Annotated in this window: 37 protein-coding genes, 2 tRNA genes and 1 pseudogene (1 of these 40 only partly in view); 16 read left to right on the top strand and 24 right to left on the bottom strand. The window is 68.2% G+C overall.

Annotation, left to right across the window (positions count from 1 at the left end; genetic code table 11):
* Positions 1-635, bottom strand: partial view of an ATP-binding protein gene (locus JQX13_RS38520; RefSeq protein WP_203404405.1) — the 5' portion only. Its footprint begins 451 nt before the window's first position; the window shows 635 of its 1,086 coding nt (coding positions 1-635); its start codon is at positions 633-635; its stop codon lies beyond the left edge, outside the window.
* Positions 632-2,140 carry a DUF5691 domain-containing protein gene (locus JQX13_RS38515; protein WP_203404404.1) on the bottom strand — a complete coding sequence of 503 codons (1,509 nt, stop codon included), beginning with the start codon at positions 2,138-2,140 and terminating at the stop codon, positions 632-634. Before JQX13_RS38515 ends, JQX13_RS38520 begins: the two co-directional genes overlap by 4 nt.
* 231 nt (positions 2,141-2,371) lie before the next feature.
* Between JQX13_RS38515 and JQX13_RS38510 the strand changes: the two genes are divergently transcribed.
* The gene (locus JQX13_RS38510) at positions 2,372-2,911 is read left to right on the top strand and encodes a MarR family winged helix-turn-helix transcriptional regulator (protein ID WP_203404403.1); all 540 of its coding nucleotides are present in this window, start codon (positions 2,372-2,374) and stop codon (positions 2,909-2,911) included.
* 21 nt (positions 2,912-2,932) lie between these two features.
* Here JQX13_RS38510 and JQX13_RS38505 read toward each other — a convergent pair whose 3' ends face one another.
* Together JQX13_RS38505 and JQX13_RS38500 are read right to left on the bottom strand one after the other, a co-directional pair.
* Positions 2,933-4,210, bottom strand: a complete 1,278-nt coding sequence (locus JQX13_RS38505; protein WP_239014107.1) for an SWIM zinc finger family protein — start codon at positions 4,208-4,210, stop codon at positions 2,933-2,935.
* 109 nt (positions 4,211-4,319) lie between these two features.
* Positions 4,320-5,600: a hypothetical protein gene (locus JQX13_RS38500; RefSeq protein WP_203404401.1), complete on the bottom strand. Its 1,281-nt coding sequence runs from the start codon at positions 5,598-5,600 to the stop codon at positions 4,320-4,322.
* A 70-nt stretch (positions 5,601-5,670) separates the two neighbouring features.
* Here JQX13_RS38500 and JQX13_RS38495 point away from each other — a divergent pair, with 70 nt between their 5' ends.
* On the top strand, positions 5,671-6,204 hold the full coding sequence (locus JQX13_RS38495) for a hypothetical protein (protein ID WP_203404400.1): 534 nt from the start codon (positions 5,671-5,673) through the stop codon (positions 6,202-6,204).
* Between the two features lie 81 nt (positions 6,205-6,285).
* The gene (locus tag JQX13_RS38490; protein ID WP_203404399.1) at positions 6,286-7,119 is read left to right on the top strand and encodes a type VI immunity family protein; all 834 of its coding nucleotides are present in this window, start codon (positions 6,286-6,288) and stop codon (positions 7,117-7,119) included.
* A gap of 42 nt (positions 7,120-7,161) precedes the next feature.
* On the opposite strand, the gene JQX13_RS38485 is transcribed toward JQX13_RS38490, so the two are convergent.
* Together JQX13_RS38485 and JQX13_RS38480 are read right to left on the bottom strand one after the other, a co-directional pair.
* Entirely contained in the window at positions 7,162-8,628 is a 1,467-nt protein-coding gene (locus tag JQX13_RS38485) for a glycoside hydrolase family 6 protein (RefSeq protein WP_203404398.1), read from the bottom strand.
* Between the two features lie 105 nt (positions 8,629-8,733).
* A complete protein-coding gene (locus tag JQX13_RS38480; protein ID WP_203404397.1) occupies positions 8,734-18,522 on the bottom strand; it encodes a non-ribosomal peptide synthetase/type I polyketide synthase in 9,789 nt (3,262 codons plus the stop codon).
* Positions 18,523-18,707: 185 nt separating this feature from the next.
* Here JQX13_RS38480 and JQX13_RS38475 point away from each other — a divergent pair, with 185 nt between their 5' ends.
* Entirely contained in the window at positions 18,708-19,472 is a 765-nt protein-coding gene (locus JQX13_RS38475) for a thioesterase II family protein (protein ID WP_203404396.1), read from the top strand.
* On the opposite strand, the gene JQX13_RS38470 is transcribed toward JQX13_RS38475, so the two are convergent.
* A complete protein-coding gene (locus JQX13_RS38470; RefSeq protein WP_343211037.1) occupies positions 19,473-20,261 on the bottom strand; it encodes a 4'-phosphopantetheinyl transferase family protein in 789 nt (262 codons plus the stop codon). It abuts the gene before it with no gap.
* Entirely contained in the window at positions 20,215-21,657 is a 1,443-nt protein-coding gene (locus JQX13_RS38465; RefSeq protein ID WP_203404395.1) for an MBL fold metallo-hydrolase, read from the bottom strand. The genes JQX13_RS38470 and JQX13_RS38465 overlap by 47 nt, the downstream gene beginning before the upstream one ends.
* 358 nt (positions 21,658-22,015) lie before the next feature.
* On the opposite strand from JQX13_RS38465, the gene JQX13_RS38460 reads away from it, so the two are divergent.
* Positions 22,016-22,912 carry a zinc metalloprotease HtpX gene (locus JQX13_RS38460; protein WP_203404394.1) on the top strand — a complete coding sequence of 299 codons (897 nt, stop codon included), beginning with the start codon at positions 22,016-22,018 and terminating at the stop codon, positions 22,910-22,912.
* Between the two features lie 36 nt (positions 22,913-22,948).
* The gene (locus JQX13_RS38455) at positions 22,949-23,932 is read left to right on the top strand and encodes a TerC family protein (protein WP_203404393.1); all 984 of its coding nucleotides are present in this window, start codon (positions 22,949-22,951) and stop codon (positions 23,930-23,932) included.
* A gap of 52 nt (positions 23,933-23,984) precedes the next feature.
* Here the strand turns inward: JQX13_RS38455 and JQX13_RS38450 are convergent.
* The 7 genes from JQX13_RS38450 to JQX13_RS38420 form a co-directional block, all read right to left on the bottom strand.
* Positions 23,985-24,056: transfer RNA gene (locus tag JQX13_RS38450), tRNA-Val, on the bottom strand.
* Positions 24,057-24,083: 27 nt separating this feature from the next.
* Positions 24,084-24,155, bottom strand: a tRNA-Val gene (locus JQX13_RS38445).
* 52 nt (positions 24,156-24,207) lie between these two features.
* Entirely contained in the window at positions 24,208-24,486 is a 279-nt protein-coding gene (locus tag JQX13_RS38440) for a hypothetical protein (RefSeq protein ID WP_203404392.1), read from the bottom strand.
* Positions 24,487-24,509: 23 nt separating this feature from the next.
* On the bottom strand, positions 24,510-24,935 hold the full coding sequence (locus JQX13_RS38435) for an SCP2 sterol-binding domain-containing protein (protein ID WP_203404391.1): 426 nt from the start codon (positions 24,933-24,935) through the stop codon (positions 24,510-24,512).
* Between the two features lie 8 nt (positions 24,936-24,943).
* Positions 24,944-26,575 carry an Hsp70 family protein gene (locus tag JQX13_RS38430; protein ID WP_203404390.1) on the bottom strand — a complete coding sequence of 544 codons (1,632 nt, stop codon included), beginning with the start codon at positions 26,573-26,575 and terminating at the stop codon, positions 24,944-24,946.
* 22 nt (positions 26,576-26,597) lie between these two features.
* Positions 26,598-28,625, bottom strand: coding sequence for an ATP-dependent helicase (locus JQX13_RS38425; protein WP_203404389.1), 2,028 nt, complete (start codon positions 28,623-28,625; stop codon positions 26,598-26,600).
* 63 nt (positions 28,626-28,688) lie between these two features.
* Positions 28,689-30,377: a HEAT repeat domain-containing protein gene (locus JQX13_RS38420; RefSeq protein WP_203404388.1), complete on the bottom strand. Its 1,689-nt coding sequence runs from the start codon at positions 30,375-30,377 to the stop codon at positions 28,689-28,691.
* A gap of 135 nt (positions 30,378-30,512) precedes the next feature.
* On the opposite strand from JQX13_RS38420, the gene JQX13_RS38415 reads away from it, so the two are divergent.
* Positions 30,513-31,262 (top strand): CHAP domain-containing protein, encoded by a 750-nt coding sequence (locus JQX13_RS38415; RefSeq protein ID WP_203404387.1) that lies wholly within the window; start codon positions 30,513-30,515, stop codon positions 31,260-31,262.
* Between the two features lie 4 nt (positions 31,263-31,266).
* Positions 31,267-32,085 carry a GNAT family N-acetyltransferase gene (locus JQX13_RS38410; protein WP_203404386.1) on the top strand — a complete coding sequence of 273 codons (819 nt, stop codon included), beginning with the start codon at positions 31,267-31,269 and terminating at the stop codon, positions 32,083-32,085.
* A gap of 177 nt (positions 32,086-32,262) precedes the next feature.
* Here the strand turns inward: JQX13_RS38410 and JQX13_RS38405 are convergent, their stop codons facing one another.
* Genes JQX13_RS38405 through JQX13_RS38395 form a run of 3 tightly spaced genes read right to left on the bottom strand, consistent with a single transcriptional unit; the run spans position 32,263 to position 36,159 of the window.
* Positions 32,263-33,603, bottom strand: a complete 1,341-nt coding sequence (locus JQX13_RS38405; RefSeq protein WP_203404385.1) for a hypothetical protein — start codon at positions 33,601-33,603, stop codon at positions 32,263-32,265.
* Entirely contained in the window at positions 33,600-35,921 is a 2,322-nt protein-coding gene (locus JQX13_RS38400; RefSeq protein ID WP_239014106.1) for a hypothetical protein, read from the bottom strand. The genes JQX13_RS38405 and JQX13_RS38400 overlap by 4 nt, the downstream gene beginning before the upstream one ends.
* Positions 35,911-36,159 (bottom strand): hypothetical protein, encoded by a 249-nt coding sequence (locus tag JQX13_RS38395; protein ID WP_203412636.1) that lies wholly within the window; start codon positions 36,157-36,159, stop codon positions 35,911-35,913. The genes JQX13_RS38400 and JQX13_RS38395 overlap by 11 nt, the downstream gene beginning before the upstream one ends.
* A gap of 421 nt (positions 36,160-36,580) precedes the next feature.
* On the opposite strand from JQX13_RS38395, the gene rpmG reads away from it, so the two are divergent.
* Positions 36,581-36,745 (top strand): 50S ribosomal protein L33, encoded by a 165-nt coding sequence (rpmG, locus tag JQX13_RS38390; RefSeq protein WP_203404384.1) that lies wholly within the window; start codon positions 36,581-36,583, stop codon positions 36,743-36,745.
* Positions 36,745-37,980 (top strand): zinc metallochaperone GTPase ZigA, encoded by a 1,236-nt coding sequence (gene zigA / locus JQX13_RS38385; RefSeq protein ID WP_203404383.1) that lies wholly within the window; start codon positions 36,745-36,747, stop codon positions 37,978-37,980. The genes rpmG and zigA overlap by 1 nt, the downstream gene beginning before the upstream one ends.
* 44 nt (positions 37,981-38,024) lie before the next feature.
* Here the strand turns inward: zigA and JQX13_RS38380 are convergent, their stop codons facing one another.
* The 6 genes from JQX13_RS38380 to JQX13_RS38355 all read right to left on the bottom strand — a co-directional run bounded on the left by JQX13_RS38380 (position 38,025) and on the right by JQX13_RS38355 (position 45,014).
* On the bottom strand, positions 38,025-38,987 hold the full coding sequence (locus tag JQX13_RS38380) for a hypothetical protein (RefSeq protein WP_203404382.1): 963 nt from the start codon (positions 38,985-38,987) through the stop codon (positions 38,025-38,027).
* Positions 38,951-39,649: a glycoside hydrolase family 55 protein gene (locus tag JQX13_RS38375; protein WP_203404381.1), complete on the bottom strand. Its 699-nt coding sequence runs from the start codon at positions 39,647-39,649 to the stop codon at positions 38,951-38,953. Before JQX13_RS38375 ends, JQX13_RS38380 begins: the two co-directional genes overlap by 37 nt.
* A gap of 304 nt (positions 39,650-39,953) precedes the next feature.
* The gene (locus tag JQX13_RS38370) at positions 39,954-41,135 is read right to left on the bottom strand and encodes a glycosyltransferase family 2 protein (protein WP_203404380.1); all 1,182 of its coding nucleotides are present in this window, start codon (positions 41,133-41,135) and stop codon (positions 39,954-39,956) included.
* Between the two features lie 174 nt (positions 41,136-41,309).
* Positions 41,310-43,361 carry a zinc-ribbon domain-containing protein gene (locus JQX13_RS38365; protein WP_203404379.1) on the bottom strand — a complete coding sequence of 684 codons (2,052 nt, stop codon included), beginning with the start codon at positions 43,359-43,361 and terminating at the stop codon, positions 41,310-41,312.
* Positions 43,362-43,397: 36 nt separating this feature from the next.
* Complete coding sequence (locus tag JQX13_RS38360) at positions 43,398-43,781, bottom strand: ComEA family DNA-binding protein (protein WP_203404378.1); 384 nt, start codon at positions 43,779-43,781, stop codon at positions 43,398-43,400.
* A gap of 3 nt (positions 43,782-43,784) precedes the next feature.
* Positions 43,785-45,014 (bottom strand): aspartate kinase, encoded by a 1,230-nt coding sequence (locus JQX13_RS38355; protein ID WP_203404377.1) that lies wholly within the window; start codon positions 45,012-45,014, stop codon positions 43,785-43,787.
* A 162-nt stretch (positions 45,015-45,176) separates the two neighbouring features.
* Here JQX13_RS38355 and hutH point away from each other — a divergent pair, with 162 nt between their 5' ends.
* The 6 genes and pseudogenes from hutH (at position 45,177) to JQX13_RS38320 (ending at position 57,468) form a co-directional block, all read left to right on the top strand.
* A complete protein-coding gene (hutH, locus tag JQX13_RS38350) occupies positions 45,177-46,703 on the top strand; it encodes a histidine ammonia-lyase (RefSeq protein ID WP_203404376.1) in 1,527 nt (508 codons plus the stop codon).
* Positions 46,704-47,021: 318 nt separating this feature from the next.
* A complete protein-coding gene (locus JQX13_RS38345) occupies positions 47,022-47,930 on the top strand; it encodes a hypothetical protein (RefSeq protein ID WP_239014105.1) in 909 nt (302 codons plus the stop codon).
* Positions 47,927-52,354 (top strand): M15 family metallopeptidase, encoded by a 4,428-nt coding sequence (locus JQX13_RS38340; RefSeq protein WP_203404375.1) that lies wholly within the window; start codon positions 47,927-47,929, stop codon positions 52,352-52,354. The genes JQX13_RS38345 and JQX13_RS38340 overlap by 4 nt, the downstream gene beginning before the upstream one ends.
* Before the next feature lie 26 nt (positions 52,355-52,380).
* Positions 52,381-54,348: a glycoside hydrolase family protein gene (locus tag JQX13_RS38335; RefSeq protein WP_203404374.1), complete on the top strand. Its 1,968-nt coding sequence runs from the start codon at positions 52,381-52,383 to the stop codon at positions 54,346-54,348.
* A gap of 226 nt (positions 54,349-54,574) precedes the next feature.
* Positions 54,575-55,733 (top strand): annotated as a pseudogene (locus JQX13_RS56590) (IS701 family transposase); the annotation flags it as partial.
* 304 nt (positions 55,734-56,037) lie between these two features.
* Positions 56,038-57,468, top strand: coding sequence for a hypothetical protein (locus tag JQX13_RS38320; protein WP_203404371.1), 1,431 nt, complete (start codon positions 56,038-56,040; stop codon positions 57,466-57,468).
* The last annotated feature ends 203 nt before the right edge of the window (positions 57,469-57,671 follow it).

The following is a 57,671-nucleotide window of genomic DNA, read 5'->3' as shown; positions in this document are numbered from 1 at the left end:
CTCGACAGCTCGTTCACGCCGCGGTCGCGGTTGTTCGCCGTGGCGATGACGTTGAAGCCGGCGCGGGCCTGCACTTCTGAGGACAGCTCCGAGATGGGCAGCGTCTTCTCGCTGAGCAGGGTGATGAGGGCGTCCTGCACCTCGCCCGGCATGCGCGTCAGCTCCTCGATGCGCGCCAGCTTTCCCTCGCGCATGGCCCGCATCACCGGACTCGGAACCAGCGCCCCCTCCGAGGGGCCTTCCGCCAGCAGCCGCGCGTAGTTCCAGCCGTACCGCAGGGCCGCCTCGTCCGTGCCGGCGGTGCCCTGCACCATCAACGTCGAGTCCCCGGAGATGGCCGCGGCGAGGTGCTCGCTCAGCCAGGACTTCGCGGTGCCCGGGACGCCGTAGAGCAACAGGGCCCGGTCGGTGGCCAGGGTCGCCACGGCGATCTCCACCAGCCTCGCGTTGCCGATGTACTTGGCGCTCACCTTGAAGCCATCCGGGAGCTGGCCTCCGAGCAGGTAGGTGCGCACGGCCCAGGGCGAGAGCTTCCATCCCTGGGGTTTCGGCCGATCATCGGCCCGGGCGAGCGCGGCCAGCTCCTCGGCGTACTGCTGCTCGGCGTGCTGGCGGAGAAGAGCGGTGGCGGTCACGGTTTCAACTCCTCGTGAAGGATGCGGCGCAGGGAAACGGTCTGCTGGAAGCGGTGGAGCTCCGGGTTCCAGCGGTGAAGCGGAGCGGGGAGCGCGAAGGGCTCGGCGGCGGTCGGGAGGCACTCCGGAGGCAGGGCGATGGCCGCCTGCCGGAAGGCACCGAGGAGCGCCACGGCCCGGGTGGTCGGGTCGTACAGCTCGCGCAACGCCTGGAGCCAGGTGTAGCCGAGCTTCGCCGGCCACGGCGCGGGCGTCAGCGCGAGGGCACGGTCGAGCGAAGGAAGGGTCTCGGCACGCTCGAGGACGCGCAGGGTCCGCGCGGCGCGCTCGTTGGGAGGGAGCTGTTCGAGCACGGAGACGGCCAGCGACTGGGCCCGCTCGGCGTCGAGCACCTTGGACTCACAGCGCGACCAGAAGCCGAGCAGGGTCATGGCCCAGGGCGAGGAGGCCCCCAGCCGGAGCGCCAGGGCCCAGCCCTCCGAGAGCGCGACGCCGTGGTCCGTCCGCGCGGCGGCGGTGACGATCTGCGTCGGGGTGGCCTCGAACCAGCTCTCCCAATTCCGAAGGGGAATGGCCTCCAGGAGCCGGATGAGCCAGTGCTCGCTCTGGCCGACACCGGGAGGGGGCTTGTCCAGACCATCACGCTCGGCCTCGGCGTCCCACCGGGCCGGGAACTGGACGCGGAGCGTGGCCGGCTTCTCCCAGACGAGCACGGTGCGCGCGCGCTCGGCCATGCGCTGCGCGAAGGCCGACCCGGGCAACCGGGCCAACAGGTAGCGCGCCACCTCGCGCACCGAGCCCGCGCGATCCTTCCGGCCTGGCTCCAGCAGGGCCTCGTCCTCCGGGGAGAGCCCCGCGTCGAGGCAGGCCAGGAACCGGGCGCGGTGCTCGGCCTTCTCCTGGGCCCAGGTGCCCTGCAACCAGGAGCGTGCACGCGCTGGATCGACGCTCCGCGCCTGGATGAGCGCCGCGCGCCGCTCGTCGGGATTTCCTTCCGTCCACACGCGCTCGGCTTCGGCCAGGTCGGAGGCCGGGGAGGCCGAGGCCGGGCGCCACTCGGGATTCAGACGGGAGAGCCACTGGCCCCGCTCGCCGAGCACCGGCTCCGCCGCCGCGCGCAACGCGCTGTCCTTCAGCCCGAGCACCCGGGGAAGCAGCTCCGGCGGGAGGCGGCGACGCGCGAGGGCCATCCGCGCGAAGGCCTCGCGCAGCACCTCGCCGTCGTTCGACACCAGGAGCTCCGTGAGGACGGAACGGACGCGCGGCGGGCAGACCTCGAGTGTGTCAGGAGGGGCCACGTTGTCCCGCGTCTCGAGCCGGGTGAGCTTGCGCCCCGCGACCCTCGCCACCGCACGCACCCCGGCCGCGAGCAGGAGGCGCTTCTCCAGGGGCAGGCCCTCCAGCGCACGCAGCGCCTGGGCCTCCACACCGGATGTGGGTCCGGGCTCGGGCGAGCGGGCGGTGCCGAGCGTGGCGAGGCGTGTCAGTGCATCGAGCTCGTTCACGGTGGGCTTCCTCTCCAGCCCGGGGCATCGGGGCGCGGCAGCATAGCGGTCCGAGTCCCATTCTGCCCCGCTACACCTGGAATGGGGCGAAATGCCTCGCCCCGTCCGTGGCATTTCGCAACAGGGGGACGCGCGCTTTGCCCGTCTGCCCTCGATCTGGCGTGCACACCTCCGAGAGACATTGCAGCGGCATAAGCATTGCTTGCATCTTCAAGCATGGAGACGGCAGCCATGCAGGTCATTGACGGAACCGGAGATCCCTCCCACGCGGACGAGACCCGGCCTCCCCCCCTGGGCGAGGTATTGGAGTTCATGCGCCTGCTCTGGGCCGTGGACCATCAACTGAGATCCACCTCGAAGCACATGGAGCTCACGCTGGGGCTGACAGGCCCGCAGCGGCTGGTGGTGCGGCTGGTGGGACGCTACCCCGGCATCACCTCGGGCCGGCTCGCGCAGATCCTCCATGTGCACCCGAGCACGCTCACCGGTGTCATGAAACGCCTGGAGAAGCGTGGCTACATGGAGCGCAGGTCGGATCCGCTCGACGCGCGCAAGGCGCTCTTCTTCCTCACCGACATGGGCCGTGGGTTGGACGTCTCCTCCACGGGGACGGTGGAGGCCGCCGTGCAACGGGCGATCTCCCGCATGACAGGAGCGCAGCTGGCGGGTGCCCAGGAGGTGCTCACAGCGATCGCCGAGGAGCTGGGCGTCGACGGTGAGAAGATGCACCCCGAAGCCGTCAGCCCCGCCCTCGAGCTCCAAGCCAGCTGAGCACGGGCCTCGTGGGGCCCTTCACTGGGGGCCCCCGGTCATCAGATGAAGGCGGCCCTCCACGCGGACGCTCAGGGGCCGGAATTCCTCTCCATCCCACTCGCCGAACACCTCGAGCGGGTGGCCTCCGGACAACGCGAGCAACCGCCACCGGTCACACGGGCCGATGCGGACCGCCGCGCCCGTGGCGTCCCGGAGCCACCAGCGCCGCCCACCGTCCACGACAGGCACCACCTGCCCGAGCATCGCCGCCATGCGCTCGCGGAAGGGTTGGCGGGACAGCTCCTCGGCGAAGCGTTGGCAGAGATCCTCGAGAGAAAGCGCGGGCACGGCCTGCGTCCAGGGGTGGACCTCGCCCTTGCGCTCGCGAATCATCGCCCGCTGGGGCGCCGCACTCGGCCAGAACGCCAGCTCGGCCGCGAAGGCCGTGCCGGGAAGGAAGCTCTCGGCGAAGCGAGCACCGGCGCCGGCCGCGAACTGGAGGACGAGCGCCGTGCGACCGGAAGTGGCGCCGAGCAGGTACGTCCGCTGCGCGCGGACGCGCTCCGTGTCCTCGAGCTCCTGGCCGATGACGACCCAGGTGTCCTCGAGGCGCTCGCCCTGGGCGATGACCTCCTCCTCACGCAGGGGGATGCCCACGAGGGAGCGGAGGTCCGCGGCGAGGGGCGGCGGGAGCTGCTCCAGCTTCCGCCAGGCCTCGGTGACGAGCGAGAGCCGTCCGAGCCGCTCGAGCAAACGCTTGGGCCAATCGGGGCCACTGCCGGGGAGCGCCGCGAGCTGCTGCACCTGGGCCGCGAGCCCCGGAGCCTGAGCATCCACCAACCGGGCCGCCTGGGTGTTCCACATGGCGGTCTCCGCCTCCAGCCCGGCGAAGCCGTTGCGCACGAGGTCCTCCATCCAGAGGGACAGCGCCTCGAGCCCCTTCTGGATGCGGCCGTGGCGCTCGGCGGAGCGCTTCGCCTTGGCCTCGGTGTCGACGGGAGCCGCGCCTTCCGCTCCGGCGGCCTCGCGCTTCGCCTTGCGCTCGGCGTTCGCGGAGCGCTTGGAGAGCCACTCCTCCACCCAGGAGGGAGGAGTCCCCGAGGGGAGGCGCTCGGACGCGGTGAGCAGCAGGAGCCCGACGGCGTGCTTGCAGGGGAACTTGCGGCTGGGACAGGTGCACTTCGTGGCGAGGTCGGAGAGGTCGATGCGCACCTGGTACAGGGCGCTGCCCTTGCACTCGCCCCAGGCCGCGTGCCCATCCCGGCCGAGCCCCTGCCAGGAGCGTTCCGTTGCCAGCTTCTGGCCGGCGGCCGCCACGGAGGAATCCGGTGCGAGGGCGAGGGCCTGCTCTGAGGTCAGGGGTGAGGCGGACATGGTGTCGAGGCGCGGAGCATAGCCGCTCGGGGCCGCTCGCGCCCCAGTGGATTCAGGGCAGCTCGCCCGTACCCGCGAAGGCCATCATCCATGCCCGCTCGTCCCGAGCCCTGGGCCCGCAGGACTCCTCCTGCAGCGAGAGCAGGGGCCAGCGATGAAAACCCGCCTGCTTCAAACCGTCCTCCCACCGCCCCAGCTCCACCCAGGCGGCGATACACCGCTCCCGGGTCGGGACGTGCTGCGTCAGCTCGGAGCCGAACACCTGGAGCCGGAGCCCCATGTCCATCTCCACGGCCGAGCGCTGCTCGAACAGGCGCGCGCCCACTTCCCACAGCAGCCGGCCCATCCACCGCTGCTCGTCCTCGGACAGGTGCGCCTTGCTGGCCCTGGCCCGCTGGATGAGCCATGAGCCCAGGGACGCAGCCTGGGCCGAGGAGGCCAGCAGAAAGGCATGATGGGCGGGCGTGCGCATCAGCCCATCGAAGAGCGCTCGCATCTCCAGGAAGAACGGCTCGCTCGCGGGCTGCTTCCAATCGGGGAGCGCGACGAGCGCCTCGAGCGCCTCCAGATCGCGGTGCTCGAAGGGGGCCGTGAGGGGCTTTCCAGCGAGAAAGGAAACCAGGGCGAGCTGGAGGGTTCGCGGGGAGGAACTCGCGAGCTGCCCGAGTCGTGCCTCCACCTCGGACAAGAGGAACTGGCGCACGGGTGATTGCTCTTCGAGTGCGATGAGTTGCTCGCGCAGCGCCATGAGGAGTGGGACGGATGAGCTGGCACGCACCTGCTCGAGCATCCACTCCTGGCGAGGCTCGGCCCATGCCAGATGCAACACCGCCAACGAGAAGCGACGTGTCTCGTCGACGGAGCCCCAGGCGGCTCCGATGTCGGCGAGCAGGTAGTTCAACGCCAGGGGCGCGGGAAGCAGGAGGCTCTTGCGGAAGTCGGGCCGTCCGAGCGCCTGCCAGGTCTCGAAGAAGGCATGCCGCCAATCGGGCACGCGAGGCCGGCGTTCGGTGAGTTCCAGCAGCAAACGTGCCTCAGGAGTGTTGCGCACCTCCGGGAACGCGAGAGCACGTCGTGCCGAGTCCCACCGGCCTTCCTGCATGGACAGACACGCGCGCAGCAACCGGGCCCGCGGGTTGGGCGTGGGAGAGCTGAACAGCACATCCACCTTGAAACTCGCGTCCGGGTGGCCTGCGAAACAGAACCAGGCCGCCTCCTGGTCTCGCTCATTCCAGGTGTCCCCGCCCGTTCCCACCACCTCGCGACCACCGAGCCACTCGGAAGCGGCCCACCCGCCACCCGCGACGCGGCCACTTCGAAGACCGCTCGCCACCCGTCCCCACCCTGCGCTCCTCTGTCGATGTGCTCATGGTGCCTCGACCACCCACGCTATCGTGAGTCCCATGCTTCATACCGTGAAGAGTGGGCCCATACGACTCCTGGTGCTCCTGGCCGCACTCCAAGCGGGGTGCCTGTTGGAGTCAGAGCCCCCCATCGAGACCGCGGGGAAGTGTGGCCCACGAGACCTGTCGCCCGAGTGCTGCCTCAAGGAGTTCCCCGGGCAATGGGAGCGCTGCACGGGCGCGTCGACCTACTCGACGGGCATCAAGGTGATTGCCGCCGGTGTGGCTGTAACCGTGGCGTTGAACCCCGTGATCGACGCAGCCGAGCGCCGGGGCGTGGAGCTGGCCGCGGACCTGCTCGCGAAGGTCGAGAAGGCCATCGTGCAGTGTGTCCGCAAGGCGGATCAGGAGGTCAACGACTACCACTTCAATGGCAGAAGCCCGTGCCCAGAGACCAACCCCGCCGTCTGGAGCAGGTATATGAAAGGGCCCTGGTTGGGCCGCACACAGGGCGATGTCTATAAACAAATCCTCCACACTGATCCCAACCTTGTTTCCCCAAGACACGGAGTAGAAAAGTGGAGCCCGGAGTAGAATGGAAATGCCCCCCTGAGATATCCGAGACTGAGATACCAGAACTGGCGCGGCGGGTTGGTCGCAAGCGATGCCTTGCTCATGTGCTTCTACATGCAGTACGCCAACAACCAGATTGCACCCGCCGTCATTCGTGCCCTGGAACTCTTCCGCGAGCGAATACGCCCCTACCAACTGGCCTGGTACGCAGGCGAAGGGCAAGCCGAACCGCTCGATGGCTCCGCATGGGATGAAATCCGCAAGAAGACATTGGAGCCGGAGCCCGAAGAGGGCGCATTCCAACAAATGTGGGATGACCCCATCCGGGTGGATGGACTGCACGTGGACTACAGGGGGCTACCCGTTGTCCCCCTCCCCTGGCCGGACCGGAAAGATGATGTGAGCGTACTGTACCTGCGCCTGCCTACGGAGTACCTGGAGGAGCAAGGCCCGGACCGGGTACGAGATCTGGCACTCGAGCTGGCGCAAGAACTCCCCTTCAGCTCAGGGTTCGTAGACTTCTCCCTCTGCTCGAACACCTGGGATTTTGACGAGGCTCTCAATCTCATCCGCCCGCGCTACCCGGGGGTACACCTCGCCCCGAGCAGCGCCAACCTACGCATGAACACCTGGGTGGACGGGGTGCACTGGATGAACTTCCTCGGGCAGCCGGTGCTCGGCCAACTCGGCGGTGTGGATGCCCTGCGCGAGCGTCTGGCGCTCCCGGGTATTTCCATCCGGGAGATGAGCGGAGAGCGGGTCCTCATCACGCTCGGCGAGCGGCCAGAGACAGGCGATGTGGAGGCGGGCCAGACGCTCCCCCTCCACCGCGCGCTCGCTCGGCTCCTCGAGCCCCACCTCCATCACCGGACGACCGAGCTCACCCGTCTGAGCCCCGAGGAGCTGCTCCGCTGGGAGCGCCGCTTCCTGGACTGAACGGAACCGTCCAGCCCCGGAAGCCTCACGGGTGCCCCGCGCTCACGTCCCGTCGATCAAACGGATCGCCAGATCGGGGCTGAACTGACCCGCGGGCACGCCCGGGGCGATACCGCACGAACCATCCGAGTCACCGGGAACCTTCACCCACAGCAGCAGCTCGGCCCCTCCGCCGATCTGCGACGGAGTACCGAGCTTGCGCCCGGCCGGATTGCACCACTCACCGTTGGAGCCGTTGCCATTGCGGCTGGTATCCACCACGAACGGCAGGGTGTACCCGTACCGGTTGGACAGGGCGGTGTTGACCGCCGCGGCGTACGAGCTCGACTGGGCCGTGGTGTAGAAGTTCGACACGTTGAGGACGAAGCCCCGGATGTTGCGTGCCCCGGCGGACTCCAGCCGCTGGGCCATCGTGTCGGCGGCGATCCATGAGGCGTTTCCGCCATCGAGATAGGCCCACGTGTTCGGCGCGCGATCGCGGAGCTGCTCGGTGGCATAGCGCAGCAGGCTCAGCCGGGTCTGGCGCTCGGTGTCATTCGACAGGCAGTCCAGCTGGGCCAGGGCGTCCGGCTCGATCAGGACGATGGCCGGGCGGTTGCCGATGCCCGCCGCGAACGCGGAGATCCAGGTCCGGTAGGCCTCGGGGCTGCCCGCGCCACCAGCGGAGTGGCTGCCGCAGTCGCGCCCGGGGATGTTGTAGGCCACGAGCACCGGCAGCTTGTCGGCGGCATCGGCGGCTCCGACGAAGCCAGACACCGCCGCGGCGATATCTCCACTCCAGTTGCCGAACCAGCGCGCGCCCGGCTTGCTCGCGATGGCCGACTGGATGCGCGACGCACGCGAGTCTCCCCCGTTGGCACGCACCCACGCCGCGGGGTTGGAGTTCGGATCGACATAGAAGCCGCTGGTCATCGCGAGCGGTCCGGAGCCGCTGCTGCCTCCACTCGTGGTGAGCGAGATGTCATCGAGCCGGGCCGTGAAGGCGCCTCGGCCGCCGAGCTGGAAGGTCACCTGCCCCTGGTTGGTGGACAGGGACGAGGTGAACGGGAACGAGAACCGCCGTGACGTGGCATCGAGCGAGATCTGCCGATCCAGCGTCACGGTGTACGGCGCGCTCTCCATCTGCACCGTCACGCGGACCGACACACTCGCCGTGGCCGTGGCGGTGAACGCCAGGGTGTACGCCTGACCACTCGTCAGCGAGACGGCGCTCTGCCCGACTATCGCGTCCCACGGGTTGGAGGTGCTCCCCGTGACATCCACACGCCACTGACCATTCTCGACGCGGGACGTGGTGTTGGCCCCGTTCCACCACGGTGTGGTCGTGCCCGAGCTGAAGTTTCCGTTGGAGAGCAGCTCGGTGGTCGCGGCCTGCGCGTCCACGGTGAGGGTCGTGGTCCCAGGAGCCGTTTCAGGCGCCGGGCCACAGGCGAAGGCCGACGCGAGCGTCAGCGAGCCCAGGACGAAGCGACGAAGAGACAGAGAGCGAGCGATCCCCTGCGTTTTCACGAAGCCATTCCTCCTGCATGCGGACGAACACCGGTGTTCGTCACTCGGTGTATGCACGAGGTTTGTCCTGATTTCACCGTATTTCTTGTTATTTACCGGAAAGTGTCATCCGCGCTTCTCGAGGATCGCCGCCACCTCGGCGTCGAGCAGGTCGGCCAGCTCGCCTTCGGAAAGTGCCTCGATCGACTCCGGCACCTCGCCAGGAGCCTGGTCCAGGATGGACTCGGGGGCGGACACGGCGGGAGGAAACTCCTGAAGCAGGTGCGTGGCCAGGGCGATGATGTTCGGGAAGCTGAAGGCCAACGTGCTCGGCAGCGTCCGTTCGAGCTCCGTCTGGAGACGGTTGCGCAGCTCCAGCGCCATCAGCGAATCCAACCCCAGTGCGAACAGCCCCTGCTCGGGCTCGGGCAGTTCCCCGCCATCGAGCTTGAGCAGCTCCGCCACCACGCGCTGGAGGGACGAGACCGCCACGTCCATGCGCTCCTTCACGGGTGCCGTCTCCAGCCGCTGCCGGAGGGTGAGGCGCGGCGCCTCGGCGGAACGAGTGGCCACCGGCCGCCGCATCAGCTCCGAGAGGAGCGGACCCGTCATCCCGAGCACTCCGGCGAAGCGCGCCCAGTCGATGGGCAGCACGCCGATCTCCGCGGGAGCACCGGCCAGCAGCTGGCCCAGCAGGGCCAGCGCCTCGGCGGGAGGAATGAGGCCAACGCCGAGCTCCTTCCACCGCTGCCTCGCGAGCGCGTCGAGGGTCGTCATCATCCCCACGTCGGCCCAGGGGCCCCAGTGGATGCTGAGCGCTGGCAGGCCCTCGGCGCGCCGCTGGTGCGCGAGCGCGTCCAGGAAGGCGTTGGCCGCGGCGTAGCTGCCCTGGGCGGGAGAGCCCACCAGCGAGGCCCCCGAGGAGAAGAGGACGAAGGCATCCAGCGGCAGCTCGCGGGTAGCGGTGTGCAGGTTCCACGCGCCCCGCGCCTTGGGCGCGAGCACCTTGTGGAACCGCGCCGGATCCTGTCCCTGCAACACGCCGTCGTCGAGCACGCCGGCCGCGTGGAACACGCCCCGAAGCGGCGGCCACTCCTGGCGCACGTGCTCCAGCATCCGGGAGACCTCGTCCGCGCGGGACACGTCGGCACGAACCACCTCCACCCGCGCACCCCGAGCCCGCAGTGACTCGAGGGCGCTGGAAGCGGCCTCACCAGCGCCACTGCGTCCCACCAGCACGAGGTTCCGCGCGCCGCGCTCCACCAGCCACCGGGCCACGCACGACCCGAGCGCACCGAGGCCACCGGTGACGAGGTACGTCGCATCCGCTCGAGGGCTCCACTGTGCCCCGGGGCGGGGGTCGCCGCGCACCACGCGAGGCACCCGGCGCTCGGCTCCACGCAGCGCCACCTGGTCCTCTCCGCCCGGGACGAGCACCACCCCCAGCAGGGACTCCGCCTCGCCCGGAGACGAGGACGCATCCAGGTCCACGAGGCCACCCCACAGCGAGGGCTGCTCCAGGGCGATGGTCCGGCCCAGGCCGATCAGCGGCGCCTGCCAGGCGGCGACCCGTGCGCCCTGCTCCACCGCGAAGGCTCCGCGCGTCACCAGCCACAGCCGCGCATCCACCCCGCTGCCCGCGAGCGCCTGCACGAGCCGCAGCGAGCCACCGCACGTGAGGGCCTCGGCCTGCTCTGGCTCGTGCGCATCCAGGCCCCACAGGTACACCACGCGACGAAGCCGCGGGCCTCCAGCCGGGAAGGCTCCGGCCACGACCCGCTGGAGATCCTCGGCCCGGAGCGGATCCGCGGTCCATGAGCCCGGGGCCACCTGCTCACAACGCGAGCCCCGGCGGACCCGTACCACGGCCTCGCCTCGCGCGGACAGCAGTGAAGCCAACCGTTCGGCGACACCGCCCTCGTCCGCCAGCAGCAGCCAGCCCCCTCCCCGCTCGGCGGCCGGCATGGACGGCACGAGTTCCTGTCGTCGCCACGCCACCTCGCACAGCCATTCGGTGCGAAGCGCTGGCGACTCCTCGCGGACCTCGGCCGCTCCGAGACGGCGCAAGCGCAGGCCGGACACCTCGGCCACGACCGTCTCCCGCTCGTCGAGGAACTGAAGATCCCCACAGGGACGCTCCTCGTCGTCGCGAGCCACGGCACGGACCCACCGCACGGCCGCGCTCCGCTCGAAGAGGGCGATGCGCTCGGCGCCAGCGAAGGAGAGTGCCCCATCCGCCATTCCCACATGCGCGGGCAACGCCGCCGCGAGCACCTGGAAGGAAGTCTCCAGCCAGGACGAGACATCCGCACCCGTCAGTGTTCCACCGGGCAGCTCGCCCAGGGCCTCACCCTCCCGAGACCAGACGGAGCCGTGCACCCGCGAACAACGTGCCCGAATCCCGGCGACGGACACCTGGGCCGCTCCGGCGCCCGCACGCCCGGCACGCACCCGGCCCGAGGCGTGCAACAACCACGGAGCCTCCGGTGACTCATCCCCACTGCTGGAGATGCGGAAGGACACCTGTCCCGTCCCCTCCTTCGTCAGCACGGACTGCACGGTGCGGGGCCCACGCTCCAGGACCAGTGGCTCGTGGATCTCCAGGTCCTCCACCACCGAGGCGGCACGTCCGAGCACGGACTCCGCGGCCTCCAAGGCCGCCACCGCGAAGGCCACCGGAGGCACCGGCTTCGAGCCCGCCTCCAGTCGCGCCTCGAAGAGGGGCACCGCGGAACGAAGCCGCTTGCCCGGAAGCACGGAGGGCACCGACGGCTCCACCCGAGCTCCTTCGATCCGAGCCTCCAGCTCGGCCGGCTCCACCCAGTAGCGGCGCCGCTGGAAGGCGTAGGTGGGCAGCTTCACGCGGCGGCGAGAGTAGCCCCGCTCGAACCCCGCCCAGTCCACCTCCACACCGCGCGTGTAGAGCGAGGCCAGCGTCTCGAGCATCGCCCGCCAGTCGTCCCGGCCCTTGCGCAGCGAGGGCAGCCACGCCGCCTGGAGCTCCGGAAGACCGCGCTGCCCCAACCCCGACAGCGTCGGCTGGGGGCCGATCTCCACGAACACCGTCACGCCGCTCTCGCGCAGGGCGCGCAGGCTGTCGAGGAAGCGCACCGGCTCGCGCGCGTGACGACGCAGGTACTCGGCGGACAGGCCCGTCACCGGACGGCCCGTGAGGTTGGAGATGAGCTCGATGCGCGGGGCGCGGAAGGACACACCCGAGGCCGCTCGCTCCAATCCGCCGAGCATCGGCTCCAGCAGCGGCGAGTGGAACGCGTGCGACACCTGCAGCGAGCGGCACTCGACACCCTCGTTCCTCAGCCGCTCCACCACGGCCCGCACCGCCGCGCGCGCGCCGGAGATGACCACCTCGGTGGGACCGTTGATGGCGGCGATGGACACCTGCCGCGAGTGGGGCCGTAGCGCCTCGGCCACCCTCGCCTCCTCGGCGAAGATGGCCGCCATCTCCCCGTCTCGAGGCAGCGACTGCATCAAACGCGCGCGCTCGGCGATCAGCTTCAGCCCCTCCTCCAGGCTGAACACTCCGGCCACGCACGCCGCCACGTACTCGCCCACGCTGTGACCCAGCACCGCGTGCGGCTCCACGCCCCACGAGCGCCACAGCTCCGCCAGCGCATACTCCAGCGAGAACAACGCCGGCTGCGTGTAACCCGTCTCGTCGAGCAACGAGCCCGGCTCCCCTTCGGGCGGGAAGAGCACCGACAGCAGCGGGCGCTCGAGGTGGGGGCGCAGCAACGCGTCGCACCTGTCCAGCGCCTGGCGGAACACCGGCTGAGACGCGTACAGCTCGCGCCCCATGCCCACGTACTGGCTGCCCTGGCCCGTGAAGAGGAAGGCCACCTTGGGCGGACCCTCCTCGCGAACCCGGCCCGAGTACACCCCCGCCCCGGTCCGCCCCGCGCGGAAGGCCTCGAGCCGCTCGCGGAGCTGTGCATGCGAGTCGGCCACGAGGGCCACGCGCTGACCGAGGTGCGTACGTCCGGCGCCCGCGGTGAAGCACACGTCCGGCAACGAAGCGGGCTCCTTCGCGAGGTACTCCGCGTATCGCTCCGCGAGCATCCCGAGCGCCTTCTCATCCCGGGCCGACAGGGGCAGCACATGCAGCGGGCGTTCTGGACCCTCGGAACGAACAGGCGGGGCGGCGGGAGCCTCCTCCAGCACCGCGTGCGCGTTGGTCCCGCCGAAGCCGAACGCACTCACCCCGGCGCGGCGAGGCCCGCCGTTCGAGGGCCACTCGGCCAGCGCGGTGTTGACGTAGAAGGGCCCGCGCTCGAAGTCGATCTCCGGGTTGGGCGTCTGGAAGTGGAGGCTCGGGGGAAGCTGCCGGTGCTCCAGCGCGAGCACGGCCTTGATGAGCGAGGCGATGCCCGCGGCGGCATCCAGGTGGCCGATGTTCGTCTTCACCGAGCCGAGCGCACAGGAGCGCTCGCGCACGTGAGGCCCGAAGGCCTGCCGGAGCGCGGCGACCTCGATGGGATCTCCCAGGGGCGTGGCGGTGCCATGGGCCTCGACGTAGCCGATGGTCTCCGGCCCCACCCCGGCGGCGGCGAGCGCGCGGGAGACGACCTCGGCCTGGCTGTCCACGCTGGGGGCGGTGAAGCCCACCTTGGCGGAGCCATCGTTGTTGATGGCGGTGCCGCGGATGACGGCGTGAATCCTGTCCCCATCGGCGAGCGCATCCGACAGTCGCTTGAGGACGACGAGGCCCATGCCGTTGCCGAAGAGGGTGCCCTGCCCCCGCGCATCGAAGGCGCGGCAGTGCCCGTCCGGCGAGGCGATGCCGCCCTCCTGGTGGAAGTAGCCCGGCACGCGAGCCACCTTCACCGAGACACCACCGGCCAGGGCCATGCCGCACTCCCCGGAGCGCAGCGACTGGCAGGCCAGGTGGACGGCCACGAGCGAGGTGGAGCAGGCCGTCTGCAGCGTGAGGCTGGGACCGCGGAGGTTCAGCTTGTAGGAGACACGCGTGGCGAGGAAGTCCGCCGAGCCGGCCACGAAGCGGGGCAGCACCTCGGAGCGGAGGTTGCCCAGCAGGTGGGCGAAGGGCAGATAGCCATTGGGCGCGAGGCCAGCGAACACTCCCACGGAAGCGCCCTGACGGGTCCTCGGGCTGTAACCCGCGACCTCCAGGGCCTCCCAGGCGCACTCCAGGAAGAGGCGGTGCTGCGGGTCCATCAGCTCCGCCTCGCGAGGCGAGTAGCCGAAGAGCCCGGCGTCGAACTGCTCCACGCCCTCCAGGGACGAGGCCGCGCGGATGAAGGACGGATCGCGCGCCAGCGCCGGATCCGCCCCGAGCGCCACCAGCTCCTCGGGCGAGTAGAAGCGGATGGACTCCACCCCCTCGCGGAGGTTGCGCCAGAACTCGTCCACGTCTCGAGCGCCAGGGAAGCGGCCCGCCATGCCGACGATGGCGATGGGCGCCAACTCCCCGTCCGAGCGCCGTGGCACGGGCGCGCTCACGGGCTGACGCGCCTCGGGACCCGCACCGGGGCCGGACAGGTGACGCGCGAGGGCGCTGATGGTGGGGTGCTGGAAGAGCTCGGTGACGGGAAGCTCCTTGCCGAGCACCTCGCGCAGCCGCACGCGCACCTGGGCGAGCAGCAGCGAGTGCCCCCCGAGCTCGAAGAAGTTGTCGTGCAGGCCCACCTGCTCCAGGTGGAGCACCTCGCGCCAGATGGCGCCAATGGCCTTCTCCACGTCCGAGCGGGGCGCGTCGACGATGGCCTGGCGGCCCGAACGAAGCCCTTCGGGCTCTGGCAGCGCCTTGCGATCCACCTTGCCGTTGGGCGTGAGTGGAAGCGCCTCGAGCACGGTGAGCGACGACGGCACCATGTACTCGGGGAGCCGCTCCTTGAGGAAGGCGCGGAGCTCGGGCCCGAGGAGACGGGTGCGCCGGGTCAGCAGCGGCTGATTGGCGAGCACCCCACCCTCGGGGTCCACTTCGACCCCGGGAGGCACGCGCTCCGGCTCGGCGGCACCGCGCCAGAAGACGACATCGTAGCGGCCGTCAGAGCCATGGCGGCTCCAGCCCGGCGCGACCGAGTAGCCCAGCGACTCACCGAGCCGCCACAGTGCCTCTGGATCCACGCCCACGGGCACGTGGGCCGCGAGCTCCGCCCGCCACTCGCCCACCGTGCCGGCACCACCGGCCTCCATCCACTGGAGCGTTCGCACCTCCTGCTCCAGCCGGCCGTTGCGCACGCCACGCAAACCCCATGCCTCCGGGGCCTCGCGCTCCAGGTGCTGACGGATGGCCTCCGGCGTCCACGCCTCCTCCCAATCCGTCCACGAGGCCCGCGCCGCCGGGGGCACCTCGCCCACGCGCAGGACGGCCTGGTAGCGGAAGCGGCTCATCTCGTTGAGGAGGCGCCCGCGCCGGGGGGTGATGTCCACGCGGCCGATGCGCGGCAACTCCCGTCGCAACGCCAGGAAGAACCCGGGCGCGAGGACCAGCTCCTCCTCTTGGGCCACCGCCTTGCGCACCTGCTGGAGCAACTCGGCCCGGGAGAGCGTGGGCGCGGACTGGTGGAGCTGCACCGAGGTGTGGAAGGCCTCCAGCAGCGGCAGGCTCCGCACGTCACCCACGAAGACGGCGCCGCCCGGACGCACCGCGACCACCGCGCCCGCGAGCACGGTGCGCAGGTACTCGGCGCTGGGGAAGTACTGGACGACCGAGTTGATGATGACGAGGTCGAACGAGCCCGGCTCGATGCCCGAGAAATCGTCGGCCGCCCGCTGCAGCAGCGTCACCTGGGACAGCCCGCGCGCCTCCACCCCCCGCCGTACGTTCTCCACCGCCGCCGCCGAGAAGTCCGCGGCCACGTACCGCTCGCACGAGGGCGCCACGCGGAAGAGCACCATGCCACTGCCGAAGCCGAGCTCCAGCACCCGCTTCGGCTTCAGCGCGAGGATGTCCGCGGCGGTGGTCTCCACCCACTCGCGCATCTCCTCGGCGGGGATGGGCTGGCCGGTGTAGCTGCTGCTCCACCCGGAGATGTCGAAGTCCGGATCCCGCGAGCCCTGCCCCGTCCCGGCACCCTCGCGGTAGATCTCGCTCCAGACGGTGCGCCACTGATCGACCTGCTCGGTGCGCAGCCGCTGCGACTCCTCGACGGCGGCATCCGGCTGCATGGCCACGTAGGCGAGCAGACGCTGATCGCCCGGGGAGAGCTCGCGCGCCACCGCCACGGCATCACGCACCGCCGGGTGCTGGCGCAACACGGACTCGATCTCCCCGAGCTCGATGCGGAAGCCGCGCACCTTCACCTGATGGTCGATCCGTCCGAGGAACTCCATCCGCCCATCCACGCGCCAGCGCACCCGGTCGCCCGTGCGGTACATGCGAGCGTGAGGCACCTCCTGGAAGGGGTCGGGCACGAAACGCTCGGCGGTCAGCTCGGGCCGGTGGAGGTAACCCAGGGCCACGCCTTCGCCGCCGATGTACAGCTCGCCGGGAACGCCCACGGGAACGGGCTGCTGATGACGATCCAGCACGTACACCCGGGTGTTTGCGATGGGCCGCCCGATGGAGACGGACCCCTGCCCCACATCCACCCGGTGCACCATGGACCAGATGGTGGTCTCGGTGGGCCCGTAGAGGTTCCACAGCCCGGCGCCACATGGGACCAGCGCGTTGGCCAGATCGCGCGGGAGCGCCTCACCGCCACAGAGCATCTTCAACTGCGGGTGGCCCTTCCAGCCGGCGTCCAGCAGCAGGCGCCAGGTGGTGGGCGTGGCCTGCATCACCGTGGCGCCGATGGAGGCCATGCGCGCGACCAGCCGGGCTCCATCCGTGGCCACCTCCCGGCGGGCGATGTCCACGCGCGCACCGACGGTGAGTGGCAGCAGCAGCTCCAGGCCCGCGATGTCGAAGGACAGCGTGGTGACGGCGAGCAGCACATCTCCGGGCTCCAGGCCCGGCTCCTGGCGCATGGCGTGGAGGAAGTGGGCCAGCGCGCGGTGCTGGATCTGAACGCCCTTGGGCCGTCCGGTGGAACCCGAGGTGAAGAGGACATACGCCACGTCGTCCGGCCCGGGGTTGCCCTCGGGAGCCGACTCCGGCAGTCGCCCCACGAGCTCGCGCTCCAAGTCGAGCCGCACCACCGTCATCCCCTCCACCGCGCCACCGAGCCGCTCCAACAGCGCGGGCCCGGAGAGGAGCACACGCAGCCGCGCATCCTCCACCATGAAGGCGAGCCGCTCCTCGGGGAAGGAGGGATCCAGGGGCACGTAGGAGCCCCCTGCCTTGAGGATGGCCAGCAAGCCCTGGAGCATCTGGAGCGAACGCTCGCCGGACAGACCCACGCGGGTGCCCGGTCCCACGCCCAGGGAGCGCAGGTGGTGCGCGAGCTGGTTGGCCCGCGAGTCCAGCTCCGCATAGGTCCACGACACGTCCTCGAAGGAGACGGCCAGGGCATCGGGCGTGCGCCGCACCTGGGCCTCGAAGCGGCGCGGGAAGGTGGGCTCGGGCACGGGCTGACGGGTGTCGTTCCACGCCAGGAGGAGCTGGGCGCGCTCCTCCTCCGTGAGCACCGGCAGCGAGGAGATGCGCCGCGAGGGATCCGCGACCACGGCCTCCAGCAGCACGCGCAAATGCCCCGTCATCCGCCAGGCGGTGGCGTCATCGAAGAGGTCGGTGTTGTAGAGGAGGTAACCGAAGATCCGCTCCCCCTCCTCGCTCATCATCAGGTCCAGCTCGAAGCGGGTGACGCCCTGCCGGAAGGGCAGCGACTCCATCACCCGCCCATCGCCCCACTCGATATGTCCGCCGGGGAGGCCCTGGGTGAAGCGCAGTGCCTGGGGGTAGCGCTGCGAGCCGAGCACCACGAAGGCGACCTGGAAGATCGCGGGCCGGCTCGGAGCGCGCGCGGCCTGCAAGCGCTCGACGATGACGTCGAAGGGGTACTCCTGGTGCGGAACGGCGGCGGAGGCATTGTCACGCGCCTGGGCGACGACCTCGGAGAAGCGAGGATCCCCCTCCAGCCTGCCCCGGCGCACGATCGGGTTGACGCAATAGCCCAGCGTCTGGGCGAACCCGGTGCGGCGGCCGCGGCAGGACGCGGGCGTGCCCACGAGGATCTCCTCCTGCCCCGAGTAGCGGTGCAGGAGCACCTGCCAGGCGCTCAACAGCGTGTTGTACAGCGTGGCACCGTTCGCTCGGGCCAGCTCCTTGATTCCCCGGGACAGCTCCGGGGACAGCTCGAACAGGAGGATGTCGCCGCGGGGCGACTGGACCGGTGGGTAGGGACGGTCGACCGGAAGCTCGATCGAGGGCAGCTCACCGCCGAGCGCCTCCTTCCAGTAGGCCCAATGACGCTCTCCCTCCTCGCCGCTGGCGCGCTCCTCCTGCCAGTGGACGAAGTCGGCGTAGGGGCGGACGGTCCACGGAGCGGGAGGCGCCTCTCCGCGCGTCTCGGCGGCGTACAGCCCACCCAGCTCGTGCATCAGCTCCACCAGCGACGGGAAGTCGATGACGATGTGATGCACCACGAGCAGCAACAGGGACTCCTCCCCGCGCCGCAGCAGATGGATGCGCAGCAGGGGCCCCCGTGCCAGCTCGAACGGACGCTGGTAGCGCTCCACCAACCAGGACTCCAGCGCCGCCTCGCTCCAGCCGGACGCGTCCAGCTCCTCGAAGGGGATGACGACGCCGGAGCGCACCTCCTGCACGGGGCCTTCGGAGCGCTCCACGAAGACGGTGCGCAGAATGGGGTGCCGGTCCATCAGTGACTGGCTGGCCCGCCGCAGTGCCACGGCGTCCAACAGCGGGCGGGTCCGCGCGGAGAACGCGAGGTTGTAGGCGGCGCTCCCGGGCGCGCTCTGGTGCAGGAACCACAAGGCCCGCTGACCATGGGACAGCGGAAGGGACACGGGTTCCTGGGGCTCGGCGGCGGTCATCTGGAGGAGGTGCTCCATCCCCTGAGAAAATGGGTGGGGGGAGGCCCCCCAATGTTGTCATGTGGGTAACAAGGGCGGCAACGCTCGGCGGCGAGGCACTCGTGGGCTCGTACTAGAGTCTCGCGACCGCGCCTGGGTGCTCGTCCCCCGTTCCTGGTTTGACGCTCCGTGCTAGATGCAGGGACATGCGTCCCGCGAACCCCTCCACGAATCCCTGGTTCCCCACCCGGCAGCCACTCCCCAACGCACGCCTGCGGGTGTTCTGCTTCCCGTACGCGGGCGGAGGCGCCTCCGTCTACAACGGCTGGGGCGCGGCGCTCCCGGCGGGTGTCGAGCTGGTCTCCGTCCAGCTTCCGGGCCGTGAGCGTCGCATCATGGAGCCGCCCTTCCGGCAGATCCCCCCGCTCCTGGATGCGCTCGAGCCGGCGCTGGCCCCACTGCTGGACAAGCCCTTCGTCTTCTTCGGCTACAGCATGGGCACGCGGATCGCCCTGGCGCTCGCGCAGCGCTGGCAGGTCCGCGGCGCGCCGCTGCCGCTCGGGATGGTGATGGCCGCCGCGGGGGCACCCCACCGCGCCCGCGAGTCCCGTGATGCGCTCGATGACGCGGCCTTCGTCGAGCTGCTCCGCAAGTACGAGGGCACGCCCGCCGAGGTCTTCGCCCACAAGGAGCTGTTGGAGATGATCCTGCCGTCCCTGCGCGCCGACTTCTCCATCGCGGATGGCATGCTCCCCGCGGTGCCGGTGCGCTGCCCGCTCTCGGCCTTCGGGGCGCTCGAGGATCCGCACGTCCCGCTCTCCGAGCTCGAGTACTGGCGCGAGCTGACGACGGGCGAGTTCCGCTTCCGCCACTTCCCCGGCAAGCACTTCTTCATGCGCACCGCCCGCGAGCCATTGCTGGCGGCGCTGCGCGAGGAGATCGTCCGCTGGTGCCCCGAGGTCGGCCCCTGATCAGGAGCCCGTGACGAACCAGGGAGGCCCCTCCCCTGCCAGCGGCACGGTCCGCTGGCACCGCACCGTCAGGGGCAGGCCGCGGGCCCGGCGCACCGCCACCGCCGCCGGGTGCTCCGCCGACAGCCGCACCTGCACGAACTGCCACGTCTCGGGATCGTCCTTCAGGCGGGGATCGAAGGAGATGCGGGGCGGCTTGCCGGGCTCCAGGTGGAACGCGAACTGATCCAACGGCAGGCTCAGCCCCGCGCCCCGGGCCTTGATGTAGGACTCCTTCAGGGTCCAATAGTCGAAGAAACGCTCGCGCTGGCGCTCGACGGGCAGGGAGCGCAGGGCCACCACCTCCGAGGGCGAGAAGAAGGAGTCGGCGAGCTCCACCGTCTGGCCGGGACGCGCCGAGTTCTCCACGTCCGCCCCCACGTCCGTATCGAGCGCCACCGCGCACACCGCCATGCCGTCCGTGTGCGAGAGGTTGAAGTGGAGGCGGGGGAGCGCGTCGCCGACGATCTCCGGACGCCCATACGCGTTGGTGACGAAACGCCAGGCCTGGGGCCGCACCGGTGCGTAGCGGGACAGGGTGACGCGCACCAGCGCGTGCGACACGAGGAACTGCAACCGGTGCTTCTCGAAGCGGAAGCGCGAGTGCCTGTCCTGCTCCTCCGTGCTGAGCATCGCGTGGTAGGCCGCGAGGAGCCCGGGCTCGGACACACGCTCCGGCTCCACCACCCAGAGGTGGACCTCGTCAGGGCGCAGCGATAGGGGCGACTCGGAAGGGGGGCTCGGCATCATGGGTGATGTCCAGCCCTTCCCCTATCGCGTCACGGGCGTACATGCCAGCCCGGCGACCACGCGTCTGTTCACGGTTCATGGCGCGCAGGTCCTCGAGCTCGGCGGCGAGGAAGCCGTGCAGGGCGGAATCGTAGACGTCCGGCGAGCGCGAGGCGCGGAAGCGGAACGACAGCAGGAAGTCCTCCCAGTTCAGCGCGCGATCCAGCACGCGGGCGATGTCCACGGCGCTCGCGCGGAGCATGTACCGGCTCAGGTCGCGCACCTCGCTGACGACGTCCACCCGGCGCGAGCGGAAGTCCACGCGGATGAGCTGCCCGGGCAGCTCGATGAGGCCCAGATACAGGGGCATCTCCACACGATCCGCCAGCGGGAAGGCCTCCAGCTTGCGCTGCATCTCCTGATGGAGCCGCAGGTGGATGCGATCCACCTGCGCGAGCGTCAGGTTGCGCCGCCGCTCGCGGAAGATGCGCGTCTGGAGTGTCGCGTAGGAGCGCAGGTAGTGCGAGCGGTTCTCGTCGGTGACGCGCTCGGGCACCATCGAGACCAGCTCCCCGAGCCCCGCGTCGAGCACGTCACCGGGCATGGGCTCGATGAGGCGCGGCGTCCTCCCCCCCAGACGGTGGTGGAGGAAGGTGAAGAGCTCCGAGGCACGGGGAAAGATGTTCACCGGCTCGAGGTTGAGGTGGAAGAGCGACGGATCCAGGAAACAAGCCGGGCCGGCCGAGGCCAGGTAGGCGCGGGGTTGGACCGTCTCGATGGCACGCGCCACCGCCTCGAACTTGAGGGAGCGCCTGCGCCGCGAGTGCTCCGCGTACACCTCGCGCGAGTAGTCGTAACAGGTGGGGTGCCAGATGGCGCCCGAGAACTGGGCCGTGAAGACGTCGATGGGCCCCTCCTCCGCGATGATGGCCGACAGCCGCTCATGGACCTCGCAGTCATTGAGGTTGAGGAAGCGCTGCCCGTCGGCCTGGATCAGCAGCGCCGAATCCCGGTGGGTCCCCGAGTCGGAGAGGTAGAGCTTCAGGCAGCCGTTCTCGAAGGGCACCTCCTGCTGGTCCCCGCAGGCGATGACGCGCCGGGCCCCATAGGCCTCGAAGGCCTCCCTGAGCGCGGTGCGTCGGAAGCGGCCGATGACGACGGTGAAGTCCCGCTTCGTCAGCGTGCGGAGGAAGTCGGGATCATAGTGATCCTTGTGCTCGTGGCTGACGTAGAGGAAGCGCTCCTTGGGCGAGTGCTCCAGCTTCTCGCGCACCAGGGGCGCGAGCTGGTGGTTGCGCGGGAACTGCATCCACGCCGAGTCGAACGCCCCCAGCGGTGACAACCAGGGGTCCACGACGACCAGGACCTGTTGGGTTTCGATCAGAAAGCCAGCGTGCCCCAGGAACGTGAGCTGCATGAAGGGCTCCTCCATGTGCCTCCGGACGTACGGGTCGCACGCTTGGAGCAGCCGGAAGGCTGGTGTGTGGGGGGAGCCGCTGCCATGACCCTCGAGTGCGAGCCAGGGGTTCAACTTCGATCAGAAGTCTGGCGCCCGACGTAGAAAACGTGCGGGCACGACGGAAATCTCCGCGAATCCTCCGCCAGCCCGTCTACCCACCGAGGATATGAAGCAAGCGCCCGCTTCACTTCGGTTTTCTCGAAGGGTTTCGTCCTTATTAGCTATTTGCCGAAGATTCCCGCGGCTCTTATTTCCCAAGATGCCCGAGGTTTCGAGCGCGTGTGGTGCGCGCCCGAGCCCGTGTGTGGACGGAGCCATGAAGAATCAGATCAAGACCCTCCTTTTGCTCGGTGTGCTGTCCGTGGTGCTGATTGGAATCGGCGCCGCGCTGGGCAAGGGCTTCCTCATCGGAGCGCTGGTGCTGTCGCTCGCGATGAACGTGGGGGCCTATTTCTTCTCGGACAAGCTGGTGTTGAGCATGCACGGGGCACAGGAAGTGAGCCCCCAGCAGGCGCCGGGCCTGCACCGGATGGTGGAGGAGCTGTCGCGGCAGGCGGGCATTCCCAAGCCGCGCGTCTTCCTGATGAACGAGGCGCAGCCCAACGCGTTCGCCACGGGCCGCAACCCGGAGCATGGCGTGGTGGCGGTGACGGCGGGCATCCTGGAGGTGCTCGACCAGCGGGAGCTGCGCGGGGTGCTGGCGCATGAGCTGGCGCACATCAAGAACCGGGACATCCTGGTGTCCACCATCGCGGCCGCGGTGGCCTCGGCGGTGACGTACCTGGCGCACGCGGTGGGCCTCTTCGGCTCCATGTTCATGGGCCGGGACGAGGACGAGGGCGAGGGACTCTCCCCGCTGCAGACGCTGGCGCTGGCGCTGGTGGCGCCCATCGCGGCGACGCTGATCCAGATGGGGATTTCCCGCTCGCGCGAGTACCTGGCGGATCAGACGGGCGCGGAGATCAGCGGAGACCCCGAGGCGCTGGCGCTGGCGCTCCAGAAGCTGGAGGCCGGGGCCATGGCGATGCCGGTGGAGGGCCAGCCGGCCACGGCGAGCCTGTTCATCGTGAGCCCCTTCGCGGGGATGCAGAGCATCCTGTCGCTCTTCTCGACGCACCCGCGCACGGAGGAGCGCGTGCGCCGTCTGCGGGAGATGGCCTCGCGGATGCCTTCCTCCCGGGGCTGGAGCACCGCCCTGCCCTTCGCCCGCTGACGGTGTCCCACAGTTCATCAAGAAAGACACACATTCATGGAAATGCAGAGTGTAGGCAGCCCCGCCCTATGGGCGGGGTTCATCATATTCGTGCTGGCGATGCTCGCGTTGGACCTGGGGGTGTTCCATCGCAAGACGCACGAGGTGAAGTTCAAGGAAGCCCTGGCGTGGAGCGGCGTGTGGATCGCGCTGGCGCTGGTGTTCGACCTGGGCATCTGGTGGAAGTTCGGGTCCACGCCGGCGATGCAGTTCCTGACCGGCTACCTCATCGAGAAGTCGCTCTCCATCGACAACATCTTCGTCTTCGTCGTCATCTTCTCGGCGCTGAAGATTCCGTCGCTGTACCAGCACCGGGTGCTCTTCTGGGGCATCCTGAGCGCGCTGGTGCTGCGCGCGGTGATGATCTTCGCGGGCGTGGCCATGCTCGAGCGCTTCCACTGGCTCATCTACGTCTTCGGCGCGTTCCTCATCTTCACGGGAGTGAAGCTCTTCCTGCAGCGCAACAAGGAGGAGCACCCGGAGGACGGCGCGGTCATGAAGCTGGCCCGGCGCGTCATCCCCTCGACGTCGCGCTTCGACGGCGATCACTTCTTCACGCTGGAGAACGGCAAGAAGCTGGCCACGCCGCTGTTCATGTCGCTGGTGCTGGTGGAGCTGACGGACGTGCTCTTCGCGCTCGACTCCATCCCGGCCATCTTCGCGGTGACGACGGATCCCTTCCTCGTCTTCACCTCGAACATCTTCGCCATCATGGGCCTGCGCTCGCTGTTCTTCGTGCTGGCGGGGGCGGTGGAGAAGTTCTCCTACCTGAAGGTGGGCCTGTCCGGGGTGCTGGTGTTCGTGGGCGCGAAGATGGCGCTGGTGGACGTGGTGAAGGTGCCGTCCACCGTGTCGCTGGGTGTCATCGCCCTGCTGCTGGGCGTCTCCATCGCGGCCTCGCTGCTGAAGGCGCGGGCGCAGGAGCGGGCCCTGGCGGACAAGGCCGTGGAGACGAACGGCCAGCCGGCCGCGGCGGAGTAGGCTGAAAAGCGAAGAGGCCGTGAGCCCCTTGGGACTCACGGCCTCTGTCGTGTGGGCGCACCAGGATTCGAACCTGGGACCCCTGCCGTGTGAAGGCAGTGCTCTACCGCTGAGCTATGCGCCCGACTGCGGTCATCGGGTTTCGTGGGAGTGGGCGCACCAGGATTCGAACCTGGGACCCCTGCCGTGTGAAGGCAGTGCTCTACCGCTGAGCTATGCGCCCCCGACGAAGCGACGGGTGGGTAAATGCCACCCGCTGTGCCCCCTGTCAACGCCTATTCTCTCGCGACTTCTTCCAGCTTCTCGTCCAACTCGCGCAGCCGGCGCTTGAGGCCGGAGAGCTTCTTGCCCACGGCCTTGAAGTCGCTCCGGGGCGCGAAGCTCAGCACCCTCATCAGCTCCTCCTGGCTCCGATCCAGGGCCTGCTTGCCCCGCTGCATCGAGCCCAACGCCTGGGCGACCACCATGGCCCGCTTCTCGTCGGCCATGAGCTTCTCCATCGCCTTCTGCGACACACCCAACGCCTGCTTCTTCAGGTTCCGACGAATGCTCATGTCTGCCTGCCCCCCGCTGGCACTCACTGCTCGTCCACGTACTCCGTCTTCAACTGGGCGAGGACGCGATCCGCGATGCCCTTGAACCTCAAGCGCTCGATGAGCTGTTGCAGATCCCCCTTCACCGCGATGCGGCGCCGCAGCACCGCCTCCACCGGATCCAGGCTGCCCTGCAGCAGCTGCTTCCACACCGAGTACGGCGCCCGCGCCAGGTAGGCCGGATCGAGCTCGTCCAGATCGTCCGGATCATCCAATACCCGCAGCTTCTCGATGCGGGTGCCACGCGGCACCAGGTGCACCACGAAGACCCGCGACAGCTTGCCGGGCTCCGCGTCGACGATGACCCCGATCTCTCCCTGCCACCCCTGGGCGGCGAGCGAGCACTCCGGGTCCGCGTTCACCAACCGTACCGCCTCCTCACACCACTCCTTCGACGGGAACGTGGCCATGCCGCCCGCTACCCCCTGCGGAAGATGCTCTTGATGCTGGAGAACAGCCCGCTGCCCTCCTGATGGGACGACGGCGCAGCCGCCGCCTGCTCGGCCTTCTGCCGCGCCCGCTCCTCGGCCACCCGCGCCAGCTCCTTCTTGAGCAGCTCCGGGGTGTCGCGCGTGGCCAACTCGATACGCCGCGGGCCACCCGGCTCCTCGACGATCACCTGCAGCAGGCACTCCTCGTTGAGGCGGAAGTCGATCTTCCGCCCCGCCGCCTCGGCCGGAACCTTCAGCGTGCCGAGGTACTCGTTGTCCACCATCAGGTCGCTGTCGCCCTGGAAGATGTCCATTTCGATGAAGGGCGCGCCCGGCTCCTTCGGAGGCGGCAGCCGGAAGCTCTTCACCAGCGGGATGACGGAGTTCTTGTCGATGACCCGGCGCACGCGCCCGTTGGGCAGCGCGTAGCCAATGGGCATGGACACCGCGTCCAGCAGCGTCACCGAGTCGATGGTGCCCAGCGAGTCCGCCAGCAGCGCCGCGCCCAGCGCCACGCACTCGTCCGGGTGCACGCCCTTGCGCGGCGGCTTGCCGAAATGCTCCTGGATGCGCTGCTGCACCAGCGGCATGCGGCTCTGCCCGCCCACCAGGATGATCTCGTCGATCTGCGAGCGGCTGATGCCCTTCTCCTCCAGCACCCGGTCGCAGATCTCGAACGTGCGGTCCACCAGGTCCATGGTGAGCGCGTTGAGGTTCTCGCGCGTGAGGGGGATCCGCAGATCCAACGGCTTGCCCTTGCGCTCCTCGATGTAGGGCAGGTCGATGACCACGTTGGGGATGAGCGTCAGGTCGATCTTCGCCGCCTCGGCCGCGTTCTTGATGCGCTGCATGGCGATGGGGCTCTGCGAGAGGTCGATCTTGGTCTCCTCCCAGAACTTCTCGAGCACGTAGTCCATCACCCGGTTGTCGAAGTCGACGCCGCCCAGGAAGGTGTCACCACCGGTGGCCAGCACCTCGAAGACGTTCCCCGTCAGGTGCAGCACCGACACGTCGAAGGTGCCACCGCCCAGGTCGTAGACGAGGATCTTCTGATCCAACCCGCGGTTGAAGCCGTACGCCAGCGCCGCCGCGGTGGGCTCGTTGACGATGCGCTTCACGTTGAAGCCCGCGAGCTTGCCAGCCTCCTTCACCGCCTGGCGCTGGCTGTCCGTGTAGTACGCCGGCACGGAGATGACGGCCTCGTCGATGGGGCCGCCCAGGAACTGCTCGGCGATCGTCTTGAGCTGCTTGAGGATGAAGCTGGAGACCTCGGGCAGCGTGTACAGGCGCCCACCCAGCGTCACCGCGGCCTCCCCGTCCGGGGCCTCCACGATGTCGTACTTGAAGTAACCCTTCAGGTCCTCGACCACCTTGGAGTGGTACTTGCGGCCGATGAGGCGCTTGGTCCCGTAGAGCGTGTTCTTCGGGTTGGTGACCATTTGATCCTTGGCCACGCCACCCACCAGCAGCTCCCCCTTACCGGACAGCGCCACCACGGAGGGGAGGATCAGGTTTCCACGATCCGTGGGGACGATCTTCGGGATGCGGTTCTTCACGGACGCGACCAGCGTGTTGGTCGTTCCCAGATCAATCCCGATGATGCGAGGTCTGTCCGCCATTGGAGTACTACTCTGTATCACGTCAGGAGCCGTCTTGCTTAGTTCTCGTCTCCAGGATCAGCCGGTCATAGGGAGCATCCTCGCCTACAGGTAGCTCCTCGACGAACCGGGAAAGCCGGAGGATGGCCCGCTCGCCTCCTCGCAGGACCGCGGAGATCGGGTAGCTCAACGCCAGCTCGTCCCTCGCCCGGGTAGCCGCCACATAGAAGAGCCGGCGCTCCTCCTCCTCCTCGTCTGGCGTGCGAGCCGCACCGGGCAGTGGGAAGCGGCCCTCGGCCAGGGAGATGACGAAAACCGCCCGCCATTCCAGGCCCTTGGACTGGTGCACGGTGGAGAGCGTGAGGCTCTCGTCCGGGGCCTCTCCCGTGGCCTCACGGGCCGAGAATTCGGCCACCAGTGCGATTTCCGACAGGAAGCGCGCCAGGTCCTCGAAGCGCCCCGCGAACTCGGCCAGCTGCCGGATGTCGTCCTCCCGCCGCTCCTCCTCCGGGTACTCCGTCCTGAGGTACTCGCCGTAGCCCCCCTCCAACACGTCCTGGATCATCCGCCCCGGTGTCAGGTTCGACCCAGGGGCGCTCAGCCGCACCAACAGCTGGATCAACCGGCCGAAGCCCGGAGCCGCCCTGCGGGGCACCGCGGCCTGGAGCTCGGGACGAGCCAGGGCCTCCACCAGCGAGAGCTCCGGCGGCAGGGTGATCAACGCCTCCCAGAGCGCCTCCGCCCTGGCCGGGCCGATGCCGGGCACCCGCTGGATGATCCGCTTGAGGGCGAGCTCATCGCGCGGGTTGCCCACCAGCCGGAGGTGGGCGAGCACGTCCTTCACGTGGAGCTGCTCGAAGAAGCGCACCCCCGAGCGCACCCGGAAGGGGATGCCCCGGCGCGTCAGCTCCAGCTGCAGCTCGATGGAGTGGCTGTGGGCGCGGTAGAGCACCGCCATCTCCTCCAACGGCATGCCTCCGTCGCGCAGCTCGAGCACCCGCTGGACCACGAAGGCGGCCTGCTGATCCACGTCCAGCGTGGGCACCAGCACGGGCACCGGCCCCGGGGGCCGCGAGGAGATCAGCTGCTTGGGGAACTGGCGCTGGTTGAGGGAGATGGAGGCGTTGGCCAGCCGGAGGATCTCCGGTGTGGAGCGGTAGTTGCGGGTGAGCTGGAAGATGCCGCAGCCCGGGTAGCGCTTGGGAAAGTCGATGATGTTGGTGAAGTCCGCGCCCCGGAAGCTGTAGATGGACTGGCAATCATCGCCCACCACGGTGAGGTTGCGGCGCTCGCCGGCGAGCAGATCCACCAGGTCGCCCTGCAACCGGTTGGTGTCCTGGTACTCGTCCACCAGCACGCAGTGGAACCGCTCCACGAGCTGCTCGCGGATGATGGGGCTGTCGACGAGCAGCCGCTTGAGCATCACCAGCAGATCATCGAAGTCCATCAGGTGCATGCGCGCCTTGCGCTCGGCGAAGCGGCGCGCCACCGCGAGCACCTCTTCCGCCAGCGGGAGGAACTGAGGCCTGCGCTCCACCAGCACCTCCGCCACCGTCTCCTGCAGGTTGGCGGCCATGGAGACCAGGTCCAACACCACCTCGGCCCTGGGGAAGCGCCGCTCCCGGGGCAGCTTGCGCTCGGCGATGCACGAGGACATCAGGTCGCGCGCGTCCTCGCGGTCCAGCACCGTGAAGTCGCGGGTGAAGCCAATGGCGCCCGCGTGTTGGCGCAACAGCACGTGGGCCGCGTGGTGGAAGGTGCCACCGAGCAGCGCGCGCACGTCCGCGAAGGCCCCGGCCAGCTCCTCCACCCGCCGCGTCATCTCCCGCGCGGCCTTGTTGGTGAAGGTGAGCAGCAGCACCCCCTCGGGAGGAATGCCCCGCTCCAGCATCCGCGCCACCCGGAATGTCAGCGTGCGCGTCTTGCCGGAGCCCGCCCCCGCGATGACCAGCACCGGCCCCTCCCCCGCCTCCACCGCCAGCAACTGCTCCTCGTTGAGCAGCCGCTCATAGTCGATGCGCGACGCGGGTGTCGTCGTCGCGGCCTTCAGCGTGTACGTGCGGGTGGCCATCTGCGACTCACTCTACGGGTCGGTCTGACCTGGGAGATCCGGTCGGTCGGAGGGGACACCCGTTCAGTGGGTCTGGAGCGCGGTGAGCCGGGAGGAGGCCTCGGCCCGGATCTCCGGGGAGGGATCCCGGTCCCGGGCGAGCTCGAGCAACAGCGGCGCGAGCTTCGGCAGCTTCGTCCCCACCGAGCGGAGTGCCTCGCGGCGCTCGGACACGGCGCTCACCAGGCGCTCGCGGACCTCGTTCTCCCCGCACGTGCGCGCCCCGGGCGTCTTCTCGCGCAGCAGCAACTCCGCGTCCGCCAGCCTCGCCTCCGCCAGCTTCAGCGCGTCCGCCGCCGTCATCGCGAAGCCGTCCAGGTCCTCGGGGAACTCGGTGTTCGCCTTCCGGGCCCGGGAAATGGTCTCCGACGCGAACCGCGCCCCCTGCACCGCCGCGCACAACTGTCTCGCCGCCGCCAATGGCACGCCGCCCTCGGGGGAGATCGACTCCTCACGCGCCACCCGCAGCGCCCACAGCGAGAGCTGCCGCGCCGCCACCGCCGCCGAGAAGGACTGGCGCCGCTCCTCGCGGATCTCCACCCAGCGCCGCAGCACCACCGGATCCGGATCCTCCGGCAGGAAGGCCCGCTGGTACTCGGGAACCGCCTCGCCCATCCGACCCGACAGGTCCAGCAGCACCGCCATGGACAGGTACAGCTCCGGGCTGCCCGCCTTCTCGCGCAGCGACTCCAGCCGCACCGCCACCTCGTAGTCCGCCACCGGCTTCGGCAGCGCGCGCAGCACCGTCTGGAGCCCCTCCAACGCCCGTTGCCGGACGAGCGGGTTGCGCCCCGAGCGGAACGCCTCCAGCAGGGGATCCAGCACCCTCACCGACACGTGCTGCCCCAGCTCCTCCGCCGCCTGCCACCGGTCCATCGGATCCGGCGCGAGCAACGCGCCCCGCAGATCCTCGATACTCCGCAGGTAGTGCCCCACCTGCGCGGCCTGGGCCAGCGGCTCGCGGCTCTCCTGGGCCGCGCGCTCGGCGCGGGCCCGGGCCAGACGGGCCGGGAAGTTCTTCAGCTTCGTCCCGAGCGGGTGTCCCGCCACGCGCGCCTCCGCCTCCTCCACCAGCCCCGAGACGAGCAGCCCCTCCACCTCCAGCTCCAGCAATCTCACCTTCGCCTGCTCGCGATACCGCCCCGCCGGGAAGTCCCGCAGGTACGCGAGGAGCTGCGCCGCCCCTGCCGTCTCCGCCCGCGCGAAGGTCTCGTCATCCAGCCGCGACTCCACCTCCAGCCGCCGCGGATCATCCGGCGCCTCCCGCAGGTACTCGCGCAGCTGCTGTGTGTCCGTCGTCGTGGACAGCTCCTTCAGCTCCGCCTCCTTCAGGAGCCGCTGCGCCTCCTCGCGCTGCGCCCCGTCCGGATGATCCCTCAGGAACTGCCGCAGCGCCGCCGCCGTGCCCGCCTCCTTCGCCGCGTTGAAGCGCAACCCCTCCAGCAACGCCCTCGCCGCGCGGGCCCGCGGCGCCTCCGGGTGCGCCTCCAGGAAGCGCTTGTAGGCCACCACCGTGTGCAGCTTCGAGGCCTCCTCGAACTCCAGCTCCTCGATGCGCACCTCGATGGCCTCGGCCTCCTCTCCCTCCGGGTACTCGCGCAGGAACGCGCGGTAGGCCTCCAGCGTGTCCGCGTCCCGTGCCCGCTGGTACGCCCGGGGCGCGCCACAGCCGGTCAACAACAACAGCAGGGAGAAGGCTCGGAGCTTGCGCATCACCGCAGCATTACCACCACGCCCCCGTGTGAAAAACCCAAGCCTCCTCGTCCGCTCGGCTGGGTAGGTTTTTTGACGACACACCCGGTCCGCCAGACCATCACCCCCGTGGACTCGCTACAGGGAGGTCGCGACATGAGGCTCTGCGTGCTGCTCGCGGGAATGGTGGTGATGACGGGATGCGCCACCGGCATGCCCATGGGAGGGCGGGTGCTCGCCTCCAGTTACCGGTACAGCCCGCTGACGCCCGCCGCCGCGCCCCGGGCTCCCTTGAGCGAGGCAGCTCCCTCACCTGCTCCCCAGAAGAAGACGGTTCGCCCTCCCCCGCCCGATGCCCGCGACAACGTGCTCGCCGCCGCCCGCGGGCTCGTGGGCAGCAGCAAGGTGCGGCTCGCCGGGCGCACCTGGCCGAATGACTGCACCGGCTTCGTCGAGGCCGTGTACGCGAAGGCTGGAATCTCGTTCCGCGGCGCCAACCTGGCCCGGGACAATGGCGTCACCGCCATGTACCGCTACGCCCGGACCCATGGCCGCGTGTACACCCGGGGCCGGCCGAAGCCGGGAGATCTGGTGTTCTTCCGCGAGACCTATGACCAGAACCGCGATGGCCGGCGCAACGACGGGCTCACCCATGTGGGCGTGGTGGACGAGGTCGAGCGCGATGGCACCGTCGTCGTCATCCACCGCGTGAAGCGTGGCGTGGTGCGCTACCGGATGAACCTCGCGAAGCCGAGCCTCCGGCGCGATCCACGCACGGGAGAGGTGCTGAACGACATGCTGCGCGGCCCCGGGTCCGGGAAGGTTCCCGTGCTCACCGGACAGTTGTTCGCCGCTTATGGCTCGGTGCTGCCAGAGAGCGCACCCAACGCAGTGGCACGGAGGTAGACCCATGAACACCCGGGATGGACTCACGGATGCGCGGCTCGAGCTCCTGTTCGAGGGGCTGATCGGCAAGAACACCTATTATCCGGGCCAGCTCGGGCCGCCGGTGCGGGTCCAGCGAACCCCTCACTACGCGGCCATCAATTCCGGCCACAAGACAGACACCTTCAACCTGGTGATCAGCAAGCGGCTCGGTGCGGAAGGTCCAGCGCTGGCCGACCGCCTCTGCGGGGAGTTCAACGCGGCGAAGCTGCCCGCGGCCTGGTGGACCTGCGACGAGCTCCGGGAGGAGGCACTCCTGGAGGCACTCCGGCGCAACGACTTCGTGGAGGACGAGGTCGACGTGGGAATGCTCGCCGATCTCAGCGAGCTCCCATCGATGAACCCTCCCGCCGGACTGGAGATCAAGTTGGTGGAGCGGCCGGAGGAGGTGGAAGCCTTTGGACATGTCATCGCCTCGCTCTTCGAACCACCAGACGTCTATGTCGTCCCCTTCTACGAACAGGTGGCCCGGCTCGGACGGCTGACGGAGCGCCCGCTGAAGCTCTTCCTCGGACTCGTCGACGGCCGCCCGGTGGGGACGAGCTCCATCTATCTGAGCGGAGATGGCGCGCACATCTTCGACATCAGCACCCGGGCCGAGCACCGCAACCGGGGCTACGGTTCGGCGCTCACCCACTTCTCCCTCGCGTTCGCGCGCGGACTCGGTGCGAAGATCGGCGCCCTTCAGGCCTCCCCTGACGGACTGGGCATCTATCGACGGATGGGCTTCCGGGAGGTGTGTACGTTCCGGATCTACTCCAACAAATCAAGGCTCGCCGACTGAAGAGCAGTCGATAAATCGAGGAGAGAGACCGGATGAGGGCGCAGCGCGGCCCTCGTCGGCCGACACTCGGACCGGATAGGGAGCATAGGTGCGAGCCCTTGCCCTCCTGCTGCCCATACCCCTGCCGATTTCCCGAACGCTCTTGAGACGAGCGCACCGCACTGATTCAGTTCCTCTTCAACCCCGGTACCGCTCGGCCACGCGGTAGAGCTGGGTGAGGGAGTAGTCCAGCAACGATTCGCACGAGCGCATGTAATGGTGAGCCCGCACAAACGGCAACCACACACGGTTGCCGACGAGCACCTGGGCCTCCTCGAGTTTCTGGCGAGGTATCCACTTGCCGCCCAGGTTACGCACCAGCACCTCGCCCAAGTACGCGCCAATGGCGGGCACCGCGTGCGCGTCGATGTGCTGCCGCTCGAACACCTTCGGGAAGTCCTCATGCCAGAACTGGTAGTCCACATCACTGAGTGACTCGGGCGTTACCTCGAAGACGGATGGCACCTTCGTGTGCATCAGCGCCACGAGGTGCTCAGCCAGGGCTCTGTAATGCTCGTTAGCGCGTCCCAGGTTTTCCACATCCGGGGGGAGGGCGGAGTCGGCGGGGCGCCACTCTTTGGGCTCGGGCGGTTGGTACACGTTGAACTCAGCAATCCTGCGTTGGCGCTCGTGAATGGCGACGCTATCCACCACGCGAGAGAGGAGTGGCGCCACATCCGGGTGGAAGCGGGACTCAACGGGAGCGAGCGTGGAGCTACGCTCGCGCAGGGTTCGCAACACCGTGTCGAAGTGGAGGTCCGGCCGGAGGTGAACGTGCGCGCGCGCCTGAGCGTGCCGTGCCTCGGCGCTCGCGAAGTCCGCGGCGGTGGGCCACGTCACCAGGAGGATGGAGCCATTGGGCAGTTCCTCCACCCGGTGAGCCGGCGTGGACAGCATGCGCTCGCGGCCCACGGCTTCCACCAACTTGGGGCCGAAGACGTTGAGCCAGAAGACCTCGTAGATTCTGTCGAACCCGTCTCTTCGTGCGGTCCGCGCATCGCGTCCGAAATCGGGCGCACCTGCCAACGCCCTGTCAGCCACGCTGTGGGCCGCGGCGTGAGTGACCGGGTAGCAAGAGGCCCAGGTACGTACCATTTCCACGAATTGGCGGCAGCGCTCCTCCTCCGCGAAGAGGGTGAGCGGTTGCACCGTGTTCATTACGTCCAAAGCGGGCGGAAGCGGCGGAAACCAGAGATGCAGCGACATCTCCAGTGTCGGCCGCTGTGTACGGTAGAGCCATACGTCTGTGCTTTGCTCATCGCGCCGCTCCTCCAGAGCCTTCCAGATGTTGGCTCGGGAGTATTTGAGTCGCCGCCTGCCACTGACGACTTCCGGCATCCAATCGCCCGCATATTCCTCCAGCGCCTGGAAGAATGGCTCGAGAACTTCCTCAAGCGCAGCCCGCGGATCAAGCGCACCCTCAAAAGTGAGCCGGAGGCTGTCCTCCGACTTCACGTCACCAAGCCCCAGCACCTTCATTGGAACAGGACCTCCACTCCCGGAACAGCCTTCTCAGTTGCAATCGCGGCGGCCTTCGATGCATCGACATCCGTGGGCATGAGCTTGCCGCCCTCGTAGATGAGGCGAACCCTCCGCACCTCGACAGGGCCCTCAAGCCCAGGACGGCGGATGTCGAGCGTTTCGCCGTAGTTCCGCAGAGCTTCCCTCGCGTCCATCTTCATCTGCGCTTCCAAGGCTTCATACTTCAGTCCAGAAAGGTCACGGCTCTTGACGCTGAATGTCTCCACGCGCCGTGGCCGCCCGCCAACTCCTCCCTCTTCAATGACGAGCACATCCGCGTAGCGCAGGCCGGGGCCCGGCTTCCTGACGCCCACCTGCATTTCAATGCGGGGCTTATCGAAGTCTCCGAGGAAGCCGCGCTCGGCCCGAGGCTTCTTCGCGTCCTCTTGCAGCAGCTTCACCATGTCGCGCTCGAAGGCCAGTCCCCGGGCAAACCACGCGCGCATCTGCTCGTAGGGCGCCCACTTGAGCGGGCCCTCGGCGGCCGTGCCATTCTCCACCTCTTTGGAGCGCCTGTTGTAGTAGTCGACGTACTCGCGCCAGCGCGGGTTGCCCTGGGCCGCGGGTGGCGGGGCGTCGAGGGCGGGGCGGTGCTGATTCAGCACGCCCACGTTCTTGGGAAGGCGCGGGCCCATGGCCTCGAACTCCGCGACCGCGAGCTTGGCCTCCACGACATCCAGGGTATGGCCAACCTCCTCATCCACCAGCGAGGCCAGGGTGCCCTTGCGCTCGGCGGCACCAGCCTTCGTGGCGGAGGGGCGTGCGGCCTCGTCCGCCGCAGCGGTGGCTTCCCCGGCGCCCGCCCCCGCGCCAGTTTTCACGGGAGGGGAGCCCGAGGCTCCGGGCCTGGCCTTGGACATGAGCGGCCGGGCCATGGCCACATTCCCCCGGGCCTCGTACAGCGCCAGCGCGGCGTCCGCCCCGCCCGCGGCGACGAAGCGGCCCGCCTCCCGGCTTGCCCGGATGTACCCCACCAGGTCGCGCAGGCCCTGTAGGCTCATCACCCCTTGGAATTGTCGCGCTGTCTCGGTCAGGGCCCGAAGCCGCGCTTCCGCAGCCTCAAGCCCGGTGCGGAGGCGCAGGCGCACTCCTGTGGCGCCTTCCCCCTTGGCGAGGTAGCGCACGCCCTTGCCCCCCGCGACGAGGGCCAGCACCAGCGCCGGCGTCACCTCGCGCGTGCCCTCCTCTATCTGTCCGTGCCCGAGCAACCGCACTCCATGGAGGGAAGTGGTGATGAAGTGGTAGCCCCCCAGCGGAACACCAAAGGTGAGGTGGTCAAACGCACTCACCGCCATGGTGTCCGCCGAGGCGTTGCGCAGGAATTCCTTCTCGGCCGTGGAGAGGGCCTCCTGGTACTCCGGTGGCAGTTGGCCCCTGATGGGAAAAAAAGCGAAGTCCTGTCCGTCCACGGCCATGGGTGGGCTGGAGAACATGTCCTCGCCAAACCGGAGAAGGCCTCGGGCCGCCTGCCCGAGCATGGAGTCCGGCGCCACTCGGGCCGAGGGTTTCAGCCCCCTCTTCTCTAGCGCCACCTGGAAAGCGGGCAGCAGCGTGAGGACTTCCTCCAGCCGCTTCTCCTGGGCCAGCAGGAAGAGAATCTCCCTCAAGTCATTGTCATAGGCGGAGTCGACGATGAAGACGGAGAGGACCTGCGCGTTGAGGCGCCCATAGGATCCGGGAGCCTTCACGAGAAGGGAGGTGCGCTTCTTGTTGAGCAGGAGGGCAACGTCCTCGCGCGGTGGGCCCATGGCACCGAGTCGCACTGCGCGCCAGTCGTCCAGGACCTCCAGCAGCCGGGGCATGTCCACCCGCTCCTGGAGGGCGAGGACTTCCCCGGGCGAGGTGCAGGTGAGGAAGGGCGCCAGCAACTCCTCACGGCTGGAGGAGAAGTCGGGCCAGCCTGGGGGCACGGCATGCCCTCCACACGAGGGCGGCTCCTGGGGGGCGGGCCCCGCTCTGGCCACCTCGTACACGGGCGCCTCGCCGGAGTTCGCCAGGGCAGCGTCCGGGCCCAGTCCGCGGGCGCTGCGGCGGCGGTGCAGCCTCTCCTGCACGCCCGGCTCGCCAGAGAATGCGTGCTCGCCCGACTCCGTGGAAGCAAGAGGGGCGGGCGCCTTGAGTGAGGTACTGGCCCCCTTCTCTCGCAACGTGGAGAGGGCGCGGAGGCCCTCTGCTGCGCTACCTCCCTGTTGCGACGCCAGCGTGACGCATCCGGTGGTGAGCAGCACGGCCACCAGCAGCGCGGCCCACCTGTACACCCGGGCCTCAGCGCGCATTGTCCACCCCCAGTCCCAGGGAGGCGTAGGCACCCGGGCGCGATGCCCCGTCCGCATTCGGGAACAGCAGCGTGCCGCCCTCGGTCAGCGCGTACAGCGTGTGGCCGAAGCGCCAGCGCACCTGGCCCGAGTACAGGTGGCGTGCCCCTGGTTGGCCCAGGCCCAGCATGTCCCCAGCGGGGAAGTCGGACGACCCTTCCACCTGGGACAGCAGCAGCACCAGCAATGTGGAAGTCATCAGAGCCCCAACGGAAGACTCCTATTTTAGCAGGAGACGCAGAAAGGCCAGGGTTAAGCAGGACAAGCCGTGAAGATCTACGTCGAGAGTCAGAATCAGAAACCCGACGTTATAATGCACCTTTCGCCTGCCTTCTCCAGCTTTCCTGGGCCCTGAGCAGAGGCGAGTCGTTGCGTTCTTGGCCCTGAAAGCACTCGCCCTGTCGGCCCCTGCTTCTGGCCCGCTCATCCTTGCTGATGGAGGTCCACGTCAAGCCGTGAAGCAACGCACCGCCTGGTCGCCCGGGGAGCCGCACCGCAGCCGGAGGGCAGTGCGGCCGTACGGACCGCTGACAGCGCCTTGCAAATGCAACTTCATTGCATTAATGGTCGGGTGGTTCTAGAAGCCACCGGCACGGCCGGGTGGCCGGGAGACAACGACCATGCCGAAGGGAAACCGCACCATCGTCCACCTGGTGTCCACCGCGGGCACGGGGCACTTCTACACGACGACGAAGAACAAGCGGCTCTCGCAGGAGAAGCTGGAGAAGAAGAAGTACGACCCGCGCATCCGCAAGCACGTGCTCTACCGCGAGGGCAAGGTCTGATGGCGGGGCCGCTGCCGGTGACGGTGCTCTCGGGGTTCCTGGGAGCGGGGAAGACGACGCTGCTCAACCACGTGCTCCACAACCGCGAGGGACTGCGGGTGGCGGTCATCGTCAACGACATGAGCGAGGTGAACATCGACGCGAAGCTGGTGAAGTCGGGCGCGTCGCTGTCGCGCGTGGACGAGCGGCTGGTGGAGATGAGCAACGGGTGCATCTGCTGCACCCTGCGCGAGGATCTGCTGGTGGAGGTGGGGCGGCTGGCGCGGGAAGGCCGCTTCGACTACCTGCTCATCGAGTCCACGGGCATCTCCGAGCCACTGCCGGTGGCGGAGACGTTCACCTCCGAGGACGGCTCCGGGCGCACGCTGGGCGAGGTGGCCCGGCTGGACACGCTGGTGACGGTGGTGGACGCCTTCAACTTCCTGAGGGACTGGGAACAGGCGGAGGACCTGCGCGATCGGGGACTGGCCGCGGGCGAGGAGGACGAGCGCACCGTGGTGGACCTGCTGGTGGAGCAGGTGGAGTTCGCCGACGTGCTGGTGGTGAACAAGACGGACCTGGTCACCCCGACCCAGGTAGAGGAGCTGGAGGCCATCCTCGCCGGGCTCAATCCGGGGGCGAAGGTGGTGCGCGCCGAGCGCGGCAAGGTGCCCCTGTCCGAAGTGCTGAACACGGGCCGGTTCGATCTGGAGAAGGCGCGGCGCTCACCCGGATGGCTGCGGGAGATGCGCGGCGAGCACGTGCCCGAGTCCGAGGCATACGGCATCGAGAGCTTCGTCTTCAGGTCCCGCCGTCCGCTTCACCCCGGGCGCTTCTGGAAGTTCATCCACGAGGGCTGGGGCGGAGTGCTGCGCTCCAAGGGCTTCTTCTGGCTGGCCACGCGCATGGACATCACCGGGGTGTGGGCGCAGGCGGGCGGAGCCTGCTCCTTCGAGCCCGTGGGCCTGTGGTGGGATGCGGTGCCGCGCGAGGAGTGGCCGGAGGACGCCGAGGCCCGCGCAGAGGTGGAGCGCGAGGTGCGCGAGGGCCCTCACGGAGACCGGCGCCAGGAGCTCGTCTTCATCACCCGGAACCTGGACCGCGAGGCGCTGCTGCGCAGGCTGGAGGGCTGCCTCCTCACGGACGCCGAGTACGCGAAGGGACCCGAGGGCTGGCGTCGCCTGAAGGATCCCTTCCCCGCGTGGGTGAGGGTGCGCCCCGAAGACGAAGGACTCACCCCCACGCCCGCTGAATGAACCAACCCCCCTCCCCCGCTCGTCGCGAGGGAGGGGAAACCCTGCTACGGGGTGTATTTCGCCTTCGCGCCGCTGTAGAGCGCGCAGTTGTTGGCGTCCGGAGCATCGGACGACTTGAAGTCGCGGACATCGCTTCCACGGATGTCACGGACGTGGATGGGGTAGTTGTTGCCGGTGAGATCATCCTTCTTGTAGGAGGCGCTCAGGGAGCCCCCGTTGTTGATGATCATCGGATCGGTCCCATTCCCGTTGTTCGGGTAGAAGAAACCACCGAGGAGCTCGGCCCAACCGCCGTTGTTCACCAGCAGGCTGCCCTTGATGCCCTCCGTCTTGTAGCCGAGGATCCAGAGCGTGCTCTTGTTGTTGGTGATGTAGTCGACCTCCTCGCCCCCGTGGAACTCGACGTTCAGCTGGCGTGCCCAGACGCGCTGGGGCGTCTGGATGTTGAACGGTGCGGGGCCGATGGTGTCCTCGAGGTAGAGATTGCCCGTACCCTTGGCGGTGTTGCCATAGGCTCCATTGATATCGGTATTGGTGATGACGAGCGTCTTGGCGCTGTTGTGCTGCACGTCCCCTCCCAGACGCAGGTTCTGCAGGATCGTGAAGTCCGGCGCTCCACCGTCGAAGCGGATCAGGGGCGCACCCGCGGGGAAGCCCTCCTTCTTGCTGATGCTGGCGGAAAGGCCCATCACCTTCTGGACCGAGCCCCTCACCACGATGGTGTTCGACACCTCGTAGGAACCCTGCGGCAGGTAGACGATGGGCTTGCCCTGGTCGATGGCATCCTGGATGCCTTTCAGATCGTCATCCTTGCTGTCGGAAGGAGTGGCCTTCCAGGACACGACGTTGACCCACTTCGAGAAGTCCGTCGTGTTGAACTCCGGCGTCTCGCGCACGGGGAGCTGGATCGCTCCCGAGATGGCGTCCGAGAACATCTTGTGTGCCCCGAAGGACATGTACTCGGACACCGTCACCGTGGAGCTGCCGCCAGCGACATCCCAGGCCACTGGCGGTCCATCTTGATGCCCGTATGCCCGACACGGCCGGAGTCGACGGGCTTGACGGTGACGTTGTAGATGCCGCCCCGGTTGTTCACCAGGTAGTCGATTCCCACGGCACCGGGATTGCCACTGCCGATCTCGACCGTGAGGTTGCGGATGTAGTGGCGGAAGGCCTCGTTGCCCTCACTCTCGGGGAAGGTCGCGGAAAACCCGTTCTGCTCCGAGCCCGTCAGGATGACCGCCTTCGGAGTCGAGGCCGACGTGTAGCCAGGAGCCGCGGCAGGCAGGGACAGGATGGTTCCCGCCTGGCTTTCCCCCTGCAGGTAGAGCCCCGCGCGGAAGCCGTGCCAGTACTTCGTATTGGCGATGCGGCTCTCGAGGGTATCGGTGATCTTGTAGGTGCCGTTCGGGATGTAGACGATGCGGAGCGCGCCATACCGGCCGTTATGATCGATCGCGGCACTGATCGCGGCCTGGAAGGCTTGCGTGTCGTCCGTGACACCGTCTCCCCTGGCTCCGAAATCACGCACGTTCCAGACGGGCGCGTCGGACGGGAACTTCACCTCCGTGACCGCCGCCGCCAGGGTCTCCGGCGTCAGGGAGGGCTCGGACTCCTCGGGACTGGCGCAGGCCGCGCCGATCCCCAGGGAGGAGAGTGAAACCAGCAAGCAAAGAGACACATGGCGGAGAAGGCGTGAGGCCTTCCGGAAGGGAGGGACGGGGGGGCGAGAGGTCATGGGGGCTTCCTCGATGTGGCTGGCGTGCGGGCCTCCCCTGCACGGTGGCCTCATTGGCAGCAGAGGAGAATGACTGGAGAATGACTGGGAAGACCCGTTTCACTGGTATGACTGTTCTGCGCCGTGTTTCAACGTCTCTTGGAATGTGATGAAGCCGCCTCATGACAGAAGGGCCCGGACTCCGCGGAGGAGTCCGGGCCCTTCGTGTTTCCTCAGCGGATGACAGCCCCGGAACCTACGAGGAGGCCCGGGCCGTGCGATCCCACGCGGCCCGCTGCGTGTTGCGCAGGAACCGCCAGAAGCCCACCACGATCGCCAGGTTCATCGTCACGAAGTAGTAGGCCACCGACGCCACCCTCCGTGCCGTCCCCTTCAGCGCTCCCCTCTTCCCGAGGTACGCCAGCGCGTAGAACAACACCTGACCGGCCAGTGCCAGCTGGTAGAAGGTGCTGTTCAGCAGGAAGAGGTTCGCCACGAAGGCCAGGGCCATCAGCGCCGGCGCGCACCAGCGCAGCAGCTTGTGGGACCAGAACGCGAACGCCGGGAAGCCAGACAGCGGCGACAACAGGCCCGGCACCATCCTCAGGCTCTGGAAGTTCCCCGCCGCGATGCGCGCCCTCCGCCCGAACTCCTTCCCGTAGTCCTCCGTCGTCTCCTCGTGCGCCACCGCCTCGGGCTCGTAGACCACCTTGTAGCCCTTCTCCAGGATGCGCAGCGGAATCACGAAGTCGTCCACGATCGTCGACGGGGGCAGCGCGTTGAACAGCGAGCGGCGGATGGCATACAGCCCTCCATTCGCCCCCACCACCGCACCCCGCTTGCCCTCGTAGAACTTGATGAGCGATTCGTACGTCCAGTACGTGCTCTCCTCGTACTCGGCCTTCGTCGGGTTGTAGAGCCGCAGCTGCCCGCACACCGCCCCCACCTCGGGGTTCTCGAAGTGCCGCACCAGCCGCTTCACCGCCTCCGGCTCGATCATCGTGTTGGCGTCCGAGAGCAACACGATGTCGCCCTTCGCCATCGGGATGCACCGGTTCAACACCGACGTCTTCCCGCCGCGCGGCGCCGCCGACAGCCTCACCCGCTCGTCCGTGCACCGCTGCACGAGCTCGTCCGTCCCGTCCGACGAGCCGTCCGAGCCGATCAGCACCTCGAAGCGCTCCGCCGGATAGTCCAGCGCCAGACTGTTGCGCAGCTTCTCCTCGATGCAGCTCGCCTCGTTGTAGGCCGCCACCACCAGGCTCACCCGGGGCAGCGCGCTCGGCTGCTCACCCAGGCGCTGGCTCTGCCCCGAGCGCATGTAGCGCACGTTGTGGAGCACCTGCGCCACGCCATCCAGGGCGAACAACACCACCGGGTACAGAAAGTACGTGTGTACCAGCAGCACCGCGGCACACCAGAACACCAGTTCCGCCATCACCCCTGCCTCCCCGACCCACGACACCCGTTCACGCGGCCACTGGGAAGCAAGGCACATACCGCCGCCCCGGACAGCGACCAGTCCTCCCGTCCGGGAGCGCAAGCGCCTGGATCAGGGCGGGAAGTGGGAAATTCTTTCACCCCGGGATGGGCAAAAATTGCCTGCCCGAAGTCAGGGCGAAGGGGTGGCCTCGAGAGAGGGAGCCAGCGGAGCGGTGGCTTCGGCCCCGGCGTCCGACGAGGCGGTGGCATCCGGATCGACGGCCGGAGGGAGCTCGACCTCGGGCGAGGGAGCCGGCGGGATTGGCTCGGGCTCGGACTCCTGTTTCGCCAGCTCCCCGGCGTACGAATGAAGCTGCTGGGCCAGCTCGTGCTTGGGGTTGAGGGTGATGACGGCGTCCAACAGCGACTGCGCGACGGCCGTCTCCTTGCGCGTCAGGGCGATGCGCGCTCCCAGCACATAGGCACGCAGGAAGGTGTTGTCCTTCTCACGCAGACGCTCCAGCGCGGCGATGGACTCCTGGATCTGGGGCTCCGTGGGCGTGGCGTAGTTGAGGACGTACTCGGCCATCGCCACCGTGCTCCAGTCCCGCAGGTCCGCCTGGGCCAGCTTCACGGCCATGCCGAGCGCCTCGCCCCCGCCCAGGATGCTGCTGAGCATGGCACTGCCCCGAAGACGAGCCAGGGCGACCTCACGGGACTCCTTCTCGGGAGCCGCTCCCAGCTGCTTCAGCACCTGCACGGCTTCCTTCGAGAGCACCTTGGCGCGCTCGTCGAGCGGGGTCAGCTCCCGCTGGGTGGCGGTCAGCTCCTCCTGCATCGTGTTGACACGGCTCTGCCAGTCGGCCGGCGACCGGGCCAGCTTGAGGCGACTGATGCGAGCCTGCAGCCGCAGCACCTTCGCCTGGAGCGTGGCCACCTGGACACGGGTGTCGTCCACATGCATGCCGAGCGCGCTCGCCACCTCCGCCAGGAGCTCGACGTTCTGGGGGTGCGCGGCCGACAGGGCCTTCAACCGGGAGAGGGCCTCTTCCTTCGAGGCCGCATCGTCCCGCCGCAGCAACACCACCGCCTCGTCCCGGGCGACCCGCACCTCGTGCGGCATGGCGTTGGACTTCGTGAGCCACGCCGGCGAGGTCAGGAACGCCGTCAGGGCGAGCACGAGCACGCCTCCCGCGATGAGCAGGTTCCGGCCCTTGCGACCCGGCTCCGGGCGCTTGCCGCGGCCTTCCTTGGGGGTGATGTCGACGGACCCATCGAGCAATGCCGGCGGCAGCTCGAGAGGCTTGGACAGGGCCTGCACCGGCCCTCCCGCCTGGGACTGCGGGTTCTCGGGAGAGGAAGCGCCCTCCGCTATCAACTCCGAGAGCGGGCGGTTCAACTGGTCGAGGATCTCGTCGGGAAGCTCGATGGGCGTCGTCGCCGCGACCCCGACCAACGGCCCTGGCTTGGGGGCCGGGGCCTCGGGGAGCCGCTCCTCGGTCGCGGCCCGAGGCATCAGCCCCGGAGGTTGCGAGAACGTCCCCGTCGCGGGCTGACCGGGCGGAGGCATCGCCGGAGCCTGTGCCCTGGGCGGAACCTCGGGCACGGCGCCGAACACCTGCGTCGTCTGGGGCGCGGGCACGGCACCGAACACCTGTGTCGTCTGGGGCGCGGGCGCCGTGGTGCCCGCCGGGGGCCTGGCAACGGGAGCCACCTGCTGCGGCATGGAGCCGAAGGGGGGCGTCGTCGCCGCGGAGGGCGGCCTGGCCCGCGGCTGCGGCACCGCGCCGAACACCTGCGTCGTCTGGGGCGCGGGTACCGCCCCCGCCGGAGGCCTGGCCGCGGGCGGAGGCTTGGGCACCGCGCCGAACACCTGCGTCGTCTGGGGCGCGGGTACCGCCCCCGCCGGAGCCGGTTGGGGCCTGGGGCCCGCCGGCCCCACGGGAGCCACCGACGGAATCCTCGGCACCGCGCCAAAGGTCTGCGTCGTCCCGATGGGATGCTGCTGCGCGGCCCCACCCGCGTCGCCATAGAGCAACGTGGAGTTCAGGCTGGGGTTCGGGCTCGGGTTGGGCGCGGTGGGACGGGGAGCCGCCGGACGAGGAGGAGGAGCCGCCGCACCCGGCGGAGCGGCGATGAAGATGTGGCTACAACGGGTGCACTGCACCGGAACACCCCCTGGCGGAAGCAACCGGGGGTCGAGCGCGTACTGCATCGAGCACTGGGGGCAGGCGATCTCCACAGGGAGTGCTTATCACACGCCTCGGGGCCCTGGCGCCTACCGTAGCTCGGTCGTCGCCTGGAGGGTCTCCAGCCGGGCGGCTCCCACTCCGGGGACGGCCGCCACCTCCGCCCAGGAGGCGAAGCGGCCCTGGTCCTCCCGGGCCCGGATGAGACGGCGAGCGAGCGAGGGCCCAATCCCGGGCACCCTCGCGAGGTCGTCCTCGGACACCGAGTTGAGGTCCAGCTTCTGCCCCAACACGAGGCGCTGCGGGGCGGAGGGGGCGGCGCCATCACCACACACCGCGATCCCGTCCACCACGCGCACCGCGCCGGGCTCACAGTCCAGCGCGGGCGCGGAGTCCGGCCAGCGGCTACGCGCCACCACACCCAGGCCCAACAGCCCGAGCGAGGCCACCGCGAGCGCGCCGGTCCGGTTCACGGCTCAGCTCGCAGCGGGAGCCTTGTCCAGGCCGAACGCCGTGTGCAGCGCCCGGACGGCCAGCTCCGTGTACTTCGAGTGGATGAGGCAGGTGACCTTGATCTCCGACGTGGAGATGAGCTGGATGTTGATGCCCTCACCCGCGAGCACCTGGAACATCTTCGCCGCCACGCCCGAGTGGTTGCGCATGCCCACACCGACGATGGAGACCTTGGCCACCTCGCCATCCGTCTCCACGCCGCCCGCATGGATCTCCTTGGCCACGCGCTCCACGGTCTCACGCGCCTTGGACAGGTCCGTCTTGCCCACCGTGAAGGACAGATCCGTGCGGCCCTCCCTGGAGGCCGTCTGGACGATCAGGTCCACCACGATGTTCTGCGCGTCGAGCGCCCCGAAGATCTTCGCGGCCACGCCCGGAGTATCCGGCACGGCGTTGATGGCGAGCTTCGCCTCGTTCTTGTCGTAGGCGATGCCGCTGACAACCACGTTCTCCATCGACTTGTCCTCCTCACACACCAGAGTGCCCGGGTCGTCCGTGAAGGAGGACTTCACCCAGAGCGGCACCTTGTACTTCATCGCGAACTCGACCGAACGGATCTGCAGGACCTTCGCACCCAGGCTGGCCAGGTCGAGCATCTCCTCATAGGAGATGCGGTCCAGCTTGCGCGCCGCGGGGCACACGTTGGGATCGGTCGTGTAGACACCGTCCACGTCCGTGTAGATCTCACAGGCGTCCGCCTTGAGCGCCGCGGCCAGCGCCACGGCCGTGGTGTCCGAACCGCCACGGCCCAGCGTGGTGACGTTGCCCTGCTCGTCCTGTCCCTGGAAACCCGCCACCACGACGATGTGTTTCTGTTTGAGCGCCTCGACGATCTTCTCGGCGTCGATGCGTTTGATACGCGCCTTGGAGAAGGTGCTGTCGGTGACGATCTGCACCTGATGACCCATGAAGCTGGTCGCCTGGCCGCCCTGCGCCTGGATGGCCATGGCCACCAGGCCGATGGACACCTGTTCGCCGGTTGCCACCACCACGTCCTGCTCGCGCTCGCTGGGCCGGTCTGTGATCTGGGAGACGAGTTTCAGCAGACGGTTGGTCTCGCCGGACATCGCGGACACCACCACCACCACGTCGTTCCCAGCGGCCTGCGCCGCGATGCAGCGGCGGGCCACGTTCTTGATTCGGTCGATGTCGCCGACCGACGTTCCGCCGTACTTCTGGACGATCAATGCCACGTTGGCTGGTTCCTCCTTGGAACGGCGCGTCACGGTAGTGAGGCGACCCCCGACTGTCAAAAGCTCCCGAACACTCTGGGGGTGGACGGGCTGCGGACCGCCGGTTGTTGGGGTATAGGGTGCGCCCGAGGAACGCCGTACCCGCTGCTTCCGGAGCCCCACATGTACCGCCCCCGACTTCTTATCGATGGAGACACCCTCCGGCTGGAGGAGATTCTGCAGGTTGCCCACAACGAGGTGACCGTGGAGCTCTCGCCCGAGGCCGAGGCCTGCGTCCGGGCCTCGCGAGAACTGGTGGACCGTGTCGCCGCCGGGGATGCCCCCGCCTACGGCATCAACACCGGCTTCGGCACCCTGGCCGAGGTGCGCATCGACAAGAAGGACCTGCGCGAGCTGCAGCGCAACCTCATCCTCTCGCACGCGGCCGGCGTGGGCACGCCCATGTCCCTGCCCGAGGCCCGCGCCCTGTTGCTGCTGCGGTGCAACGTGCTCGCCAAGGGCTTCTCCGGCATCCGCCTGGAGACGCTGAAGCTGGCCCTGGACATGCTCAACAAGGACGTGGTGCCGGTGGTGCCCGAGCGCGGCAGCGTGGGTGCCTCGGGTGACCTGGCGCCGCTGGCCCACCTGGCGCTCGTCTTCATCGGCGAGGGCGAGGCCTTCTACCAGGGGCAGCGGATGCCGGCCCGCTCGGCGCTCGAGCGCGCGGGGCTGACGCCCGTGGTGCTGGAGGCCAAGGAGGGCCTGGCGCTCGTCAACGGCACCCAGGCCATGTGCGCAGTGGGCACCCTGCTCCAGCTGCGCGCCGAGATGCTCTCGAATGTCGCGGACATCGCCGGCTCCATGACACTCGAGGGGCTGCTCGGCAGCCACAAGCCCTTCATCCCGGAGATCCAGGACGTGCGCCCCCACGAGGGCCAGAAGGCGGTCGCCGCCCACCTGCGCCGGCTGCTCGCCGGCAGCGATCTGGTGGAGACGCACGTCAACTGCAGCAAGGTGCAGGACCCCTACTCCCTGCGCTGCATGCCCCAGGTACATGGCGCGGCGCGCGAGGGGCTCGCCTTCGCCCGGCGCATCCTCGAGGTCGAGGTCAACAGCGCCACGGACAACCCGCTCGTCTTCGTGGAGAGCGGGAAGATCGTCTCGGGCGGCAACTTCCACGGCCAGCCCATCTCGCTGGCCATGGACGTGGCGGCGATGGCGCTCACCCAGCTGTCCGCCATCAGCGAGCGCCGCGTGGAGCAGCTCGTCAACCCGTCGCTGTCCAACCTGCCCCCGTTCCTCGCGAAGAACTCGGGCCTCAACTCGGGCTTCATGATCGCCCAGGTGACCAGCGCGGCCCTCGTCGCCGAGTCCCGCGTGCTGTGCCACCCCGCCTCGGTGGACTCGATTCCCTCCTCGGCCGGCCGCGAGGACCACGTGTCCATGGGCATGACGGCGGCCCTCAAGGGTCGCCAGGTGGCGGACTTCACCCGCACGTGCCTCGCCATTGAAATCCTGGTGGCGAGCCAGGCGCTGGACTACCGGCTGCCGGTGAAGGCCGGCCGCGGGCCTCGCGCCGCGCACGAGCTGGTGCGCAGCCGCGTGCCCACCATGGAGAAGGACCGGGAGATCCACCGCGACATCGAGGCCGTCAGCCAGCTCATCGACTCCGGCGAGTTGATGCGCGTGGTGCGCGGCGCCACGGCGTAGGTGTAGCCCTCCACGGGCGCGAGCCACCCACCGCGCCCCTGGAGCCCGCAGGACAGGCGAGCAGGCGCCGGCTCGGAACCGAGGGGAGAATCCCCGGCCGAGCCCCTCGCATGGAAACCACGACACGCCGTTCGTGCTGACCCACGCCCCATCCAAGGGGGTGCTCGAGGTACGCGGACGTATGCCGTGGCCCCACCTTCCCCAACCGAATTTCCGCGTGCGACCCTCGTCATTCGGGGGAAAGCTCCCCCTGTCGTCATGCACGCGGCCCCCGGGGTCCAACCCCCCCCCCACATGGATTCAGAAAGGCGATTCGCGATGTCCTCTGGCAACGATCGTGCTCCTCGCGTCTCCACCGCTGGGCGGTGGACCCTCTCGACCGTATGCGCCCTGGTGGTGCTCGGAGCACCCGCCCAGGGACGCGCGGACGAGGTGCCGCTCTGCGACTCGAACTGGGACAGCCGGAGCCTCGGCATCGAGATCGGCGAGCGCAAGAACGACGGCAAACCCTTGCAGCCATACGATCCCGCGAATCCGATGGCGCCCTATGATCTGCCCGGGGATCGCTACCTCTTCGGCCAGAAAGGCAAGGTCTACCGGACGATCGGCAAGTTCACCGACAAGAAGGAAGGCGAGGAGGCGCTGAGGAAGGTGGAGACCGAGATGACCCACCTCTACACGAACGCGTATCCCCCCTTCCTCACGAGTCCCGGCGCGTATCTGGTGACCGAATCACCCACCTGCAAAATCGACCGGAAGAATCCCGTCATCGATCCCTCCTCGTGGATTCTGGAGAAGAACGGCGTGCTGCTGGTGGCGACGGACGCGGGTTGCACCCGCGGTCAACACACCAAGAAGATCACCGTGGTGTCGTGCGATGGGATGAAGAACCTGGTGACCGACTCCATCACCGCCCCCTGCGAAGCCAACCGCATCACGACCTGCATCCATCCCGTCGCGCCGGGCGTCTTCGCGTTCGAGCACTACTATTCGCAACCAGGATCGGGGACCGAAGTACGCCTGCGGGTCTATGACGTCCGCAAGAAGAAGCGGCTCCAGTCCATCGACAGGAGCAATGACGAGGGGCCTGATACCGAGCTGATGAACGTCTCGGATGTCGACAAGGATGGCGTCCCCGAGATCGTGTTCAGCATCGCGGGCTCCGGTAAACAGACGTCGATGCTCAAGTGGACCAAGGGCAGGTTCGTCGAGGCCAAATCCCCGTGAGCTATAGCCATCAAGAGCCGAAGTACGTCTGTCACACCAAGGATGACGTCAGGAAGATCTACGGTCCTCCGCAGATCCAAGACGCGTTCGAAGGCGACAGCACCGGCAGCAGGTTCGACAAGACATCAAGGGTTCTCGAGAACCCTGTCCTCGACAGCTTCAGGAAGAACCACATCGTTCCGGTGAAGCTGCCAGGCATTGGCCCGCAGAAGACCGGGACGATGACCGTGGAGATCAACCGCAAGCTGGAGCACCTCCTCCTGGCTGCGTTCGAGAAGATCAAGGCCGAGAACCTGCCCTACATCATCCACGTGGTCGGGGGGTATTACTTTCGTTACAAGCAGAACGACAGCGTCAAGGCCGCCATCGCGAACCGCCCTGAATACGCGGAGCTGAGAAAGCAAAGCGACTTCTGGCCCAACTGGAACATCCGCTGCGCCGAGGAAGATCGCAGGCGTGGCACCTTCGAGGACAGAATCCCCTACGGGAAAGGCACCTCCGCCAAGAAGGACCTGCTCTCCAACCACTCCTGGGGCAGTGCGATCGACATCAACTGGGACACGAATCCCTTCAAAGCGGGTCAACCGTTCGACATGCCCCGGAGGATCGTGGAGATCCTCGCGAGCCACGGGTTTCACTGGGGCGGCTACTACCACGACTACATGCACTTCGAGTACCTGCGCGACACCATCGAGGGACTCCCCGATGAGGATCCGCCGCAGGTGTTCTTCCCGTTCAGCGCGGACCAGAAGCGCGAATCACCGCTCAAGTACTACGTCCGCAACGAGCGCGGGACCGGTGGTTATTTCCCGCTGGGGCTCCAGCAGAACCTGCACGGCGGTGTGCACCTGGAGCCGGAGCCCTCATCGGAAGCCAGGGTTCCGGTCCAGGCGGCCATGCCAGGGTACATCGTGGCCGCGAGGCTCATGGCTCCAGGAACGGGCGGAGACAATCCCGACGTCCGCGACGTGACGGAGGGACGCCATCTGGGCTTCGTCCTCCTCCGGCACGAGCTCGTGGAGAAGGCGGAGGGGGGTGGCAACTCCGAGACGGTCCATCCGCTCTACAGCCTCTCCATGCACCTCGCGTCCCCGTGGGAGCCGAACAGCCAGGGGTTCGAGAAGGTGCCCTGGGTGGCGTCGCTCCTGAAGATGCAGTTCGGCGGGGTGGTCAACCTCGACCCGAACAGCGACGACGTCGGCAAGACCTTCTGGTCCCAGGAGCCACTGAACCCGGAGGCGACCACATTCAAGGTGCATGATCGCACCTCGCCCCTGCCCGCCCGGAGCGAAGAGCGCGTCCTGGCGCTGAGCAAGCCCAGCCCCGAGGACGTCAGCCAGGCCATCCAGGCCCTGAAGGAGGGGGCCATCGTCACCTTTGATCGCGCGCTCTTTCCCGTGGCCGCGGGTGAGACGATCGGCTTCGTCGCCAAAGGCCTCCCCTTCTCCGAGGCAGTCGACCCGCAGCATCTACCGAGGTACCTGCACTGGGAGCTGTTCTCCCCCGGCGGCGAGGGGGGCGGAATCCAGTTCCTCCAGAACAAGGCAGGGGATTTGAATGGCCTGTTCAAATCGGTCCATGAAGAGCGGGAGAACAACTTCCTGGACATGCCCTCCTCGCGGGACGAGAAGGCCCCCAACGAAATCCAGCAAATGCTCGGGGATGCCGGGGGGAAGATCGTCGAAAGCCTGACGACGGACGGGTATGGCCGCGTGGTGTCGCGGTATTTCAACGACGGCAATACGTTCTTCTCGAGTGAGGGCAACGCGGCCGTGCCCTTCACCTATCCCCTCGATATCACCCTCAAGAACGAGCACCAGTACAAGGGGGAGGCCGGGGGGAAGTGCATCCTCGAGGTGAGCTACACGAAGGCGGGTGCCCCTCTCAAATCCGAGCGCATCCAGCTCCATCCGGACCAGGGAAAGGTCACGCTGAACGTGCCCGCGGAGGCGGACGCGCTCTCGCTCTGGTCTCCCCACTTCTTCCTCGACAAGGTGCCCCTGGCGTCGGGTGAGAACCCACGTCCGAAGCGGCTCGAGAGCCGCGCGCAGCTCTTCAAGACGGCCGCGTCTCATCGCTGGCGCAACCTCGTGCTGGACCACGTGAACGAGTGGACGCCAAAGGGTCTCGAGGCCCAGCTCGATGCCCGCGGAAAAGCCGGCCACCTCGAAGCGCTCGTGGATACCAGCGATGAGGTGGCCTTCGCCGCGTTCAAGAAGAACCTCCGGCCACTGAGCTGGTGGGCCCGCAGAAAAGACGAGAACGACCTGTTCGGAGAGGTCCCGGTACTCGGCGCTGAAGCCGAGGAGAAGAGCATCTTCGGCGCGGGCGACCACCTGCTGCCCGAGGATGCCCGCCTCGTCAACATGCACCCGGTCACGACGCTGTGGCTCATCGACATCCTGCTCGAGAAGGAAGCCATTGCGTTCAAGAAGTCGTGGCCACCTGGCACGCTCAAGCGCGGTGACAGCACCCAGAAGCCGATGTTCTTTGGTCTGCTCTGGAAGGAACCGGAGCCACGGGTGGGGATGGAGCTGATGGCCGTGTTGGTGCAGCACGGATACGGTTCGACCGACGGCACGAACGGTACCGATGTGCGCTTCCTCGCCACCGCGAAAGATGGGGCGGGCGCGGCCCAAGCACCACGGGTGTTCAGCCGCACACCGTATACCGACGGCGTCGCCATGGGGCGCTCCCGCTTCCCCTTCTGGGGCAGCTGGGAAATGCACGCCACCAACGGGAACGAGCAACGTTTCGAGCCACTCACCACCGGGGCCTCGGCACTCGAGGTCCCCAAGCCCGAGCTCGCCGGACAGACCTTCGCGCTCGGCACGGGAGGGACCGCCAAGACGACTGACGGCAAGGTCCGCCCCCTCTCCACTGGAACCTTCGTCTGCCGCACGAACTGGCCCGTCGCCCTCGCCGGCTACATCGTCTTCGAACACTGGCGGGCCCCCAAGGGTCAGAAGCCCAACCTGGACGAAGCGCCAACACCCGGCGAGCTCGCGCTCCCGATCCTCGCGAACAGGCCTCCTGACGAGAAGGTGGTTGGAGGCCTCAAGTACAGGCGGGACTTCATCGTTGGGAAGGAGAAGGCGAAGAGCAACCCGCAGATCACCCCCGACTTCTCCTTCAAGAATTTCGTGAGCCATCCGCGCTTCGGGCCGGTCTTCACGCGCGATGTCGCGGAGTTCCGCCTCTCCGTTCCCCTGGCACAACGCCTCCAGGAGCTTCGAAATGCGTGCCGGCCGAAGAACCGCAATGAGAAGGACATTCCCCTCGCGGTGAAGAGACTCGAACGAAACGGTCTATCCCTCCTCGTCGTCCCCGCCTCGGGCACCAGCGCGGATCTCGATGCGCTCGAGAAAAAGCTGCAACTGCTTCCCGCCGCCGAGTACTTCCAGGCCGGGCGGGACGACACGGAATCGGCGATCGTGCTCACCTACGAGCCGCCGCCCTCCACCGGTCCGCTCGGCTTCGAGTTCGACCCGGGTCCCGCGCTGGGGCTCATCGCCGAGGAGGTGCTCTCCGCCGAAGGAGAGACGCTTCACGTACGCCCCCGCTTCATCGCCCCGAACGGCGGGCACCTGGTCCTGGCCGGCAAGGACTCTCCCTTGGGAGACACGACGAAGCTGATCGCCGCCTCGGCCGAGGACATCAAGGCCGCCTGTGGCAATGACTTCCTCGAGGTCGTCGCGGACAAGCTCCTGCCTCCCGTGGCCCGGTTCGAGTTCGACGAGATCGAGGTCTCGATGGGACTCGGCAAGGTCCACACGAAGGTACGCCTCCATGGAGACATCAACCAATGGAGGGCCGCCAGCCCCGTCATCAAGCTCGAAGTGGGCGGAGAGACGTTCCGTCAAGGCACCCTCGCGGGCTCGTCCCTCGTCACGGATTGGGATCTGTTCAAGGACAAGAAGGGCAGACCCCTCCCGGGTCGTTGGGGCGGAACGCTCAAGTTCTCGGCCGAGCTCTCCCAGCCCGGGAAGGTGGCGACTCCTCCGCCTCCGCTTCCGCCTCGGGAGTTCACGATCAAGCCGAGCCTCGATGACTTCACGATCGAGGTCGGACCCAAGCAACTCCGGTTCCTGGGCAAGGCCAGCTACATGCCCACGGACATCGCCCTCCACGTCACGTGCGAGAAGTTGGATGACGCGGGCCAGTGGCAGGAGGACGTGAGAATCACCGAGTTGATTCGCTACAAGGTCCCGCTCAAGAGCGACCCCTCGCATTACGGACACTGCTCGGAGACGGGTACATTCGAGGCCAACCTCCTCAAGGAGCGGTTGAAGAAGACCCCGGGGACCTACCGCTTCACCTGGAGCCCCAAGGGGACGAAGACGGGCAACACGGTTGATGTCCGTGGCATTGCCGTCGAAGTGAAGTCCGCTCCTGAAATCAAATCCGAGGATCTGGGCTCCTAGCCTCGACGCACAACAGCTCTTGAACCATGTCCACGCCAAGCAATAGCCAGAGCGCAGCACAGAGCGAAGCTCAAGCCCAAGAAGCCCGGAAGAAGACCGAGAGCACCAACCTGAGCGCGGGCTACCGGGCCTCGCTCGAGTTCGTGCTCGTTCCGCGAACGTCGATCACGTTCGATCCGCCGGGCGCGTGGTCCATCGGGCATCCGATGACCCTCCTCATCGACTTCCCCATCAGGGGCTCGAGCAAGAACTTCCGCCCGGGTGACTTGAAGTGTGGACTCACCTGGCTGGTGGACCACGGGGACAAGACCTTGTCGTATCCCGTGGAGGGCGCGGTGGTGATGAAGATCGCGTCGAACGGAAGGTTCGAGGTCAAGGTCGACGGCAAGGATCCCACCGTCGACCTGATCGCCCAACGGCTGATCGGCAAGGGGAAGTTGGGTTTCTCCATCACGCCGGACTTCCCCCATGCCGAGGCCGCCATCTTCAAACCGGCCATCGAGTTCGATAACACCTGTGAAATCAAGGTGCAGAAGCCGCAGCAGCTCCTGCTCGGCGAGCGCGTGACCTTCACCCCCGAATTCGCGGCGGTCTTCGGCTGGGCGGATCTCGAGCTCCGGGTGATCGAGCTCGATGAAGGTTCGACCGAGATCGCCGCCGAAAATCCCAGGAGCGCCTTTTCGTATCGATGGAACTCTGGCCTCTCCTTCATGAACTTCAGCCGAAGCTGGGCGATCGGCTTCACGGACGACAGCTGCCACCAGCTGGCGGATGTGGGGGAAGAGGAGGCTGGAAGCTACGAGTTCGGCTGGCAGCTCTGGGGGACGAGGAGCGGTGGCCAACCCACCTTGCTGAAGGAAGAGAAGAACTTCCTCATCGTGCCCAGGCCCAAGCTCGAAGCCTTCAAGATCGAATACGACCCGTCCATCGAAGGGACATGGGAGGTGAGCGGGAAGATCTCGGGAGTGTCTCCGCGCGCGGAGCTCCGGCTCGACATCGCGCTGGTGGAGCCACATGCACCGGGTCCGGTTCCCTTGAACCCTCACGCCACGGCCATTCGGCTCCCCCTGGGCGCGGATGGCATCTTCGAGGGCTACCTGGGAGAACGGCACTGGCTCCCCAAGCGGCTGGAGGCAGGCGCCCTCCCCCTCGCACCGGCCTACGCGATCCTCTCGCTCCCGGCCGCGGCTCGTGACGGCAAGCCCGGTCCGATCCTCCCCTATCTCGACTTCGACGACACCAAATTCTCCCTCGTCAAGGGGCAGGCGCTCACCTGGGATGTGGACGCGGATTGGATCTGCTCGATGGAGGGCGTGTCGACACAGCAGCGGCCTCCCCGGCCCAAGCGGCGTAAATCCGGCATCAACACGATCCCGGCACCGCCTCCCGAGGCCGGCGATCAGAAGACGCCGCTCACCTTCGACGACATGTGGAACGACCTCACCTCCTGGGAAGGTGTCGTTGCGTACATGTACCTGGACACCGAGGGGAACGTGACGGTGGGCGCGGGCAACCTGGTTCGCACGGAGGAAGACGCCAAGAAGCTGCCCCTCCAGAACATGGACGCGGGCAGGGCCGCGACGCCGGAGGAGATCGTGACGGCCTTCAGAGCGGTCAAGGCCATGCGCCCCAAGATGAGGGCCACGGAGTATGCGATGCGGCCGACCATCGCCCTCACCGACCAGGACATTCGCGCGCTCCTGAAGAAGCGGCTCGACACCGAGTTCATCCCCCGGATCAGGGACGTCGTGTTCAAACCCGACTTCGACACCTATCCCCGCTGCGTCCGTCGTGCCCTTCTCGACATGGTCTACAACGTCGGCATCGGAGCGTTTCCGAACGGTTTCCCCAAGCTCACCGAGTCCGTCCGGGCCAGGAAGTGGGCCGTTGCCGCCGAGCAGTGTCGCATCAAGACGGGCCACGAGACGCGAAACGAGTGGCGGAAGGCGCTCTACCAGTACGCGAGCGTCATCGATCCGCCCAAGCGTTCCTAGTACTACAGTGGGACTTCTAAAACGGCATGAGGGAGGACCCGCGCACTGCACTGCATGGACCTCTCCTCTGTTAGGGTAACGGCGCCAGCTCGGCGCGCAACTTCCCAGGTCAACCCGACGACACTACCTGACCGGAGGGCAGCCAGGGGTCAGGACGTTGGGAGTGACTGCGGAGGTGGAACGGTTGAACCCAATGGGAGAAGTAGCATTCCCAAAGGGGGAAGCCATGCTCGCCACTGCCGCGTACGACGAGAGGGAGGTCCACATCATCCAGAAGCTCACCGCCGCGTGGGAGGAGGTGTTGACCTGGCTCAAGCGCCACTTCTGTCGTCCGGAGACACAGCGCTCCGCCGAGGCTTTCGTGCGGGCGCTGCTCTCGCGTGCCGAGCGCAAGAATGCCTGGGGTTTGGCGGAAGAAGCGGGCAGGTACAACCCCTACGCCTTCCAGCACCTGCTGCTCGGGGCCCGGTGGGATGCGGACGCAGTGCGCGATGACGTGCTGGCCTATGCACGCCAGCAGTTGGGCGAGGGAGGCGAGCTGGTGTTGGACGAAACGGGTTTTCTCAAGAAGGGGAACAAGTCGGCGGGAGTGGCGCGCCAGTATTCGGGGACAGCGGGTCGGATTGAGAATTGTCAGGTGGGCGTCTTCCTGGCCTATGTGACGCCTCGCGGGCATACCCTGATTGATAGGGAATTGTATCTCCCCAGGAGTGGACGCAAGACAGGGACAGATGTCGCCAGGCTGGGATTGAGGACACGGTGGCCTTTCTTACCAAGCCGGAGCTGGCCCGTGTCATGCTCGAGCGCACTTTCAATGCGGGACTGAAGCCTTCCTGGGTACTCGGTGACGAGGTGTATGGCCGGGACGGGACGCTACGGCACTTTCTGGAGCAGCGGCACCAGCGCTACGTATTGGCGGTGGCTTCCAATACCTACGTGTGGCGGGGAATGGCTCAGGTAACGGCCGGTGAGGTGCTGCGAGAGGTGAAGCCGAGGGACTGGACAGTCCTGTCCGCTGGGAAGGGAGCCAAGGGTCCCCGTCTGTATGAATGGGCTCGTGTGCAAGTCAATTCGCACACGGGAACCCTGGCGCGGTGGCTGTTGTTTCGCCGGAGCCTGACGAATGCCACCGAGGTAGCGCACTATCTGGTCCATGCGTCAGCCAACACCTCGCTGGAGGCGATGGTGAAGGCTGCTGGGAGTCGCTGGACAGTGGAGGAATGCTTCGAGTCGGCCAAGGGCGAGGTGGGCCTGGACGAATACGAAGTGCGCAGTTACGCGGGGTGGTATCGCCATATGACATTGTGCATGGTGGCGCATGCGTTCCTGGCGGCTTCTCGGGTACTGGCCAACAACGAGGAGGAAGCCGTACTGCTCCCAAAAGCACTGGGCCCGATGCGTCGCCCTCGCCGGATGCTCCGGTTTCGTCGGCGCCAGGGCCTGGCCTCATCCGCTTCTCCATCCAGGAAGTCCGGCGGCTGCTGCTGAACATTGTCTGGGTGATACGGCCGGCCCTGGAGTTTGTCCTACACTGGAGCCGCTGGCGACGCCGCCATCAGGCCATCGCCAAGCTCTGCCATTACCGACGCAGAGACCCGGACCTCAAAGTCCCACTGTAGTACTAGGGGGAGAGGGAGCATGCGCAACCCACTCAGGAAGAGATGAGCCTGCCTGGACGTCCTCAGGCAGGTGTCTTTCCTTCGCATCCCCTCCTGGCTGCTCCTGGTCCTCGCCTGCCTGCTCTGGTTCGCGGCGCTCGGCTTCGTGGCGCTCTGGCCCCAGCACCCCACCGGTGCGCGTCAGCTCCGCTGGAAGGATGCGGCCGGCCAGCCCCTCGCCTCGGCGCCCTCCAGCTGTGGCCGGGACACGCGCTTTCCCCTCCTCGCCCAGCAGAACCGTGTGTGGGTCCCCTGCCCGGCCGCGCCGGACCTTCCAGGAGGGGGCATCGCCCTGCTCCAGCCCACGCGTGGGGAGGCCCGCCTCCTGGCTCCCATGCCGGAGCAGATAGCACTCGAACGCGTGGAGGGCCTGCTTCCAGGCACGGGCGGTCTCGTGGGTCTCGTCTACCGGGCAAGCACTCGATCGTCGTCTCCAGGCGGCGTGGTCGATGTGCTCGTGGCGGCCGTGATGGACGAGGAGGGCTGGCAGGTTCCTCCCGAGCGCCTTCCGGGCGGCGCCGGCAGTCGCCTGTTGGGTCTGGGATGGTCGGGCCACCGGCTGGAGGTGGCGCTCGCGCCAGCACGAGGCGAGGACACCCGGGCCGAGGCCGCGGATGCGGTCCTGGTGAGGGTGGGCGACACGGAGCTCCCCCTCACCATCACGCGTGAGGAGATGTGTCTGTACCTCCCGGACTGCATCGTGCGCGCGGCGTACCGCGCCGCTCAGGCTGGATGGAGATTCCTCCTCGAGGATGGTGGGGCCCTCCGCGAGGTGAAGGATAGCGGGGCCAGCGTGATGGAAGGACAGTCCCTCCAGGTCCTGGCCGGACTCGACCTGCGCGTGGCCGGGCGCCTGCGGCCCGCGAGCATCCCCGCCACCCATCGGCTCGAACCGGACGGCAGCATCCTCCCCTCGGAGCCACCGCCTTCCGGGCTGCGCCCACTGCCCTCGCCATCGGTGGCCGAGGGCTCCCGGCTCGTGCCCCTGTCGCGCTCGCGGCCGGAACAGGGCCCGGGCGTCATCCACGAATGGGAGGACCAGCGTTGGTATACGGCCTTCGGATCGGATGGCTCCCTGCGAGTGGGAGAAGGCTCCCGTCCGCTGGCCGCCGTCGCGCTCCTCGATGGCCCCTGCATCCACCTATCCTCCGGCTTCCTCGTTCCCTCGAGCCGGGGCCTCACGCTGCTCACCCCCGAGGGATGCCACGTGGGACTCACCGGCTCGGGACAGCGCGCCGACCCGCTGAACCTGCTCGAACACCTCGAGCGAAGCCACGTCCCCCACTCCATCCCCGCGCTGCTCTGGCTCCTGCTCGGGCTGCCCCTGCTGCTGCTCCCCGTGGGCCTGCTGCGCTGGCCTCGAGACTCCGAGCGCCGGCTCCTCGCCGGAGCGCTGCTCGCCTCCTGCTACCTGATCAGCGCCCTGCCGCTCATCCCGTGGCTGCTGCCCCTGCTGTCCTGACGGGAGCGCGACGTGGAAAAATCCACTCGCAACTGATTGCGACGGACGGCCCCCGGCTTCCGTCGCAATAAAAGACATACATCCGTGACACGATAGACAGTCGTGACATGTGACCTGCCGCTGGCGGAACTTTGACGCAATTGGAGCGCGAAGAAGCCCGGGGATTGAGGCACCTTGCGCTCCGTCGAAGCCGGCCCCCACCG

Source organism: Archangium violaceum, assembly GCF_016859125.1.
GTDB classification, from domain to species: domain Bacteria; phylum Myxococcota; class Myxococcia; order Myxococcales; family Myxococcaceae; genus Archangium; species Archangium violaceum_A.
This window is presented reverse-complemented; position numbering and strand designations above follow the sequence as displayed.

Excerpts from the sequence above, each read along its gene's own strand:
- JQX13_RS38370 (WP_203404380.1), bottom strand. The coding sequence starts at position 41,135 with ATGGCGGAACTGGTGTTCTGGTGTGCCGCGGTGCTGCTGGTACACACG.
- JQX13_RS38490 (WP_203404399.1), top strand. The coding sequence starts at position 6,286 with ATGTGCTTCTACATGCAGTACGCCAACAACCAGATTGCACCCGCCGTC.
- JQX13_RS38420 (WP_203404388.1), bottom strand. The coding sequence starts at position 30,377 with ATGCGCAAGCTCCGAGCCTTCTCCCTGCTGTTGTTGTTGACCGGCTGT.
- JQX13_RS38410 (WP_203404386.1), top strand. The coding sequence starts at position 31,267 with ATGAACACCCGGGATGGACTCACGGATGCGCGGCTCGAGCTCCTGTTC.
- JQX13_RS38475 (WP_203404396.1), top strand. The coding sequence starts at position 18,708 with ATGCGTCCCGCGAACCCCTCCACGAATCCCTGGTTCCCCACCCGGCAG.
- JQX13_RS38480 (WP_203404397.1), bottom strand. The coding sequence starts at position 18,522 with ATGACCGCCGCCGAGCCCCAGGAACCCGTGTCCCTTCCGCTGTCCCAT.
- JQX13_RS38510 (WP_203404403.1), top strand. The coding sequence starts at position 2,372 with ATGCAGGTCATTGACGGAACCGGAGATCCCTCCCACGCGGACGAGACC.
- JQX13_RS38335 (WP_203404374.1), top strand. The coding sequence starts at position 52,381 with ATGTCCACGCCAAGCAATAGCCAGAGCGCAGCACAGAGCGAAGCTCAA.
- JQX13_RS38495 (WP_203404400.1), top strand. The coding sequence starts at position 5,671 with ATGCTTCATACCGTGAAGAGTGGGCCCATACGACTCCTGGTGCTCCTG.
- JQX13_RS38435 (WP_203404391.1), bottom strand. The coding sequence starts at position 24,935 with ATGGCCACGTTCCCGTCGAAGGAGTGGTGTGAGGAGGCGGTACGGTTG.
- JQX13_RS38470 (WP_343211037.1), bottom strand. The coding sequence starts at position 20,261 with ATGATGCCGAGCCCCCCTTCCGAGTCGCCCCTATCGCTGCGCCCTGAC.
- JQX13_RS38425 (WP_203404389.1), bottom strand. The coding sequence starts at position 28,625 with ATGGCCACCCGCACGTACACGCTGAAGGCCGCGACGACGACACCCGCG.
- JQX13_RS38415 (WP_203404387.1), top strand. The coding sequence starts at position 30,513 with ATGAGGCTCTGCGTGCTGCTCGCGGGAATGGTGGTGATGACGGGATGC.
- JQX13_RS38455 (WP_203404393.1), top strand. The coding sequence starts at position 22,949 with ATGGAAATGCAGAGTGTAGGCAGCCCCGCCCTATGGGCGGGGTTCATC.
- JQX13_RS38440 (WP_203404392.1), bottom strand. The coding sequence starts at position 24,486 with ATGAGCATTCGTCGGAACCTGAAGAAGCAGGCGTTGGGTGTGTCGCAG.
- JQX13_RS38400 (WP_239014106.1), bottom strand. The coding sequence starts at position 35,921 with ATGCGCGCTGAGGCCCGGGTGTACAGGTGGGCCGCGCTGCTGGTGGCC.
- zigA (WP_203404383.1), top strand. The coding sequence starts at position 36,745 with ATGGCGGGGCCGCTGCCGGTGACGGTGCTCTCGGGGTTCCTGGGAGCG.
- JQX13_RS38460 (WP_203404394.1), top strand. The coding sequence starts at position 22,016 with ATGAAGAATCAGATCAAGACCCTCCTTTTGCTCGGTGTGCTGTCCGTG.
- JQX13_RS38345 (WP_239014105.1), top strand. The coding sequence starts at position 47,022 with ATGTCCTCTGGCAACGATCGTGCTCCTCGCGTCTCCACCGCTGGGCGG.
- hutH (WP_203404376.1), top strand. The coding sequence starts at position 45,177 with ATGTACCGCCCCCGACTTCTTATCGATGGAGACACCCTCCGGCTGGAG.
- JQX13_RS38395 (WP_203412636.1), bottom strand. The coding sequence starts at position 36,159 with ATGACTTCCACATTGCTGGTGCTGCTGCTGTCCCAGGTGGAAGGGTCG.
- rpmG (WP_203404384.1), top strand. The coding sequence starts at position 36,581 with ATGCCGAAGGGAAACCGCACCATCGTCCACCTGGTGTCCACCGCGGGC.
- JQX13_RS38430 (WP_203404390.1), bottom strand. The coding sequence starts at position 26,575 with ATGGCGGACAGACCTCGCATCATCGGGATTGATCTGGGAACGACCAAC.
- JQX13_RS38405 (WP_203404385.1), bottom strand. The coding sequence starts at position 33,603 with ATGAAGGTGCTGGGGCTTGGTGACGTGAAGTCGGAGGACAGCCTCCGG.
- JQX13_RS38465 (WP_203404395.1), bottom strand. The coding sequence starts at position 21,657 with ATGCAGCTCACGTTCCTGGGGCACGCTGGCTTTCTGATCGAAACCCAA.